At 62.3% G+C, this 52,331-nt stretch carries 44 protein-coding genes and 9 tRNA genes; 27 read left to right on the top strand and 26 right to left on the bottom strand.

The features are described from left to right. The 3 genes from BM338_RS19990 to BM338_RS19980 form a co-directional block, all read right to left on the bottom strand. Positions 1 to 1,235 (bottom strand): UDP-glucose dehydrogenase family protein (locus BM338_RS19990; protein WP_090454148.1); only part of this gene is annotated, 1,235 nt, incomplete at its 3' end. Between the two features lie 137 nt (positions 1,236 to 1,372). Then, complete coding sequence (locus tag BM338_RS19985; RefSeq protein ID WP_090454146.1) at positions 1,373 to 2,137, bottom strand: FKBP-type peptidyl-prolyl cis-trans isomerase; 765 nt, start codon at positions 2,135 to 2,137, stop codon at positions 1,373 to 1,375. Positions 2,138 to 2,308: 171 nt separating this feature from the next. Next, positions 2,309 to 4,078, bottom strand: coding sequence for a cation:proton antiporter (locus BM338_RS19980; protein ID WP_090454223.1), 1,770 nt, complete (start codon positions 4,076 to 4,078; stop codon positions 2,309 to 2,311). A gap of 303 nt (positions 4,079 to 4,381) precedes the next feature. Between BM338_RS19980 and BM338_RS19975 the strand changes: the two genes are divergently transcribed. The 3 genes from BM338_RS19975 to BM338_RS19965 all read left to right on the top strand — a co-directional run bounded on the left by BM338_RS19975 (position 4,382) and on the right by BM338_RS19965 (position 4,721). After that, positions 4,382 to 4,457 (top strand) — tRNA-Ala (locus tag BM338_RS19975). Positions 4,458 to 4,466: 9 nt separating this feature from the next. Continuing rightward, positions 4,467 to 4,542, top strand: a tRNA-Glu gene (locus BM338_RS19970). Positions 4,543 to 4,644: 102 nt separating this feature from the next. Next, positions 4,645 to 4,721 (top strand) — tRNA-Asp (locus BM338_RS19965). An 82-nt stretch (positions 4,722 to 4,803) separates the two neighbouring features. Here the strand turns inward: BM338_RS19965 and BM338_RS19960 are convergent. Then, a complete protein-coding gene (locus tag BM338_RS19960) occupies positions 4,804 to 5,304 on the bottom strand; it encodes a DUF1249 domain-containing protein (RefSeq protein ID WP_090454144.1) in 501 nt (166 codons plus the stop codon). A 22-nt stretch (positions 5,305 to 5,326) separates the two neighbouring features. Then, positions 5,327 to 6,142, bottom strand: coding sequence for a posphoenolpyruvate synthetase regulatory kinase/phosphorylase PpsR (locus tag BM338_RS19955; RefSeq protein ID WP_090454142.1), 816 nt, complete (start codon positions 6,140 to 6,142; stop codon positions 5,327 to 5,329). Positions 6,143 to 6,371: 229 nt separating this feature from the next. Between BM338_RS19955 and ppsA the strand changes: the two genes are divergently transcribed. Beyond that, positions 6,372 to 8,744 carry a phosphoenolpyruvate synthase gene (gene ppsA / locus BM338_RS19950; RefSeq protein WP_090454140.1) on the top strand — a complete coding sequence of 791 codons (2,373 nt, stop codon included), beginning with the start codon at positions 6,372 to 6,374 and terminating at the stop codon, positions 8,742 to 8,744. A 149-nt stretch (positions 8,745 to 8,893) separates the two neighbouring features. Then, entirely contained in the window at positions 8,894 to 9,562 is a 669-nt protein-coding gene (lepB, locus tag BM338_RS19945; RefSeq protein WP_090454138.1) for a signal peptidase I, read from the top strand. Positions 9,563 to 9,782: 220 nt separating this feature from the next. Here the strand turns inward: lepB and BM338_RS19940 are convergent. Continuing rightward, a tRNA-Ser gene (locus BM338_RS19940) sits at positions 9,783 to 9,872 on the bottom strand. Positions 9,873 to 9,983: 111 nt separating this feature from the next. Here BM338_RS19940 and BM338_RS19935 point away from each other — a divergent pair. Beyond that, positions 9,984 to 10,685: a PP2C family protein-serine/threonine phosphatase gene (locus tag BM338_RS19935; protein ID WP_090454136.1), complete on the top strand. Its 702-nt coding sequence runs from the start codon at positions 9,984 to 9,986 to the stop codon at positions 10,683 to 10,685. 16 nt (positions 10,686 to 10,701) lie between these two features. Here the strand turns inward: BM338_RS19935 and dnaQ are convergent, their stop codons facing one another. From dnaQ to BM338_RS19920, 3 genes are read right to left on the bottom strand one after another with little or no spacing between them, the layout of a single operon-like run. After that, the gene (dnaQ, locus tag BM338_RS19930) at positions 10,702 to 11,421 is read right to left on the bottom strand and encodes a DNA polymerase III subunit epsilon (RefSeq protein ID WP_090454134.1); all 720 of its coding nucleotides are present in this window, start codon (positions 11,419 to 11,421) and stop codon (positions 10,702 to 10,704) included. Continuing rightward, a complete protein-coding gene (gene rnhA / locus BM338_RS19925; RefSeq protein ID WP_090454131.1) occupies positions 11,421 to 11,861 on the bottom strand; it encodes a ribonuclease HI in 441 nt (146 codons plus the stop codon). The genes dnaQ and rnhA overlap by 1 nt, the downstream gene beginning before the upstream one ends. A 33-nt stretch (positions 11,862 to 11,894) precedes the next feature. Beyond that, positions 11,895 to 12,581 carry a methyltransferase domain-containing protein gene (locus tag BM338_RS19920; protein ID WP_090454129.1) on the bottom strand — a complete coding sequence of 229 codons (687 nt, stop codon included), beginning with the start codon at positions 12,579 to 12,581 and terminating at the stop codon, positions 11,895 to 11,897. Positions 12,582 to 12,792: 211 nt separating this feature from the next. On the opposite strand from BM338_RS19920, the gene gloB reads away from it, so the two are divergent. The 3 genes from gloB to BM338_RS19905 all read left to right on the top strand — a co-directional run bounded on the left by gloB (position 12,793) and on the right by BM338_RS19905 (position 15,653). Further along, entirely contained in the window at positions 12,793 to 13,557 is a 765-nt protein-coding gene (gene gloB, locus BM338_RS19915; protein ID WP_090454127.1) for a hydroxyacylglutathione hydrolase, read from the top strand. Next, on the top strand, positions 13,554 to 14,789 hold the full coding sequence (locus BM338_RS19910; protein WP_343124167.1) for a LysM peptidoglycan-binding domain-containing protein: 1,236 nt from the start codon (positions 13,554 to 13,556) through the stop codon (positions 14,787 to 14,789). The genes gloB and BM338_RS19910 overlap by 4 nt, the downstream gene beginning before the upstream one ends. A gap of 81 nt (positions 14,790 to 14,870) precedes the next feature. After that, positions 14,871 to 15,653: an enoyl-ACP reductase FabI gene (locus BM338_RS19905; RefSeq protein ID WP_090454125.1), complete on the top strand. Its 783-nt coding sequence runs from the start codon at positions 14,871 to 14,873 to the stop codon at positions 15,651 to 15,653. Positions 15,654 to 15,727: 74 nt separating this feature from the next. On the opposite strand, the gene BM338_RS19900 is transcribed toward BM338_RS19905, so the two are convergent. From BM338_RS19900 to BM338_RS19855, 10 genes are all read right to left on the bottom strand, one after another. Further along, positions 15,728 to 17,632, bottom strand: coding sequence for a SurA N-terminal domain-containing protein (locus BM338_RS19900; protein WP_090454123.1), 1,905 nt, complete (start codon positions 17,630 to 17,632; stop codon positions 15,728 to 15,730). A gap of 87 nt (positions 17,633 to 17,719) precedes the next feature. After that, positions 17,720 to 17,796: transfer RNA gene (locus tag BM338_RS19895), tRNA-Asp, on the bottom strand. An 8-nt stretch (positions 17,797 to 17,804) separates the two neighbouring features. After that, positions 17,805 to 17,879: transfer RNA gene (locus BM338_RS19890), tRNA-Val, on the bottom strand. A gap of 20 nt (positions 17,880 to 17,899) precedes the next feature. Beyond that, complete coding sequence (locus BM338_RS19885; protein WP_019465590.1) at positions 17,900 to 18,172, bottom strand: HU family DNA-binding protein; 273 nt, start codon at positions 18,170 to 18,172, stop codon at positions 17,900 to 17,902. A gap of 342 nt (positions 18,173 to 18,514) precedes the next feature. Next, positions 18,515 to 21,019, bottom strand: coding sequence for an endopeptidase La (gene lon, locus BM338_RS19880; protein WP_090454121.1), 2,505 nt, complete (start codon positions 21,017 to 21,019; stop codon positions 18,515 to 18,517). 170 nt (positions 21,020 to 21,189) lie between these two features. Continuing rightward, positions 21,190 to 22,482 (bottom strand): ATP-dependent Clp protease ATP-binding subunit ClpX, encoded by a 1,293-nt coding sequence (gene clpX / locus BM338_RS19875; protein WP_090454119.1) that lies wholly within the window; start codon positions 22,480 to 22,482, stop codon positions 21,190 to 21,192. A gap of 104 nt (positions 22,483 to 22,586) precedes the next feature. Next, on the bottom strand, positions 22,587 to 23,216 hold the full coding sequence (gene clpP, locus BM338_RS19870) for an ATP-dependent Clp endopeptidase proteolytic subunit ClpP (RefSeq protein WP_090454117.1): 630 nt from the start codon (positions 23,214 to 23,216) through the stop codon (positions 22,587 to 22,589). A 40-nt stretch (positions 23,217 to 23,256) separates the two neighbouring features. Next, positions 23,257 to 24,549 carry a trigger factor gene (gene tig, locus BM338_RS19865; RefSeq protein WP_090454115.1) on the bottom strand — a complete coding sequence of 431 codons (1,293 nt, stop codon included), beginning with the start codon at positions 24,547 to 24,549 and terminating at the stop codon, positions 23,257 to 23,259. Positions 24,550 to 24,625: 76 nt separating this feature from the next. Then, a tRNA-Leu gene (locus tag BM338_RS19860) sits at positions 24,626 to 24,710 on the bottom strand. A 237-nt stretch (positions 24,711 to 24,947) separates the two neighbouring features. Further along, on the bottom strand, positions 24,948 to 26,900 hold the full coding sequence (locus tag BM338_RS19855) for a formylglycine-generating enzyme family protein (protein WP_090454113.1): 1,953 nt from the start codon (positions 26,898 to 26,900) through the stop codon (positions 24,948 to 24,950). A gap of 108 nt (positions 26,901 to 27,008) precedes the next feature. Here BM338_RS19855 and BM338_RS19850 point away from each other — a divergent pair, with 108 nt between their 5' ends. From BM338_RS19850 to BM338_RS19835, 4 genes are all read left to right on the top strand, one after another. Further along, positions 27,009 to 28,124: a ribonuclease D gene (locus BM338_RS19850; RefSeq protein WP_090454110.1), complete on the top strand. Its 1,116-nt coding sequence runs from the start codon at positions 27,009 to 27,011 to the stop codon at positions 28,122 to 28,124. 64 nt (positions 28,125 to 28,188) lie between these two features. Then, a tRNA-Ala gene (locus BM338_RS19845) sits at positions 28,189 to 28,264 on the top strand. A 184-nt stretch (positions 28,265 to 28,448) separates the two neighbouring features. Continuing rightward, entirely contained in the window at positions 28,449 to 29,750 is a 1,302-nt protein-coding gene (locus BM338_RS19840; RefSeq protein WP_255367392.1) for a DUF5690 family protein, read from the top strand. 131 nt (positions 29,751 to 29,881) lie between these two features. Further along, positions 29,882 to 30,358, top strand: a complete 477-nt coding sequence (locus BM338_RS19835; protein ID WP_218156398.1) for a RidA family protein — start codon at positions 29,882 to 29,884, stop codon at positions 30,356 to 30,358. On the opposite strand, the gene phnN is transcribed toward BM338_RS19835, so the two are convergent. The 3 genes from phnN to phnF are packed head-to-tail and all read right to left on the bottom strand — an operon-like array spanning position 30,355 to position 32,305. Beyond that, positions 30,355 to 30,915, bottom strand: a complete 561-nt coding sequence (phnN, locus tag BM338_RS19830; protein ID WP_090454105.1) for a phosphonate metabolism protein/1,5-bisphosphokinase (PRPP-forming) PhnN — start codon at positions 30,913 to 30,915, stop codon at positions 30,355 to 30,357. The two genes, BM338_RS19835 and phnN, sit on opposite strands and share 4 nt — an antisense overlap. Continuing rightward, positions 30,912 to 31,574, bottom strand: coding sequence for a DUF1045 domain-containing protein (locus BM338_RS19825; protein ID WP_090454103.1), 663 nt, complete (start codon positions 31,572 to 31,574; stop codon positions 30,912 to 30,914). The genes phnN and BM338_RS19825 overlap by 4 nt, the downstream gene beginning before the upstream one ends. Next, the gene (gene phnF, locus BM338_RS19820) at positions 31,574 to 32,305 is read right to left on the bottom strand and encodes a phosphonate metabolism transcriptional regulator PhnF (protein ID WP_090454101.1); all 732 of its coding nucleotides are present in this window, start codon (positions 32,303 to 32,305) and stop codon (positions 31,574 to 31,576) included. The genes BM338_RS19825 and phnF overlap by 1 nt, the downstream gene beginning before the upstream one ends. Before the next feature lie 137 nt (positions 32,306 to 32,442). Here phnF and phnG point away from each other — a divergent pair, with 137 nt between their 5' ends. From phnG to BM338_RS19755, 13 genes are all read left to right on the top strand, one after another. Beyond that, on the top strand, positions 32,443 to 32,889 hold the full coding sequence (gene phnG, locus BM338_RS19815) for a phosphonate C-P lyase system protein PhnG (RefSeq protein ID WP_090454099.1): 447 nt from the start codon (positions 32,443 to 32,445) through the stop codon (positions 32,887 to 32,889). Beyond that, positions 32,886 to 33,464, top strand: a complete 579-nt coding sequence (phnH, locus tag BM338_RS19810) for a phosphonate C-P lyase system protein PhnH (protein ID WP_090454097.1) — start codon at positions 32,886 to 32,888, stop codon at positions 33,462 to 33,464. The genes phnG and phnH overlap by 4 nt, the downstream gene beginning before the upstream one ends. After that, positions 33,465 to 34,547: a carbon-phosphorus lyase complex subunit gene (locus BM338_RS19805; protein WP_090454095.1), complete on the top strand. Its 1,083-nt coding sequence runs from the start codon at positions 33,465 to 33,467 to the stop codon at positions 34,545 to 34,547. After that, positions 34,544 to 35,392: an alpha-D-ribose 1-methylphosphonate 5-phosphate C-P-lyase PhnJ gene (locus BM338_RS19800; RefSeq protein ID WP_090454093.1), complete on the top strand. Its 849-nt coding sequence runs from the start codon at positions 34,544 to 34,546 to the stop codon at positions 35,390 to 35,392. The genes BM338_RS19805 and BM338_RS19800 overlap by 4 nt, the downstream gene beginning before the upstream one ends. After that, entirely contained in the window at positions 35,389 to 36,159 is a 771-nt protein-coding gene (phnK, locus tag BM338_RS19795; protein ID WP_090454090.1) for a phosphonate C-P lyase system protein PhnK, read from the top strand. Before BM338_RS19800 ends, phnK begins: the two co-directional genes overlap by 4 nt. Further along, a complete protein-coding gene (gene phnL / locus BM338_RS19790) occupies positions 36,156 to 36,869 on the top strand; it encodes a phosphonate C-P lyase system protein PhnL (protein ID WP_090454088.1) in 714 nt (237 codons plus the stop codon). Before phnK ends, phnL begins: the two co-directional genes overlap by 4 nt. Positions 36,870 to 36,904: 35 nt before the next feature. After that, positions 36,905 to 38,047: an alpha-D-ribose 1-methylphosphonate 5-triphosphate diphosphatase gene (locus BM338_RS19785; protein ID WP_090454086.1), complete on the top strand. Its 1,143-nt coding sequence runs from the start codon at positions 36,905 to 36,907 to the stop codon at positions 38,045 to 38,047. Positions 38,048 to 38,548: 501 nt separating this feature from the next. Then, on the top strand, positions 38,549 to 40,762 hold the full coding sequence (locus BM338_RS19780; protein WP_090454217.1) for a TonB-dependent siderophore receptor: 2,214 nt from the start codon (positions 38,549 to 38,551) through the stop codon (positions 40,760 to 40,762). Between the two features lie 13 nt (positions 40,763 to 40,775). Continuing rightward, positions 40,776 to 41,048: a hypothetical protein gene (locus BM338_RS19775; protein ID WP_090454084.1), complete on the top strand. Its 273-nt coding sequence runs from the start codon at positions 40,776 to 40,778 to the stop codon at positions 41,046 to 41,048. Continuing rightward, positions 41,045 to 41,305: a hypothetical protein gene (locus BM338_RS19770; protein WP_090454082.1), complete on the top strand. Its 261-nt coding sequence runs from the start codon at positions 41,045 to 41,047 to the stop codon at positions 41,303 to 41,305. The genes BM338_RS19775 and BM338_RS19770 overlap by 4 nt, the downstream gene beginning before the upstream one ends. Before the next feature lie 8 nt (positions 41,306 to 41,313). Then, positions 41,314 to 42,873 (top strand): PepSY-associated TM helix domain-containing protein, encoded by a 1,560-nt coding sequence (locus BM338_RS19765; RefSeq protein WP_090454080.1) that lies wholly within the window; start codon positions 41,314 to 41,316, stop codon positions 42,871 to 42,873. A gap of 478 nt (positions 42,874 to 43,351) precedes the next feature. Beyond that, entirely contained in the window at positions 43,352 to 45,613 is a 2,262-nt protein-coding gene (locus BM338_RS19760) for a TonB-dependent receptor (protein ID WP_090454078.1), read from the top strand. Between the two features lie 175 nt (positions 45,614 to 45,788). After that, the gene (locus tag BM338_RS19755; RefSeq protein WP_090454075.1) at positions 45,789 to 47,207 is read left to right on the top strand and encodes a cytochrome B6; all 1,419 of its coding nucleotides are present in this window, start codon (positions 45,789 to 45,791) and stop codon (positions 47,205 to 47,207) included. Positions 47,208 to 47,310: 103 nt separating this feature from the next. On the opposite strand, the gene BM338_RS19750 is transcribed toward BM338_RS19755, so the two are convergent. Together BM338_RS19750 and BM338_RS19745 are read right to left on the bottom strand one after the other, a co-directional pair. Further along, positions 47,311 to 49,803, bottom strand: coding sequence for a membrane-bound PQQ-dependent dehydrogenase, glucose/quinate/shikimate family (locus BM338_RS19750; RefSeq protein WP_090454073.1), 2,493 nt, complete (start codon positions 49,801 to 49,803; stop codon positions 47,311 to 47,313). A 240-nt stretch (positions 49,804 to 50,043) separates the two neighbouring features. Continuing rightward, positions 50,044 to 50,895: a class I SAM-dependent methyltransferase gene (locus BM338_RS19745; protein WP_143109354.1), complete on the bottom strand. Its 852-nt coding sequence runs from the start codon at positions 50,893 to 50,895 to the stop codon at positions 50,044 to 50,046. 129 nt (positions 50,896 to 51,024) lie between these two features. Between BM338_RS19745 and BM338_RS19740 the strand changes: the two genes are divergently transcribed. Further along, a complete protein-coding gene (locus tag BM338_RS19740; protein WP_143109353.1) occupies positions 51,025 to 51,246 on the top strand; it encodes a hypothetical protein in 222 nt (73 codons plus the stop codon). A gap of 266 nt (positions 51,247 to 51,512) precedes the next feature. On the opposite strand, the gene BM338_RS19735 is transcribed toward BM338_RS19740, so the two are convergent. Both BM338_RS19735 and BM338_RS19730 read right to left on the bottom strand, forming a co-directional pair. Beyond that, a tRNA-Arg gene (locus BM338_RS19735) sits at positions 51,513 to 51,589 on the bottom strand. Positions 51,590 to 51,659: 70 nt separating this feature from the next. After that, positions 51,660 to 52,091 (bottom strand): nuclear transport factor 2 family protein, encoded by a 432-nt coding sequence (locus BM338_RS19730; protein ID WP_090454067.1) that lies wholly within the window; start codon positions 52,089 to 52,091, stop codon positions 51,660 to 51,662. Between the last annotated feature and the right edge of the window lie 240 nt (positions 52,092 to 52,331).

The raw sequence follows: 52,331 nt of genomic DNA, 5'->3' as shown, positions 1-52,331 counted from the left end.
CTGGCTAGTGCGCTGCGAATGCGCGCGAAGTCCGGACTACGGAACGCCTTCCATTCGGTGACGATCGCCAGCACATCCGCGCCGTCCAACGCTTGATACGCGCCCTCGCAAAGCGTGAGGTCCGCACGGTCGCCATAGAGGCGGTGAGTCTCTTCTCTCGCCTCCGGATCGTAGGCACGCACCGTAGCGCCCGCTTCCCACAAGGCCTCCATCAAACGTCGACTGGACGCCTCACGCATATCGTCGGTATTGGGCTTGAACGCCAGACCCCACAGCGCCACCGTTTTGCCCTGGAGCTGCCCGTCAAAATGGCGCGAGATCAGCTCGAACAGCTTGGTCTTCTGGTCGTGATTGACGGCCTCGACCGCCCCAAGCAGACGGGCTTCATACCCCACGCCGCGCGCGGTGCGCTCCAGTGCCTGCACGTCCTTGGGAAAACACGAACCGCCATAGCCGGCGCCCGGATAAATAAAGTGATAGCCGATACGCGGATCGGAGCCGATCCCCTGGCGCACCAGCTCCACATCGGCGCCCACGCGCTCGGCGATATTGGCGATCTCGTTCATGAAGCTGATCTTGGTCGCCAGCATCGCGTTGGCGGCGTACTTGGTCAGCTCGGCGGAGCGCTCATCCATCACGACAGTACGGTCGTGATTGCGATTGAAGGGGGCATACAGCTTACGCAGCACGTTCACCGCGCGCGCGCTGGAACTGCCGATCACGATACGATCGGGACGCAGGCAGTCTTCCACCGCGTCGCCTTCCTTCAGGAACTCGGGGTTCGATACCACATCGAATTCAATGTTCGCGCTGCGCGTCGCGAGCTCAGCGGCAATCGCCTCGCGCACCCGATCGGCGGTCCCCACCGGCACGGTCGACTTGTTCACCACCACCGCATACCGGTCCAGATGCTGGCCGATGGTGCGGGCGACACCCAGGACGTACTTCAGATCGGCGCTGCCGTCCTCGTCCGGCGGCGTGCCCACGGCGATGAAGAGGACCTGGCCATGCGCGATGGCGGGCGCGGCATCGGTGGTGAAATCCAGCTGTCCGCTGGCGTAATTGCGCTTGACGATCGGCTCCAGGCCCGGCTCGTAGATCGGCATCTCGCCCCGCTTCAGGCGCTCCACCTTGACTGCATCGATATCGACGCAGACCACGTGATTGCCCATCTCGGCCAGACAGGCACCGGTCACCAGACCCACATAGCCGGTGCCAAATAGGGTGACTTTCATTGTCGCGGGAATTCCGGGGAACAGAGTCCGGCAATTCTAGCAGGCCCACCCATGACGCCTGCGCCGCAGGGCCCCCAAAAGCAACGGGGCGCGAATCGCTTCGCGCCCCGTTGTTATTTCCAGCAAACGGCCGATGCTTACTTCGCGCCGCCCTGGTCGCCACCGGCCGGGGTCGGGCCAGTCTTCACCAGGGTCACGTCGAAGATGATCGCCGAGTTCGGCGGGAAGCCGTTCTGCGGCTGCGCGCCATAGGCGATGTTCGACGGAATGAACAGCTTGTAGTGGCCACCCACCTGCATCAGCTGCAGGCCTTCGCGGAAGCCCGGGATCACACCGCTCAGCGGAATCGATGCCGGACCCGGGTTGCCCTCGTGCTTGGACGAATCGTCAAACACTTCGCCATTGACGAAGGAGCCGACGTAGTTCACCTGCACGGTGTCGTTCGGACCCGGACGGGCACCGGTACCCTGGCTGATCACCTGGTACTGCAGACCCGACGCAGTGCTCTTCACGCCCGCGGCGCTCTTGTTCTTGGCAATGAAGGCGTCGCCATCGGCCTTGTTCTTGGCGGCAACCTTCTCGTATTCGGCCTTGGCCTTGGTCTGCAGGTTGGCGACGAAGGCGTCACGCACCTGCTTAGCTTCGGCTTCGCTCATGGTCGGCTTCTGGCCCGACAGGGCGGACTGGACAGCACGGCCTACCGTGGCCGGATCCACTTCCTCGCGCACGAGCGGGGGCAACTGGCTGGCCAGGTCCCAACCCACCACGTAGCTGGCCTTGGTCTTGTCGACAGCACCAGCCGGGGCGGCGGACTTGGCAGCCTGAGCGTGCACACCGGCAGTGAGGCCCAGCGCAACCGCCAAAGCGGCAGCCGTCAGCGTGGGACGCGAAAATTGCTTCATTTGAAACTCCCTCGTGTTGGATGTCTCGGTGCTCACCGGACGGGCCTCCCCGATGGAGGCAGTCCCCGCATTGTGCGGCGGCTTCCCGGTCTTAGCAACGAGCAGGGCTATGACACAGGTTCCGAATAAAGGTTCAGGTCATAAATTCTGTCGTGGCATTTTGCGAAATATCTAAAAATGCCCCCCGCCAGGACGCCCATCCCGTTCCAGCGTATCCCGCAACGCAGCTTGCAATCGGGCGTGAACCTGCACCAATACCCGCCACAACAGCCATGTCAACACCAAGCCAACCAGTAGCAAGACCAGTGCCACCTCACGCGGCGGCAGGATGGTGGAGGCCAGGGCCGCCACCAGCAGGCCCAGCACCCACATTGCGGCCAAGGGAATGATGCGTGCCAGTACGGCGCGGATGCGCACATTGTGACTGCCGCCTACTCGCTCGGGGATGCTCAGCTCAGCCAGCAACATGCCCAATGCCGCAGCCTTGCGGTAAGTCGCCACGATCATCGGCAGCGACAGCAGTGCCGCGATGGACCATGCCAACGTGCGCGACACCTGCGGCCGATCCGCGAACAGCTGCCAATGGAAGAAACCGCGGCGATACAGATAAGCCATGATCAGGAAGACCGCCACCACCAGCATCATATTGATGATCACGTGCCAGACCAGCCGGCGGATCATTTTCATCACCATCGCCCCCTGCCCGCTCAGGCTGAGGTTGCCCATCCAGTCGGTATAGGCCGTGAACATGCCGGTGAGGCCGCTGGGCAGGCGCCGCGCAAGAACACCAGCCAGAGGGTCAGCGCTGCGGATCAGATAGGGAGTAAGGAAAGTCGTGATCGCGGATACCGCGACTGCTACGGGATACAAGAAGTCGCTGGTCACTTTCAGGCTCAGGCCCAGCGAGGCGATCACGAATGAGAACTCGCCGATCTGCGACAACCCCATGCCAACCCGCAATGACGTGCGTCCATCATTGCCGGCCACGAAGGTGCCAAAGCTGCAAGTGATCACCTTGCCGAGCACTACCACCACCGTCACCACCAGAATCGGCACGGCGTACTGCGCCAGCAGCGACGGATCGATCAGCATACCGATGGCCACGAAAAAGATGGCGCTGAACATGTCGCGCACCGGCACAATGACGCGCTCGACCCGTTCGACGCTATCGGACTCACCCACGATGGCGCCGATCAAGAAAGCGCCCAGCGCGATGCTGTAACCCATTTCAGTGACCAGCAGGCAAAAGCCGAAACAGAGTCCCAGCACGGCCACCAGCAGCACATCGTCGCGACTAACCCGCGCGATGTAGTCGACCACGCGTGGCACCAGCAGCAACCCCACCACCAGCGACACCGCCAGGAACAAGGTGAGCCGTCCAATGGCCTCAACCGCTTGCCCGGCTTCCAGATCGCCGGTGCTGGCGATGCCGGTAAGCAGCGCCATCAGCACAATGGCGAGTACGTCCTCGATGATCAGGATGCCGAACATCAGCTGCGCGAATCGCTCGCGCTTGAGGTTCAGATCGTCCAGCGCCTTGAGGATGATGGTGGTCGAAGAGATCGACAGCATCGCGCCGAGGAACAGCGAATCCATCGTGCTCCAGTTGAAGAAGCGGCCGATCTCATAGCCGATCCACACCATCAACACGATTTCGCACAGCGCCGCCACCAGCGCGGCTCCACCCACCTCACGCAGCTTCTTAAGACTGAACTCGAGCCCGAGGGCGAACAGCAACAAAATCATGCCCAGTTCGGACAAGGTGCGTATGGTGCTTTCATCGTGGATGAAGACCACGGGGAAGGTGTAAGGCCCCACCAGTACGCCGGCGATGATGTAGCCAAGGACAACTGGCTGCCGCAGCCGCTGGAAAATCACGGTAGTCAGGCCGGCGACCAGCATGACCGTGGCAAGGTCCTGGATGAACTGCAGTGCGTGCATGAAGGGTCCCGCTGCGAATCGCAGCAAGACTAACAGCGGTGCGCGCATTGCCCTATGGCGACGCCGCGGAGGGGGCCAAGCCTGCAGCTGCGCTCAGAGGCTCGACACTGTCGCGCAAACGCCGACAGCCGCGAACCACTCAAACATGCCGGGCAACGGACTCCGAAGCGCTTTAGCCCGGCCCCTTCCCCGATGCCGCGCCCAGCTCTCCACGGAAGCAACATTTTTGAAAAATTTCATTCGCGAATACTTGACGAAAAGTCGAACCGTATTTATTCTTTCGGGCTCCACAGCAATATCAGTGGGGCCATAGCTCAGCTGGGAGAGCGCCTGCATGGCATGCAGGAGGTCGGCGGTTCGATCCCGCCTGGCTCCACCAAATTTAAAAGTCCCCATCGTCTAGAGGCCTAGGACATCACCCTTTCACGGTGGCGACCGGGGTTCGAATCCCCGTGGGGACGCCATCTTAACCCTGGCGCAGCGCCAGCCGACAAAAACGGCGAAGCGGTGCGATCCATAGTCGAGATGGAACATTAGCCTCTTGTTTTACCAGTTGTTGAAAATGCGGAGCGGTAGTTCAGTCGGTTAGAATGCTGGCCTGTCACGCCGGAGGTCGCGGGTTCGAGTCCCGTCCGCTCCGCCACTCATACGGAAAGCCCGCCTAGTGCGGGTTTTTTGTTGCTTGTCATTCGGCCAAAACCGCGGCGCCGCTTCTCTGCCGATACCTACAGTGGATGTCCCGGCGGCAGCGACTCGGGAACATGCTGCGACGCCGGTTCAAGCGTGCCCATGGAATGCCCCTGCTCCGCCAGATATTCCAGCCAGCGCGACAGGAACCCGTTCATGCGCAAGCGATGCTGCAGCACCGTGTGAGCTGGTGGGAATGGCCCCAGCACCTGCCATAAATGCCGCCCCGGATGGCAGTGCAACGCTTCGGCCACGTGCGCGTCGGTGTACATCCGCAGCTGCGCGGATGGCGAGGGCTGCCCCGTGTGCACATCCACAAAGTCGTAGGTCAGTTCCAGTTCCAGCGTATAGGGATGGCGTTCCTGCACCTGCAGCCGCACATCCAATCCGTCGTCCACGCTGGACACATAAAACCCCGGCGCCAGCTGCTGCGGCGCGAACAGCCGCGCCAGCCGGTGGTAGTTCTCCGCATACAAACCCATCAGGAACTCGAAGCGTCCCGGCAGCAAGGCGTTGCGACTGTCCAGCACGGCACTCATGGGTGACGGAAACTCCTCTGCTTCAGAACATGGTCCGCTCGATACCGAAGCGGTCGAAGATCTTGCTCGCGATTTCCTCTATCGACACGTGCGTGGTGTTGAGGCTGGGAATGCTCTCACGGCGCATCAGCTTGTCAGCCTGCTCCAGCTCCCACCGGCATTGCTTCAACGTAGCGTAACGGCTGCCGGCGCGCCGTTGCTCACGGATCTGCGCCAGGCGCTGGGGATCGATGGTGAGGCCAAACAGGCGGTCCCGATAGGGGCGCAAACGTACCGGCAGTTCCAGCTTGTCGAGGTCATCGTCAGTCAGCGGGTAATTGGCGGCGCTGACGCCGTAATGCAAGGCCATGTACAGGCAGGTGGGCGTTTTGCCGGAGCGGGACACCCCCACCAGGATCAGGTCGGCCTGCGCATAGTCCACGTCGATACCATCGTCATGTGACAACGCGTAGTTGGTCGCATTGATACGTGCCTCGTACTTGTCGAAATCGACCAGACCATGCGAGCGATTCACCGCCCCGGAGCGCTTCGCGCCAAGCTCATCTTCCAGCGGGCCAATAAACGGCGCAAACACGTCCAGCATCAGCGCGCCACTGGCGGCCACGATCTCGCAAAGGTCCCTCGAGGCCATGGTGTTGACCACGATCGGTCGCTCGCCGCTCTGCGCGTAACGGGTCTTGATGCGCAGCGCCGCGGCCTCCGCCTTGTGGGGGTCATCGATAAAGGGCAAGCGATGCTTTTCGAACTGCACGCCCTCAAACTGGGCAAGGATGCTGTTGCCGATCGTCTCCGCGGTAATACCAGTGGAGTCGGAGATGTAAAAAACGGTTCGCCGCATACCTGTTCCAGATGCCCTGAAGAATCTCGGGCGCCACCTTAGCGCATGCACCAGGGCCTGTCTTTGCTTGACCCGAGCCTGACTGGTAGGCAATTGGCGCGCGATTCGCTGCTAATGGTCTTCTTGTGCCGCGCACCATCGACAGCGGACAATACCAGTTCTTTGTAGCCGGCTTTTTGCAGATCGGCTCCACCCCGCATCACCCCATAGAGCTCTTGAGGAGACTCCTTTGAACGATCTGGTGCTTTGGCTCGACTCGCTGCGCATGACCGACCTGGGCAAGGTCGGTGGCAAGAATGCGTCGCTCGGCGAGATGATCGGCAACCTGGCCAAGCTCGGGGTCTCCGTGCCCGGCGGCTTCGCCACTACCGCCGATGCCTTCCAGCAGTACCTGGACAAGAGCGGCGTGGCCAAGCGCATCCAGGCGCGACTGGCCGGTCTCGATGTGGACGATGTGGACGCCCTCGTCACGGCCGGCAAGGAGATCCGCGAATGGGTCACCGAGACGCCGCTGCCGGCGGATCTGGACAAAGCCATCCGTGATGCCTATGCCAAGCTCTGCAAGGACGCCGGCGCCGAGAACATCGCCGTGGCCGTGCGTTCTTCCGCCACCGCCGAAGACCTGCCGGACGCCTCCTTCGCCGGCCAGCAGGAAACCTTCCTCAATGTGGTCGGCATCGAGGACGTGCTGCACAAGGTGAAGGAAGTTTTCGCTTCGCTGTATAACGACCGCGCCATTGCCTACCGCGTGCACCAGGGCTTTAAGCACGAGGACGTGTTTCTCTCCGCTGGCGTGCAGTTGATGGTGCGTTCGGATATCGGTGCCTCCGGCGTGCTGTTCACGCTTGACACCGAATCGGGCTTCCGCGATGTGGTCTTCGTCACCGGCTCTTATGGCCTGGGCGAGATGGTCGTACAGGGCGCGGTGAATCCCGATGAATTCTACGTATTCAAACCCACGCTCAGGCAGGGCAAGCCGGCGGTGCTCCGCCGCAACCTTGGCGCCAAGCAGCTGCGCATGATCTATTCCAGCGCTCCGGGCGAACGCGTGAAGACCGAGGACACTCCGGCCGAACTACGCAACCGCTTCTGCATCACCGATGCGGATGTAGAAGAGCTGGCCCGCCAGTCGCTGATCATTGAGCAGCACTATGGTCGCCCGATGGACATCGAGTGGGCGAAGGACGGCAACACCGGCAAGCTCTACATCGTGCAGGCCCGCCCCGAGACGGTGAAGTCGCGTGCGCACGCCACGCAGCTCGAGCGCTTCCACCTCAGCGAGAAAGGCCCAGTGCTGGCCGAGGGCCGTGCTATCGGCCAGAAGATCGGCGCCGGCAAGGCGCGCGTGATCCGTTCGCTGGCTGACATGAACAAAGTGCAGCCCGGCGACGTGCTGATTGCCGACATGACCGACCCCGACTGGGAGCCGGTGATGAAGCGCGCTTCGGCCATCGTCACCAACCGTGGCGGCCGCACTTGCCACGCCGCGATCATCGCCCGCGAGCTGGGCGTGCCGGCTGTCGTCGGCACCGGCAATGCGCTGGACAAGATTCCTGACGGCACCGACGTCACGGTGTCCTGCGCCGAGGGCGACACCGGCACCATCTATCAGGGTGTACTGAAGTTCGAGCGCGTCACCGCGGACTTGGGCGACATGCCCGAAGCACCGCTGAAGATCATGATGAACGTGGCCAATCCGGAGCGGGCCTTCGATTTCGCCATGCTGCCGAATGCGGGCATCGGCCTGGCCCGCCTGGAGATGATCATCGCCAGCCATATCGGCGTGCATCCCAAGGCTTTGCTCGAATACGGCAAACAGGACGCCGCCACCAAGGCCAAGATCGACGAGCGCATCGCCGGCTACGCCGACCCGGTGAGCTTCTACGTCGACCGTCTCGCCGAAGGCATTGCGACCATCGCGGCCTCGGTGTTCCCCAAGCCGGTGATCGTGCGCCTGTCCGACTTCAAGTCGAACGAGTACGCGAACCTGCTCGGCGGTTCGCGCTACGAGCCGCATGAAGAGAACCCGATGATCGGCTACCGCGGCGCCAGCCGTTACGTCGACGCCGGTTTCGCCGAGTGCTTTGCGCTTGAGTGCCGCGCAGTCAAGCGCGTGCGCGAAGTGATGGGTCTGGACAACGTCTGGGTAATGATCCCGTTCGTGCGCACCCTCACCGAGGGCCGCAAGGTCATCGAGGTGCTGGGCAAGAACGGCCTCAAGCAGGGCGAGCACGACCTGAAGATCATCATGATGTGCGAGGTCCCCTCCAACGCCTTGCTTGCCGCCGAGTTCCTGGAGATCTTTGACGGCTTCTCCATCGGCTCCAACGACCTTACCCAGCTCACGCTCGGCCTCGATCGCGATTCCAGCATCGTCGCCAACCTGTTCGACGAACGCGACCCGGCAGTGAAGAAGCTGCTGGCCATGGCCATCCAGACGGCCCGCGAGAAAGGCAAGTACGTGGGCATCTGCGGCCAGGGTCCGTCGGACCACCCGGACCTGGCCGAGTGGCTGATGGAACAGGGTATCGAGTCGGTGTCGCTGAACCCGGACACGGTGGTCGATACCTGGCTTCGCCTGGCCAAGAAGAAAGCCGGCTGATCTTCTAAGCAGGGTTTTACGGCAAAGGGCGGTGGCGACACCGCCCTTTTTCTTTGCCCGGATAGCGGAACTCGCTTCGCAGGGCACAGTCTCTAGCCCACGGAACGGGCACGATTTCTCGTGTTCGCCGTGAACATAGGCGGCCGCTGATGCATGCACTCAAGAACTTCCTCTCGAAGAACAAGGGCTTCATCACTTTCATGCTCTGCATGCTGGTATTCCGCAGCGCGGTGGCGGACTGGAATGTGGTGCCTACCGGCTCGATGCAACCAACCATCCGCATCGGCGATCGCATCGTGGTGGACAAGACGGCCTATGACCTGCGCCTTCCATTGACTCACCTCTCGTTGGTGCATCTGGCTGATCCAAAACGCGGCGATATTGTCGTGCTGGATTCGAAAGCCGCCGACGAAAAACTGGTGAAGCGAGTGATCGGAGTGCCTGGCGATGTAGTGGCGCTGCGCGACAACCACCTTTATGTGGATGGGCAGCCTGCCCATTATTCCCACGCCCTGGTCAGCGGCATTCGCGATGATGCGGTTGAGCCCGCCAGTTACGCGATTGAGAGTTACGACGGGATGCGTCATCTGATCCGCACTTCGTCCCCTGGTGGCTCACGCGATTTTGGGCCGGTGACGGTGCCCACTGGCGAGTATTTGCTGCTGGGTGATAACCGGGATAACAGTGCGGATTCGCGTTACTTCGGGTTCTTTCCGAGGAGCGAGATCACTGGACGGGCAACGCGGGTGGCGATGTCGCTGGATCCGGGGGATCACTATTTGCCCAGGGGTGGGCGGTTTTGGGTGAAGCTGGATTGAGCGCACAGGCCACGCACCTCGCTCTATAAAGGCGCGTGTTGCGTGAAGGGTGGGATTGTTCGGCCCATCCATGGGCCTCACCCCTCCGCGCGAAGCGCTACGGGGCCAGCCTTCGGCTGTCCAAATTCGCTCCCGGCGAATTTGTCGAACCTAGTGGGTTCGATCCAACACCCTCTCCGCCAGATACGCAAAAGGCCCCGATCGGGGCCTTTTGCGTATCTGGCGGAGAGGGTGGGATTCGAACCCACGGTACGCTTACACGTACGCCTGATTTCGAGTCAGGTACATTCGACCACTCTGCCACCTCTCCAAAGGGTCACACGGTGGTCCGCGCGAGCCGGTAATCATACGCATGACGGTTCGTCGTGACAACTCCCGGGACATGGGGCATGCTGCGCGCACACGTTTCTCCCGGCTGCCCATGATCGAATTCGGACACGGTACCCACGTTGGCCTGCGCCGTACGCGCAATGAAGACACCTATTACGCCGACGCGGGGCTGGGGTTGTTCCTGGTCGCCGATGGCATGGGTGGGCATCAGCATGGCGAGGTGGCCTCGGCTCTGGTCCGCGATGCCATGGCGGACCTGGTGACGCGCGGACATAGCCTGGTGGAGGCAGTGCGCGGAGCGGACGAGCGACTGATGGCACAGGCCAAAGGTTCGCGGGACGCCTTGCCCATGGGCACCACTATCGCAGCACTCCGGCTGGGTGCGAACAGCTACGAAGTGGCATGGGTCGGCGACAGCCGTATCTATCTGTGGCAGAACGGACTGCGCCAGATCAGCCACGACCACTCGCTGGTACAGGAACTGGTAGCCGCCGGCACCCTTGATCCCGCACAAGCAGCCCGTCACCCGCAACGCAATGTGATCACCCAGGCGCTGGGTATCACTGCTGTGGATCAACTACACATCGGCATGGCACGCGGCACCCTGGAACCGGGCATGTGCTTTTTGTTGTGCAGTGACGGGCTGACCGAAGAAGTGAGCGACGCAGGCATCGCCCGCGTCGTAGAGCGCCGTGACCTGGCCGCCCAGGAGTGTGTGGATCACCTGCTGCTAGCCGCGCTCGATGCGGGTGGCAGCGACAACATCACGGTGATCCTGGCTCGCGCTAATTGACGCGAGCCCGCAGTGCTCAGTGCACCGTCGTTTCTTCTTTGCGCCATACGCTGCTGCCACCGGCACTTTTGTCCAATGCGTCCAGCCGACGTTCGTGTGCCGCTGACTCCTCCGCATCCGCGCGCAAGACGCGAGGGCGGCGATCCAGCCTGATCGGCATCACCACCTTGCTCACGCCCTGCTCCGGTGCGCTTTCAAAACCCAGGTCCAGCACCACCTGGCCCGAGGTCATGGACAGATAGACTTCCGCCAGGAGCTGGGCGTCGATCAGGCCGCCATGCAGGTCGCGAGCAGAGTTGTCCACACCGAGTCGCTTACATAGCGCGTCCAAGCTGTTGCGCTGGCCGGGATAACGCTCTCGCGCCATCACCAGGGTATCGAGCACGGGGCAACGATCGGCAATACGACCATAGTGCTCGCCTGCCCGCGCAAGCTCGGCGTCGAGGAAGCCCACGTCGAACGTCGCGTTGTGGATGATCAGCTCGGCGCCGTCGATAAAGGCGAGAAACTCGTCAACCACGTCGGCAAAACGTGGCTTGTCGAGCAGGAACTCATCCTCGATGCCGGTGACTTGTTTTGCGCCTTCATCGATCAGGCGATCCGGATTGAGGTAGGTCTGATAGTGCCTGCCGCTCGGCCTGCGCTCGATCATCTCGACACAGGCGATTTCGATCAGGCGATGTCCCTGGCGCACTTCCAGGCCGGTGGTTTCGGTATCGAGGACAATCTGCCTCATCACTTGCTCCTGTATTGCTCGGCCTGTTCGCGCGCCGCTTCGTCGACGCGCTCGTTCTCGGCATGGCCATTATGGCCACGCACCCATTGCCAGCGCAGCTGATGCTTGGCGGTGGCGGTGGACAGGCGCTCCCACAAATCCTGGTTCTTCACCGGCTTCTTGTCAGCGGTTTTCCAGCCATTGGCACGCCACTTGGGGACCCACTGCTCGATGCCCTGCATCACGTACTTTGAATCGGTGGTGAGGGTAACCTTGCAGGCGCGCGTGAGCGCCTCGAGCGCGGCGATGGCGGCCATCAATTCCATCCGGTTGTTGGTGGTGTCTGGTTCGCCACCGGCCACCATGCGTTCGGTGCCCTTGGAGCGCAGCAAGGCTGCCCAGCCGCCCGGCCCCGGATTGCCGAGGCATGCGCCATCGGTAAAAGCTTCCACTTCAGTCATCTTTACCTGCGGATTTTCTAGATAGTCAGGGCATCAGGACGAGGCGCTGCGCCTCGCACCGGGTGCCAGATTTACATTCACCGGCGCCGATACCAGCTTGGGTTTCAGGCGCGTCGGCATTACTGCACGCCGGCGCTTGCGCGCGATCAGTACGTAACCTCCGCCAAAGGCATGGACACCGCGAGCGTCAGTACCACTATGCGGCCACACATGACCCACACGCTGCATCCGCTCGACATCCAGCTCACCCGCACGCACCCAACGCTCGAGCGTCAAGGGTGACTTCAAGGCCGGCATAACACCATCGCGCCCCTGCCAATAAAGCCAGGGCAACCAGCCACTCCATGGATGCAGGCCAGTGAGTACCAATACGCCACCGGGTGCAAGTACACGGCAGGCCTCTTGCAACAGTTCTTGCGGCGCGGGCGCCACTTCGACGGCGTGACGCAATAAGACCAGACCGAAAGCATCATCGATAAATGGCAGGGCTTCATCCGCGCGGGCACGGGCATCGCCGTGATAGCGATGGCCCACCAGGCGTAAGCGCGCCCAGTTGCCCAGCAATGGCAAGACCGGCGGACGATCATGCGACAACGCGGACACCAACAGCGCGTGCGTACCGGCGCAGCGCTGGAGATCAGGCAATAGCGCCGCGGCCTCTTCAGCCAGGAGATGGCGAAGGGGCGCACTGGCGTAAATGTCTTTGTCGCGCTGCGGCATGCGTCAACGGCCCACGGTCAAGCCGAGAGTGTAATAGCTGGCACTGGGTCGTGGCTCTCAGTCCCAGGCCGAACTGGGGCACAAGACTGAATGGGGATCCCGGCCGTTAACACCTCGCTAACGAGCGGCCACCCGCCCGGCTTTATATTCGGTCGCTTCGCGCAAGCCGGATGCCTGCGTCAGTCGATACGAATCCGCAGAGGAGTGACCCTTGCACGTCGTACCGTTACCGGCGCTTGCCGACAATTACGTCTGGATGCTCTACGACGACGCAGGTAACGCGATCGTGGTCGATCCAGGTGAAGCCGCACCGGTGGAAACCGCGCTGCAGGAGCGCCAGCTACAACTGCGCGCGATGCTCCTGACCCATCACCACAACGATCATATCGGCGGTGTAGGTGCGCTGCTCGCGCGCCATCCTGTGCCTGTCTACGCACCACACGACGAGCGTATCGGCGAAGTCACGCGGCGTGTGCGAGATGGCGATGAAGTCGAGATCGACATGCCACGCGCGCGCTTCCGCGTGATCGAAATTCCGGGCCATACACGCAGCCATATCGCTTACGTCGGTGAAGGCCTGCTGCTGTGTGGCGACACACTTTTCAGCATGGGTTGTGGCCGTCTGTTCGAAGGTACGCCGGAACAAATGCTGACTTCGCTGGACAAACTCGCTGCGCTGCCGGGCGACACCATGGTCTGCTGCGCACACGAATACACTGCGGCCAACGGCCGCTTCGCGCTCACAGTCGAACCGCACAACTCCGTACTCGCCGAGCGTGTGGAACAAGTGCGGACGTTACGCGATCGCCAGCAACCCAGCCTTCCGGTGGCACTGGAAACCGAACTGGCTACCAATCCCTTCCTGCGCGTGGATAGCGACGACATCGAAGCATGGTGTCGCCATCACGGCGCTGCTGCCGGGCGCATCGCTCGATTTGCAGCCCTGCGTGCTGCCAAGGATGTATTTCGCGGATGAAACGCTCTCTTCTTCGCCCGCTGCCTGTCGCTCTTTCCATGCTGCTTGCGGCATGCGCCAGCACACCTCCCGTCGCTCCGCATAACCCCGTCGGCACCGTCGCACCATCCGCGACGCCAACGGTTCACGACGTAACGCGCACCGTTGGCTCAGCCGCAACGCCGCAGGAAAACACCAACGTCTGGGAGCAACTGCGCGGCAGTTTCGCCATGGCCGACTGTGATGCCGATCCGGCCATCCTCGCCTGGGCGCGCCGTTATACACAAAGTCCGCAGCGCTTCGAAGCGCAGATGCGCGAAGTGATGCCGCGCCTGATCTATGTGCAACAGATCGCGGCAAAGCATGGCGTGGCCGGTGAGTTCGCCCTGTTGCCCTGGGTAGAAAGCCAATACCGACCGGTGCCAGGCAGTAAGGGCAATCCCGCCGGCATGTGGCAGATCATGCCGATCACCGCCAACGCACTCGGCATGCGCGTGGACAAGAACTATGACGGACGCCTGGACGTTCCAGCCGCCACCGATGCCATCATGGCTTTGCTACGCCGCTATCACGATGATCTTGGTGACTGGCGCATGGCGGATTACGCATTCAATGCAGGCGAGTTCGCTGTTCGCAAACTGATCGATCAGCACGGCATGCCCGCCGCCGAACCGGTGATTCCGCGTATGCCGGTCAAGCGCATCACTCGCGAGCATCTCACCAAACTTCTGGCAATCTCCTGCATCGTGCGCGAACCGGGACGCTTCAAAGTCAACCTGCCGCTACTGCCGGCCGAGCAGCGTCTGGTGTCCGTGGATATCGACAAGTCGATGCCGATCGCGCAAGCCGCCGATCACGCGGGCATGTCGGTGGATGAGCTGAAGGATCTCAACGCCGGGTTCCGCAATGGCTATATCGACAAGCGCTCGGCTTCCTACCTGTTGATGCCGCGCAGCCACGCCGAGCAATTCCGCAATGCGTTGCAGGTCAGTGGCAGCGACGCCGTCGCCTCGGCCGAGACGAACAAGCCACAACTGCCTCTGCTGGCCGATAGCGGCGACGGCCCCTCGCCCGCTACTGACTACCAAGAATCAGCGGCCGGTGCCAAGACGCACACGGTCAAGTCGGGCGATACCTTGTGGATCATTGCGCGGCGCTATTCGCTCAATATCGATCAACTCAAGCGCTGGAACCATCTGCAGGGGGCCAAGCTGCGCCTGGGCCAGATCTTGAAAGTCAGCGCACCCGGCTAAACGACCTCCCGCGCCGTACCTATCACGCCTGCTAGACTCGCGCCGCAACGCGCCGTTGCGGCGCCACTCGCTGGAGGACGCATGGGATTCCTGCACGGCAAACGCGCCCTGATTGTGGGCATCGCCAGCCAGCGCTCAATCGCCTGGGGTATCGCCAATGCCATGCATCGCGAAGGCGCGCAACTGGCCTTTACCTACCAGAACGACCGCCTGAAAGATCGTGTCGACGAAGCCGCAAACGCCTTCGGCTCCAACATCGTGCTGCCTTGCGACGTGGCGGAAGACGCCCAGGTCGACAGTCTGTTCCGCGAGCTGGGCAGACACTGGGATGGCTTCGATGTCCTGGTTCACTCTGTCGGCTTCGCACCGCGCGAAGCGTTGCAAGGCGAATTCCTGGACAATCTCACACGCGAGAACTTCAGCATCGCGCACGATATTTCAAGCTACAGCCTGGCCGCCCTGGCCAAGGCAGCCAGGCCGCTGATGGCCGGGCGCGGCGGCGCCATCCTGACGCTGACCTATCTGGGAGCGGAGCGCGTACTGTCGAATTACAACGTGATGGGCTTGGCCAAGGCCAGTCTGGAAGCTAACGTGCGTTATCTGGCCGTCAACCTTGGTCCGGAGGGCACTCGCGTCAATGCCATCTCGGCCGGACCGATCAAGACATTGGCTGCGGCGGGCATTTCCAACTTCCGCAAGATGCTCGATCACGTGGACGAGAATGCTCCGTTGCGCCGTAGCGTCACTATCGATGAAGTCGGCAATGTCGGTGCCTTCCTGTGTTCGGACCTGGCTTCTGGCATCACCGGCGAGATCACTTATGTGGATGCCGGCTACAACATCCTGGGTATGACAGGCGTCTAAGCAGTGGTGTCCCGCGAATAAAAAAGGGCGGCCGTCGGGCCGCCCTTTTTTATTCGCAACCTCGCAAAGACAACTTACATGCGGTCCTTGGCGATCTTGATCTCGGTCTTCGCTTTCAGCGCATCGATGAATTCCTGCGTCGCCGAGCCGCCATAGGCCTGCACCATCTGCTGCCGCAACCCAGTGCGCAACTCGGCCGGCGCCTTGGCCAGATCCGCATCCTGCACCTTGTCCACCGCCAGCAGCGCGTAGGAGCCGTCCTGCTCCGCCACGCTGGCGAACTGCGGCTTACCTGACGCCGGGTGCGGCAAGGTGAATGCCTCACTGATCAATGCGGGCGCAATGTCGCTCTGGCCACGCGTAATCTCGCTAGCGCTCTTGATCGCGGCTCCCACTGATGCCGCCACAGCCGTCATGTCCTCGCCCTTCTGCACGCGGGCCAGCAGCGCATCAGACTTGGCCTTGGCCGCCGCGGCAATGCGTTCATCGAGGATCTTCTGACGCACGGCGTCGTGCACCTCAGCCAGCGGCTTCGCCGCAGCAGACACGTGCTTGTCGATGTGGATGATGACGGAGTGATCGGGACCGAGTTCAATCAGGCCCGAGTTGTTGCCCTGTGCCAATACATCATCCGCGAACGCCGCCTGCACCAGCTTGGGATTGCTGGCGATGCCACTGCCGCCCTGACGCGAGAACAACTCCGTGCTCTTGATCGGCAAACCCAGCGCCTGCGCGGCGGGTTCGAGCGACGACGGGTTCTGATAGGCGCTGTCCGTCAATTTGCCGGCAAGTTCGTTGAACTTGCGGTCACGCTCACCGGTCATCACTTCCTTCGCCAACTGGTCGCGCACTTCTTCGAACGGCTTGGCCTGGCCGCTGCGGAGGTCACGCAGCCACAGTACGTGGTAACCCTCGTCGGACAGTACCGGCTTGGACACCTGACCCTTCTGCAGCGAGAACAAGGCATCGTCGAACGCGGCGTTGGCCACGCCCTTTTCCAGCCAACCGAGGTCACCGCCACTGCGCTTGGAGCCGAGATCGTCCGAAGACTGTTCGGCCAGCTTGGCGAAGTTATCTGGCTTCGCTTCCGATGCAATCTGCTCCGCCTTGGCCAATGCGGCCTTTTGCTGCTCCGGCGTCGCGTTCTTCGGCACGTTGATCAGAATGTGCGAAACCAGGCGCTGTTCCGGCTGCACGAAGCGCTGCTTCTCATCGTCGTAGCGCTTCTTGAGATCCGCATCGCTGGGCTGTGCGTCCAGCTTGAGATCGCTACCGTTCACTTCGATGTATTTCACCGAAACCTGCTCGGGATTCATGAAGTCGGCCTGATGTGCCTTGTAATAGGCATCGACCTGCGCATCGTCGACATTGCTGTCGGTCAACGCGGGGCGCGGCACGCTGAAGTAGCGCAGGTCGCGGCGCTGCATGCTCAGGTTGAGATAGCGGTTCAGTTCGGCATCGGTGACGATCGTGTTTGCGCCGATCGCACCGGGGATCTGGGTGATGCTCAGCTCGTTGCGCACTTCGCCCTCGAACTGATTCGAGGTCTTGCCCTGCCCCGCCAGCCAGGCGCGATACATCGCCGGATCGAACTTGCCATTGACCTGCACACCGGGAATGCCCGCGATGGTGTCACGCAGCGCCTGATCGGAAACACGCATGCCAAGATCGGTGGCCGCTTGCGTGAGCAGCTGCTGGTCGATCATCGCATCCAGCACGCGCTGCTTGGTCTCGGGCTTTTCGAACACGCTGGGATCGAACTGATCGCCCTGCTGCGCGCTCGTCTGCTGGCGCAGCAGGTTCAGGCGGTTCTGAAACTCTTGCTGGGAAATTTCATGCTTGCCAACCTTCGCCACAAAGGTTTCGGTCTGCGACATGAAATACGACTCGATGCCGAAGAACGAAATAGCGAAGACGCAGATGCCCAGAATGACGATGGACGGCCATCCGTGAAGCTTGGTACGTAGTGCCTGCAACATGGGAATCTTCCCGACAAGGGTTGATCGAAGCGCGATTGCGCGGTCCATAAAAAGACAAGGGCGCCACAGGGGCGCCCTTGCGAACTGTGGCGGAGCGGACGGGACTCGAACCCGCGACCTCCGGCGTGACAGGCCAGCATTCTAACCGACTGAACTACCGCTCCGCAGTTTTTGGTGGGTGCTGTAGGGATCGAACCTACGACCCTCGCCTTGTAAGGGCGACGCTCTACCGCTGAGCTAAGCACCCAAAACCAGGCGGAGAGCCGCTTAGTTTAGGGCATCCTTCAGGGTCTTGCCAGCCTTGAAGGCCGGAACCTTCGAAGCCTTGATCTTGATCGTCTCGTTGGTGCGCGGGTTGCGACCAGTGCGGGCAGCGCGCTTGCGCACAGTGAAGGTGCCAAAGCCAACCACCGACACATCGTCACCCTTCTTCAGCGCCTTCTGCACGGTCTCGAAGAAAGCCTCGAGCGCGCGACCGGCGTCAGCCTTGGTGAGTTCGGCCTTCTCGGCAATGGCATTGATCAGATCGGTTTTATTCATTGAGTCACTCCCTTAAACGATTATGCGGCCCGCGTGGTCAGTCTGGGACGAGACAACGCCGACTTAGATGGTTGGCTACCGATTGGCGCCGTCCCGCGACCCCGCATCGCTGCGCTTCCAACATCGCGCGAGGATTGCGGTGCCGCCCTTTATACCAGTGCCCTATGGGGTCCGCAATACAAGCAATACCAAGGCTTTCAGGGTTTTTGAAGCTTACGCGGAAGCACTTGCATTACATGTTATGAAACGTTACGCGATGCACTAACTGCGGACATCCATCACACAAAAAGGTGACATGCCTGCGGCATGCCACCTTCTGCTTTTGCGGAACTCAAAATGAGATCAGTGAGGACGCACCGCCGTCTCGGTTGACTCTTCGTCGATCGGCGCCTCGACCGTCTTCGTTGCCTCCTGCTTGACCTGCAGGGGCTGCAGAGGACGCTCCAGCGCGATATCCAGCACTTCGTCGATCCAGCGTACCGGATGGATATCCAGCGAGCCGGTGATATTGGCCGGGATATCCGCAAGATCCTTCTTGTTGTCTTCCGGGATGATTACGGTAGTGATGCCGCCACGGTGCGCCGCCAGCAGCTTCTCCTTGAGACCGCCGATCGGCAGCACACGGCCGCGCAGCGTTATCTCGCCGGTCATCGCCACTTCGGAGCGTACCGGCACCTTGGTCAAAGCGGAGACCAGTGCCGTGCACATGGCGATACCTGCGCTGGGGCCGTCCTTCGGCGTCGCACCCTCCGGTACGTGAATATGCAGGTCGAGCTTCTGATGGAACTCCGGATCGATACCCAGCCGTTCGGCACGAGCGCGAACCACCGTGAGCGCCGCCTGGATCGACTCCTTCATGACGTCGCCAAGCTGGCCGGTATTCACCAACCGCCCTTTGCCGGCAACCACTGAAGCCTCGATGCTGAGCAGATCGCCGCCGACCTGGGTCCAGGCCAAACCCGTGACCAGGCCAACTTCGTTCTGAAGCTCCTTGCGCCCGAAATCGAAGCGGCGAACACCCAGATAGTGCTCGAGATTGGACGAATCGACCTTGGCATGACCCGGCGCCGGCTTGGCCTTGGATTTGGCCGTCTTTGCGGCCGAAGCCTTGGCCTTCACCTTGCTCTTCTTCAGCTCGCCAAGGGTCAATTCCTTTACTACCTTACGGCAGATCTTGGATATCTCGCGCTCCAGATTACGCACACCCGATTCGCGCGTGTAATAGCGCACGATGTCGCGCACGGCATCCTCGGACACGCTCAACTCTTCCGACTTCAGCCCATTTGCCTTCAACTGTTTGGGGAGCAGGTATTTCTGCGCAATCGCCAGCTTCTCATCTTCGGTATAACCCGGGATGCGAATGACCTCCATGCGATCGAGCAACGGGCCAGGAATATTGAGCGAGTTCGCCGTAGCGATCCACATCACCTCGGACAGGTCGAGATCGACCTCCAGGTAATGGTCATTGAATGCGTGGTTCTGTTCCGGATCGAGCACCTCCAGCAATGCCGAAGACGGATCGCCGCGGAAGTCCATCGACATCTTGTCGATTTCGTCCAGCACGAACAGCGGGTTCTTGGTCCCGATCTTGTTCATGTTCTGCACGATGCGTCCCGGCATCGAACCGATATAGGTACGGCGATGGCCACGGATTTCAGCCTCGTCGCGCACACCGCCGAGGCTCATGCGGACGAATTTGCGGTTGGTTGCCTTGGCGATTGACTGACCCAGCGAAGTCTTGCCGACACCGGGCGGACCGACCAGGCAGAGGATCGGACCCTTCATGGCGTTCACACGCTGCTGCACGGCCAGGTATTCAAGGATGCGCTCCTTGACCTTCTCCAGGCCGAAGTGATCGGCGTCGAGAACGTCCTGCGCGAGCTGCAGATCCTTACGCACTTTGCTGCGCTTCTTCCACGGCACACCGACCAGCCAGTCCAGGTAGTTGCGCACCACCGTGGCCTCGGCCGACATCGGCGACATCTGGCGCAGCTTGCTGAACTCCTGGCGCGCCTTGGCCAGCACGGCCTTGGGCATGCCTGCCTGTTCAATCTTCTTCTGCAGCTCTTCGATCTCGTTCGGGCCTTCCTCGCTCTCGCCGAGCTCTTTCTGGATAGCCTTCATTTGTTCGTTGAGGTAGTACTCGCGCTGACTCTTCTCCATCTGCGACTTCACGCGACCGCGGATGCGCTTCTCTACCTGCTGCAAGTCCATCTCGCCATCGACCAGGCCGATGAGCAGCTCCAGGCGCTGACCGACATCGGAAGTCTCGAGCACTTTCTGCTTATCAGCCATGCGCACGGAAAGGTGCGCCGCGATGGAGTCCGCGACGCGCGATGGGTCGTCGATGCCCGACAAGGTCGCCAACACTTCCGGCGGCAGCTTGCGGCTTTGCTTCACCAACTGCTCGAACAGCGAGATCAACGTGCGCGATACCACATCGAGCTCACGTTCTTTGTTGCTGTAGACGGGCTCGATGACGCGCGACGTCGCCATCAGCATACCGCCGTCTTCCTGATACTTCTCAACGGAGACGCGTGCCTGACCTTCGACCAGCACCTTTACGGTGCCATCGGGCAGCTTCAGCAATTGCAGCACACCGGCGAGCGTACCGATCTCGTGCAGATCGGCCACAGCCGGATCATCGATGTCAGGGCTCTTCTGCGCTACGAGGAGGATCTGCCGCTCACCCTCCATGGCACGCTCAAGCGCGCGCATCGACTTGTCACGGCCGACGAAGAGCGGGATGACCATGTGAGGGTAGACCACCACGTCGCGCAGCGGCAGTACCGGCAGGGCGTCCAGCGCGGCTCCGCTGGCGACAGGAAGGGGGGCATTTTTTGCCATGTAAAAGGTCCCTCGGGGAGTAATGCGACTACGCCCCGACACTGCGCCGGAGGCATCTTTCCGTCAAGTGGAGGTGAGGCTGCTTCCACACAAGTGCAGATAGCTTCGCGGAAAACAAAAACGGCCCCGGCGCAATGCCGGAGCCGCTTCGTTCAGGCTATGGCCGGTTTTCAGGCGGCGTCGCCGCCCTCACCTGCTACGCGCTGCTGCAGATTGCCGCGGTAAATCAGATAAGGCTCAGCCTGACCATTGATCACCGCATCATCCACGACCACCTTGCTGACATGCTCTAGCGAGGGCAGCTCATACATGGTGTCGAGCAGCACCTGCTCCAGGATGGTGCGCAGGCCACGAGCGCCCGTCTTGCGCTTGAGTGCTTTGCGGGCGATCGCCTGCAGAGCCTCCGGACGGAACTCCAGCTCCACGCCTTCCATCTCGAACAGTTTCTTGAACTGCTTGGTGACGGCGTTCCTCGGCTCGGTCAGGATCTTGACCAGGGCCGGCTCGTCCAGCTCGTCGAGAGTAGCAACCACCGGCAGGCGGCCGACAAACTCCGGAATCAAACCGAAACGCACAAGGTCAGCAGGCTCTACATCAGCCAGCACCTTACCCAGGTTTTCGGTGCGCTCCTTGCTGCGCACTTCGGCCGAGAAGCCGATACCCGTGGTTTCGGAGCGCTGCTGAATCACCTTCTCCAGACCGGCGAATGCACCACCGCAGATGAAAAGGATGTTCTTGGTATCGACCTGCAGGAATTCCTGCTGCGGATGCTTGCGACCGCCCTGCGGCGGCACCGAGGCCAACGTGCCCTCGATCAACTTCAACAGCGCCTGCTGCACGCCTTCGCCCGACACGTCGCGAGTGATCGACGGGTTCTCGCTCTTACGCGAGATCTTGTCGATTTCGTCGATATAGACGATGCCCGACTGCGCCTTGTCGACGTCGTAGTCGCACTTCTGCAGCAACTTCTGAATGATGTTCTCGACATCCTCACCCACGTAACCAGCTTCGGTCAGCGTGGTGGCATCGGCGATGGTGAACGGCACGTTGAGCAGACGGGCCAGCGTTTCCGCCAGCAGCGTCTTGCCCGAACCGGTCGGACCGATCAGGAGAATGTTGGACTTGCCGAGCTCGATTTCGTCGCTCTTCGAGCGCGACTCCATACGCTTGTAGTGGTTGTACACCGCCACCGCCAGCGCCTTCTTGGCGCGGGTCTGGCCGACCACGTACTGGTCGAGCGTCTCCATGATCTCGCGCGGCTTGGGCAGCTGGTTTCGCCCGGAGGCGGCCTTCTCCTCCAACTCCTCGCGGATGATGTCGTTGCAAAGCTCCACGCACTCGTCGCAGATGAACACGGAAGGACCCGCGATCAGCTTGCGCACTTCATGCTGGCTCTTGCCGCAGAAGGAGCAGTAGAGAATCTTGCCGCTGTCGTTGGAACGGCCCTGCCGCTCGTCAGTCATGCTGTAACCCTGCTGTAAATCGGTTGCGAGGCGAGAATAGCACAGGGTTCCGCGTCCGATTCCAGACGCAGAACCCGGCTTTCAAGCTCTATAACGGCCGCAAATCAGGCCGACTTGACCGTCTCGACCGCCCGGCGGTCCAGCACCTGGTCGATCAGGCCGTACTCACGGGCGGCCTCGGCGCTCATGAAGCGGTCGCGCTCCATGTCCCGCTCGATCTTGTCGAGCGGCTGGCCCGTGTGTTGCACATAGATGTCGTTCAGGCGGCGACGCAGGTACAGAATTTCCTGCGCCTGGATTTCGATATCGGTCGCCTGGCCGCGGGCGCCACCCGACGGCTGATGGATCATCACGCGCGAATTTGGCAGCGAATAGCGCTTGCCCTTGGCACCAGCCATCAACAACAGCGAGGCCGCACTGCAGGCCTGGCCGATACACATGGTGCTGACGTCGGGCTTGACGAACTGCATGGTGTCGTAGATCGCCAGCCCGGCGGTGACCGCACCGCCCGGGCTGTTGATATAGAGATGTATGTCCTTGTCCGGATTTTCCGATTCAAGGAACAGCATCTGCGCGACCAGCAGGTTGGCAACCTGATCGTTGACTTCGCCGACGAGGAAGATGACACGCTCCTTCAGCAGGCGCGAGTAGATGTCATACGAGCGCTCGCCACGAGCGGTCTGCTCGACAACGATAGGTACCAGGTTGAGGTTCTGGATCTGATCCATGGCCATGCTTGTCGCTCTCCGGTTGATGGGCCTGATCTTATACGCCTCAGGCACTGACCGGGCGCATGACCTCGTCGAAGCTCAGGGTTTCGTCGGTGGTCTTGGCGTTGTCCGCCACCCACACGGCCACCTGGTCTTCCATCACGCGGTTCTGCAGCCCGGACATCAATTGGGGGTCGCCGTTATAGAGTTCAATGACCTTCTCCGGCTCCTCGTAGGTCGAGGCAATCGCGGCCAGCTGCTCGGCGACGCGGGTGCGATCGAGCTTGAGCTCCTGCTTGCGGGCGATTTCGCCCATCAGCAGGCCTGCGATAACGCGCTTGCGCGCGATCGGGGCGGCTGCCTCGACCAATTGCGGCGGCGGCTGCTGGCCACGCGGCACGCTGCCGGCAGCAAGGTTCTGGGCTTCGGACTGCACCATCACCTTCGGCACATCCAGCTCCGGATGGGCGTCGGCCAGCTTTTCGGCCACTTCTGACTTCAGGCGCGCCATCAGGGTCGCCTTCAGTTCGCGCTCGAGGTTGGCGCGCACTTCCTTGCGGAAATTGTCCAGATCGCCGTCGGTGATACCGAACAGCTTGGCGAACTCAGCGTCCACGGTCGGGAGCTTGGGCTCCTGCACCTTGACGATCTTGAAGCTGACCTGGGCGGTCTGGCCGGCCAGCTTTTCATTGCGGAAATCCGCCGGGAAAGCAATCTCGCTCTCGAAGGAGTCATCGGCCTTGCGACCGATCAGCGCCTCGTCTAGCGCCTTGAACAGGGTGCCCGAGCCCAGCACGCTACCGGCGCGCTCCAGACCTTCGGTCGGGAAACGGTAGTCACCGGCAACGGCGGCGTACTCGAACATCACGAAATCACCCTCGGCGGAGGCACGCTCCACCGGATCGAAGCTGCGGCGCTGCGCGCGCAGGGTCTCGATCATCTTCTCGATATCGGCATCGGTCACTTCAGCCACCGGGCGCTTGATCTCCAGCGCGGCCACGTCGACCTCCGGGAACTCCGGCATGATCTCGAAGGTGGCGGTATAGGTGATCTCGCCGTTCTCCGGGCGGCCGGTGGTATCCACCGACGGGTTGGCGATCGGGCGCAGCTTTTCCTGCTCCACCGCCTGACGCAGCGTGGTACCGATGAGGTCGGACAGCACTTCGCCGCGAACCTGGTCGCCAAAGCGCTGCTGGATCACCGTGGTAGGCACCTTGCCCGGACGGAAACCCTTCAGGCGCACAGTGCGGCCCATTTCTGCGATACGCGCAGTCACCTGCGTCTCGAAGCGCTCTGCGGGGAATTTCACCGTGAGCTTGCGCTCGAGCTTGCCGACGTTTTCAACCGAAACCTGCATGACGTCTCCTGGAGTACCTGAAAGTGCGCCCGTCACAGGCGCCGGCGGCCCCCGGCCGCCTGCAAAAACAAAGGGATGGTGCGAAAGGCGGGACTCGAACCCGCACGGGATTAACCGCCAGAACCTAAATCTGGTGCGTCTACCAATTCCGCCACTCTCGCATCAGCGCAACCGTGAGGAGATGCCCACAAGCCACGGATTTCAAAGGGGATTACCGCGAACATCAAGCCCGCGCTCGCCTCCCGCCCCGTATCCGAGCACCTCGCCCTAAGTCGATGATTCCCTTACACGAAAGCGGGCCATTTTACGGTTGCGTGCGGCGGCAACACAAGGGAATCCGCCACGTCCCGACTCATGCAGCGAAGGCCTTGAGCGAAAAGTATTTTTCAGCGGAAAACTCAAAGCTCCCGCAACACGCGGAAGCCGACACGGCCGTTACGCACGCTGCCGTCCGCCCCCTGACGATAGGCCGAACGCACTTGCTCAGGCGAACTTCCCCACGAGCCGCCACGCACCACACGCACTGAGCACCCGGGATTGACCCAGGCAGCACCGTCCAGCGGCGCCCGCACATAGTTGTCATGCCAGCAGTCCTGAACCCACTCGGACACGTTGCCGTCGATGTCATACAGGCCATACGGATTGGCCTCGAAACTCATCACGGGCGCGGGTCCCCAGTAACCATCGCGGTAATTGGCGAAAGCATTGCTCCAGCGCCGCCCGCTCTGCGAACGGTCACCGCTGCCGGTGAGGTTCTCCACCTTGCGCGGTGGTGTGCCGTTACCCCACCAATAACGCGTGGTCGTGCCACCACGTAGCGTGTACTCAAATTCCGCCTCGCTGGGCAAACGATAGCGCTTGCCGGTGCGCTGGCTGAGCCAGTCGGCATAAGCCTTGGCGTCGTTCCACGAGACATTCACCACTGGCAGCTTGTCATCACTGGTGTTGCGGCCGGCGTAATCGCTCTGCCAGGTAGCGTCAGGATCGTCGCGAAGCGCACCGCTGCGCTCGTCGTAAACACTGGCTCCGCCCAATTTCACTGAATCCGGCTGGTAGCTGCTGGCGCGCACGAATTCGCGGAACTGCCCGATGGTGACCTCAGCACGCGCCATGGCGAAGCCTTTGGCGATGGTCACCTGATGCTGTGGCGATTCCGAATCGCTGCGCCCCGTTTCATCGTCACGCGCTCCCATGGCGAAGTTGCCGGTGGGCACCACCACCATCGCTGGCGTCTGCCCCGGCAGATCTACGTAGCGGTCGTTGAAAACCTGCCCCGGCTTGTAGCTGGCGTACAAACGGGCATTGGTCAGCCGCTCCTGAAAATCGTTGAGCCCGGGAACATCGGCGCTGAGCTCCTTGGCCTGCTCGGCGAGCTGCTGCGCCAACGCCAGGTTGCCGGCGTCAAGCGCGGAGCGTGCCTGTGCCAACACCCCGCTGGCGCGCTGATGGCGAATCCCGTCGACACGCCCCTGCACATCCTGCAACTGCTGCGAACCGGGCAGAATCGCGCCCGCTTCGGTCAGCGCATCGCTTGCATCCTTGAATTCGTTCTGCGCCACTGCGGCCAGCGCACGATCGAGCACCGCACGCTGCACCTGGGAAATACCCTGCCCCGCCACGGCATTCTCGGGATCGAGCTGCTGGACATCCCGATACAGTTCCAGTGCGTTATTGCCCTTCGGCTGATCCACCTTGCCCTGCTGCAGCAGGCTCGCCGCCTTCGCCAGCATCGGGCGCACTTGGGCCAGGGTCTTCAGCTTGGTTTCGAGCTGGGTCACGTCATCCTGCGCATTGGGCAGCGTCTTGAGCGACCCGAGCAACTCACCGGCCGACTCGGCATCACCCACCGCGATGTCCTGACCGATCTCCGCCACTAGCCGCGCACGCACCTCATACATACCTTGCGCGGCCCGGCGGCTATCCGGCTTCAGCTTGAGCGCTTCGGCATAAAGTGCGGCGGCGCCGTCCTTGTCGCCCACCAGTTGACCGGCACGCAACGCCTTCCCGGCACGATCGAGCAGCGCCTCCACCTCCGGCGTATCGGCGCTGAGCTGCTCAGGCAGGTGCGCATTCTTGTTGCCCATGCGGGCAACGATCACATCGGTTGGCGCCAGGGTCAACGGCGGTCCCGCATCAAGCTCTGCCTGCGCACCCGCCGTCGCCTGAAGACGCGCTCCATTCGACGACGCCGACACCGGCCCCAGGTTCATCCCGCGCTGTGTCGCCACCCGCGTGGGATCGACATGAAACACGCGCGGAAAAAAGTGATAGACCAGCGCCATGCCAAGCACGACTACGCCAACCGCTCCACCCATGGTGCGCTGTCGTCGTACGGTTTCCTTGCTCGGCATGGTTGGGCGTCCTTGGGCGGCCTGCTATGGTGCTTCGCTAAACATAGGCACAAACCCCTGACAGGACAATGAGCGACATCACCTGTCAGGTATTCCAAGGAAGCTTGAATGCAACTCCCCACCACGCCGGCCGCGGACTGGATCACCAGTCGCGACGCACTCGAGCAGTGGCTCGCCGCCTTGCCCGCCCACGCCTCGCTCGATCTCGACACCGAGTTCATGCGCCGGAACACGTTCTATCCGCAGCTGGCCTTGTTGCAGCTCGGCTGGCAGGGGCGTTACGCACTGGTCGATCCGCTCGCCTTCGACATCGGCGATGCGTTACGCCCGCAACTTGGCCAGGGCGACACCATCACAGTGATGCACAGTGCCAGCGAAGATCTCGAAGCCCTGGCGCCACTGCTACCCGGCGGCCCGCGGCAATTGTTCGACACACAGATCGCCGCGGCGTTCACCGGTATGGGGTTAGGCATCAGCTACCGCGCGCTGGTCGCGGAACTGGTCGGCGCTGAACTCGACAAGGGCGAAACACGTTCTGACTGGATGCAGCGACCCCTCACCGAATCCCAGCGTGCCTACGCAACACTGGACGTGGTCTATCTCGCCCCCGTTCACGAACAGCTGGCCGAGCGATTGGTCCAGCGCGACCGCAGCGCCTGGCACGCCGAAGATTGCGAGCGCCTCAAACGCCGCGCCTGTTTCCGAGGAGGCGACCCGCAGCCGCAGCAAGGTTTTCGCGGCGCTGCCGAATGGCAGCCGGCACAACAGGCAAGGTTGCGCCGCATCCTGCAATGGCGCGACCAGACCGCACGCCAGCTCGACCGACCGCGCCCCTGGCTGCTCGAAGATGCCCTCGCCATGAACCTGGCCCAGCAGCCACCACTCAATGCCGCGGACCTCGAGCAGCGCAGCCGTGGCCAGCGTGCTTTGCGTACACCTCAACGCGGTGAACTGTTCGACTTGCTCGCCCTGCCGATCACCGACGACGACATCGCCGCTACGGCCGCCATTCCCGGCACACCGCAAGGCGATGCCAAGAAATCCCTGGCGGCCATGAAAGATCAGGTTGACGCGCTCGCCCTCGAACTCGACCTTCCCGCCGGCCTGCTCTGCCCGCGCAAAGCGCTGGAGGAATATGTGGTCACCTGCCGCTGGCCCGACTTCCTCGAAGGCTGGCGCCGCGAGCAGCTGCATGACCGCCTTGCCCGTCTGCTGCCTGGCTGAGATTCGCGCCAGACCAGGGGCTTGGCGGACACTGGACGCCGCTGCTAACATTCGCGGCTCGCGTGGGGCGGTAGCTCAGCTGGGAGAGCGCTGCGTTCGCAATGCAGAGGTCGGGAGTTCGATCCTCCTCCGCTCCACCAATCCTATCCAGCCAGAACGGCGCTCCGCTTGCGGAGCGCCGTTTTGTTTTAGGCGCTCCCTGCGTTCTCTACATCACCATGTCTATACGGCGCAGCGACAGGCCTTACCGCTCGCCTAGACATCGCCACGGCGCTGTAACGTAGCCCCCGCACCCTGCCGACATTCCCGTCGAGGACTGCCTGAGTGCGTCTTAGCTTTCCCGTTTCCGGCCAGCGTCCCCATCCTATGCTGGTCAATCTGCTGGCCGGCAGCGCGGCTTTCCTCGCTTATGCGTCGATGTATGCATTCCGCAAGCCGTTCACCGCGGCGGCATTCGAAGGCATGCACTTCGCCGGTGTCGATTACAAAGTGTGGCTGGTGATCGCACAGGTGCTGGGCTACATGCTCAGCAAATTCCGCGGCATTACCTGGATCGCTGAGATGCAGCGGCACAGCCGCGCTCGCGCGCTGGCGGGACTGATCGGTTTCGCTTGGCTGGCGCTGTTCGGTTTCGCCGTGCTGCCGGCGCCATGGAATATTGCCTGTCTGTTCCTCAACGGCCTGCCGCTGGGCATGGTGTGGGGCGTAATCTTTGGTTACCTGGAGGGACGCCGGGGTACCGAAATGATGGCGGCCTTCATGTGCGCCAGCTTTATCGTCGGCTCCGGCGTAGTGAAGTCGGTCGGCATGTGGCTGATGGTGAGCCATGGCGTGAGCGAATTCTGGATGCCCTTCGCCACCGGCATGCTGTTCGTGCCGCTGCTGTGCCTGGCCGTGTGGATGCTCGAACACCTGCCCGCCCCGGATGCCGCCGACATTGCCGCACGCCATGCGCGCGTGCCAATGGATGCCACCACGCGTCGTGCTTTTCTCGCCCGCTTCCTGCCTGGCGTCGCGATGATCGTGGTGGCTTATGTCGCGCTCACCGTGGCGCGCGACTTCCGCGACAACTTCGCGGCCGAAATCTGGACCGATCTCGGCCGCGGCGGCAACGCCTCGGTCTTCACCGAAACCGAAGTGCCGATCGCCATTGCCGTGCTGCTGATCACCGCCTGCACCATGCTCGTGCGCGACAACTTCAAGGCGCTGATGCTCAACCACCTGCTGATCTTCAGCGGCTTCGCCACGGCCGTGCTGGCCACCTGGCTCCATCGGCGCGGGCTGATCTCGCCACTGGGCTGGATCGGCGGCAGCGGCTTCGGTCTCTACTTGGCCTATGTGCCGTACAACTCCACCTTCTTCGAACGCATGCTGGCCACCTTCCGCGTCACCGGCAATGTCGGCTTCGTGATGTATATCGCCGACGCCAGCGGCTATCTGGGTAGCGTGACAGTGATCCTCGCCAAGCAATTCGGCGGCATGCATCTGTCATGGGCCGCGTTCTACGGCGATACGGTGGTGACACTGTCCACACTCGGCATGGTGGTCACGCTCACCTCGGCAGCGTATTTCCGTGCCAAGGCGCGGCGCGCGCGTTTCCCGATGGGGCTGCCTACACCAGCCTGAAGCGAATGCCTGTGGACGGCCGGCCCGATCGGCCCGCGCTCGCTCGACAAAACCCGCCCCATCACGCGGGGCTTTCGCGCACAGGGTGCGCTCCTACATGATGCAAATCCTCCCCAAGCCTGGAGTGTCCCGTGCATCGCCTCTCCGCTTTCTGCTGCGCTCTGTTTGGTTTGCTTGTTGCGTCCACAGCCTTCGCGAGCGACTCGCCTGCGGGTATCCGTCATCTCAATCCGCTCGGCCTGTCCAAACCGACGGGCTATACCCACATCGTCGAAGTCCCGAACAGCGGCCGCACCATTTATATCGCTGGCCAGATCGCGCTGGACGCGCAGGGAAAACTGGTCGGTGCCGGCGATTTCGCCGCACAGGCTGACCAGGTCTTCGCCAACCTCAAGACCGCACTGGAAGCCTCAGGCGCCAGCTTCGACAACGTCGTGAAGCTCAATATGTACGTCACTGACATGTCGAAACTGCCGGCACTGCGCGCCGCTCGCGACAAATACATCAACACGCAGCAGCCACCGGCCAGCACGCTGGTGGAAGTCAACCGACTTGCAAAAGAGGGACTGCTGCTGGAAGTGGAAGCCGTGGCTGTAGTACCGCGCTAAGACTCAAGCACGCCCTGGCGTTGCCGGATCGCTTCCAGCAACGCCGCACCCGCATCGGCGAGACTGCTTTCGTTGCGGATCACCAGCGCATCGGCCGGCACGCGATAGGCCTCGCTGCGCGCCAGTCGCGCGGCAATATCCGCCTCGCTTTCGCGCCCCCGCGCCGCAAGGCGCTTTGCCATGCAGGCGTGGCTGGCCGTGATCAATACGGGCCTGATATCTGGAAAGCGTTCGTAGGCTTCCTCATAAGCACCACGCGAACCATTAACCAGTACATCAGCGCCGCGCAGCAACCACTGCTCCACTTCACGGCCAATGCCGTAGTGCAGGCCGTGCGCCCGCCAGGTCAGCACAAACAAGCCGCGCCGCTCGCGCGACTCAAATTCCGCCTCGCTCAAAGCAACATGATTTTCCCCACCGGCATGCGCCGGCCGCGTGATATAGCGATGCGCACACAACACCCCATGCGAGATGCCGTGTTCGCGCACCCAGCCCAGCACGCTGTCCTTGCCGGCACCGGAAGGTCCCATCACGTAATACAAGCGTCCACCACTCATGCTGCCTTCGCTCCCTGCAGGGCGATCCGTTCGATCAGGTTGAAAGAAGACCCTGGTGATATCTCACCGCAGATCGCCAGTGCGTCCACTCGTGCGGCGCCGAGCGCCCCGACACGCGGAGCCAGCCATTCGCGCAGGCGTTGTTCTTCGGGCGCAGTGGCCGGCGCCGAAAGCGTCATATGAAAGCGATAGCGATCAAGCACGAAGGGATATCCGTAGCGTTGCAATAACAGGTGTTCGGTGGCGTCGATGCCCACAGCGCGACGCTGGAGTGCTTCAGCCGGCGGCGGAGCCCGTAAGGGCTCAAGCGCATGCAGGCATGCCTCCGCCAACGCATCTACCGCTGCGCTGTCGCCACGGGGGCGCAAGGCGAGAAAGCCGGCAAGCCGGTCGAGCTGAAGCGATAAATCGAAAGCCGGCATCGCCGTGGCGACCGCTGCCACTGCATCACGCAAGGCGGCGTATGACGCCCCTTCAACCAACTCAAATGGCGCCCTCAGTGTGGCGTGCCAGCCATAACGACGCACGTCGGCAAGCAACGCATCGCTGCGCTCGGCGTCCAGCACGGGCAGACCTTCTCCCGCCTGCGCCAGCCAGGCGCTGCCCAATTGCCCCAGCTCGCTGTCCTCGGCCGGGCAGTAGTAAATCGCGTAGCGCATCAATCGTCCGCCATCAGTACCAGTTGCACCCAGTCGCCGGAGAAGCGTGTGATGCCGTATTGCACCGGCACACCACGCGTATCCGCATTGATCGACAGCACATGCAGCACGGGCCGGTTGGATGGCTGCTTCATCAGCCGCGCCGTCTCCGCATCGGGCAGGCGCGCCGACACGCGCGTGTGCTTGCGCACGTAATCGCCGACGCCAAACTCGGCCAGGGTGCGCGTCACCGACTGCGTGCGCCGGTAGATCGCCGGCAGGCCGGGAAAACGCGCCGCCGGAAAATAAGCCGTGCTGTAGTCGACGATATGCCCATCCGCGTGACTCAAGGTCTCGATGCGGAACACATATTCATGGCGCCCCAGGCCCATCGCTTCGGCAACCTGGCTCGGCGCTACCTCTCGCGTATCGCTAAGGAACTCGATATCGGCCTCGATATTGAGATTGCGCATGTTCTGGGTGAAGCGCGTGCGCCGGCTGATCGCGTAATCCAGTGTCTGCTCCTGCACAAAGGTGCCGCGCCCCTGTTCCGTGCGCACCAGATTGCGCTGCTCCAGTGCGGCGATGGCGCGCCGCACCGTATGGCGGTTCACATCGAAGCGCTCCGCCAGCTCTTGCGCCGAAGGCAGTTGCTCGCCCTGGCGCACGCGCCCCTTGAGGATGTCGTCGGCGAGGATGTCGCCAATCTGGCTCCATAGCGCCACGCCTCTGCCCCGCTCGACCTCGCCCATACCACTCGCCTCGCTTGTCTATTCACCGTCACGGCAGCGGCACGTTGGCCTGCTGGAATGTTTCGCAACGGAGCCAGCCCTGCTGCGCTCCGCCCTGTCTAGATAACTAGACATTTGTGACAAACCCGGGAATAGACATGGACACCTCTCCACACCTGGCGCGCCCGCAATGGATGTCGTTGCTGGCACAAGCCGAACCGGCCGAACTGGCCGCGGCCATGGCGCCGTTCGCGCCGCCGGCCCACGCCACCTGGCTGCGCCCGCCGCAGACCGGTCTCTATATGCTGCGCGGGCGTATCGGCGGCACCGGCCCCCAGTTCAATCTGGGCGAAGTCAGCGTCACCCGCTGCAGCGTGCAGATCGATGGCCACATCGGCCACGCCTGGGTGCGCGGCGGCAACACGAAACATGCCGAACTGGCGGCCTGCGCCGATGCCTGGCTGCAGGCCAGCGACAAACATCCGCAGTTGAGTGCGCAAGTACTGGAACCATTGCGCCAGTCGCTGCAGGCGCGCCGCGAAGCAGCCAGCCGTAAGGCGGCGGCCAGCAAAGTGGAATTCTTCACCGTGGTGCGGGGCGAATGATGCTTGCCGCTTTCACTCATCCCGTCTTCGACAGTCAGCGCAACTTCCGCGAATTGCTGCAAGCCATGGCGCGCCCGGCGTCACCGCGCACCTTGCCGGTACTCGCACCCGCACCTGTCCCGGCCACACCAGCTGCCATGGCCATCCTGCTTACGCTTTGCGATACCAGCACCAGCGTGTGGCTGCAGCAGGCGGACGAAGCACTGTCCCAGCATCTGCGCTTCCACACCGGCTGCGGGCTCGTGCAGACACCGGTCGAAGCCGATTTCGCACTCATCACCGATCCCACCACGATGCCGCCGCTGGATACCTTCGCGCTGGGCGATCCACGCTATCCCGACCGTTCGGCCAGTCTGATCGTGCAGGTAGAAGCGTTCCATGCCAACACCGGTCCGCGCTTTGCCGGCCCTGGCATTCGCGACGTCGAGCGCGTGCGCATCGACGGCCTGCCTGAGCGTTTCTGGCGCGAACGCGTGGCGCTTGCTTCACGACTGCCGCTGGGTATCGATCTGTACTTCGTCGCTGCGCAAAACATTCTCGCGTTGCCGCGCACGACCCGTCAGCTGGAGGATTGAATGTACGTTGCCGTGAAAGGCGGCGAGCGCGCCATCGCCCGTTCGCTGGAATTGCTCGCCGAAGCGCGCCGTGGCGACACCGCCGTGCCGGAACTGGAGCTGGCGCAGATCCGTCAGCAACTGCGCCTGGGTGTGGCGCGGGTGATGCAGGAAGGTTCGCTCTACGACGAAGACCTCGCCGCACTTGCCATCCGCCAGGCCGCGGGCGACATGCAGGAAGCCATCTTCCTGTTGCGCGCCTACCGCACCACGCTGCCGCGGTTCGGCTACTCCGAACCGCTGGCGACGCAGGCTATGCGCGTACGCCGCCGTGTCTCCGGCACCTTCAAGGACGTCCCGGGCGGACAGGTGCTTGGCCCCACCTACGACTACACGCAGCGCTTGCTGGAGTTCGGCGCGTCGGCCGCAAGCAACACCGTCGAAGCCGACGAGCCTCTCGCCACCACCATGCCGCGTGTGCTCGACCTGCTCGATGCCGAAGCCTTGATCGAGCGCATCGATCCCGGCAGTGACCCGGAACCCACCGACCTCACCCGCGATCCGCTGATGTTTCCCGCCGACCGCGCCACCCGTTTGCAAAATCTTGCGCGCGGCGACGAAGGCTTCCTGCTCGGCATGGCCTACTCCACCCAGCGCGGCTATGCAGAAAGTCATCCGTTCGCCGGCGAAATCCGCATGGGCGAAGTCGACGTGCTGATCTGCCCGGAGGAACTCGGCTTCGCCATCGAGATCGGCGAAATCACTCTGACCGAGTGCCAGATGATCAATCAGTTCCACGGTGGCAACGGCGTGCCACCGCAGTTCACACGCGGCTACGGCCTGAGCATGGGCGAAGGCGAACGCAAGGCAATGGCGATGGCCCTGGTCGACCGCTCGCTGCGCTGCGATGAACTGGGCGAACCCGCCTACGCACCGGCGCAGAACCAGGAGTTCGTGCTGTCGCATTCGGACAACGTGGAAGCCTCCGGCTTCGTGCAGCACCTGAAGCTGCCGCACTACGTGGATTTTCAGGCCGAGCTGTCGCTGCTGCGCACACTGGCCGCGCAACAACGCAAGGCCGCGGGAACGGAGGCACTGGCATGAGCACGCCGTACAACTTCGCTTTTCTCGACGAAAACACCAAGCGCATGCTGCGCCGCGCCCTGCTCAAGGCCGTCGCCATTCCCGGCTACCAGGTGCCGTTCGGCAGCCGCGAAATGCCCCTGCCCTACGGCTGGGGCACCGGCGGCATCCAGGTCACGGCGGCCTTGCTCGGGCCTGACGACGTGCTGAAAGTGATCGACCAGGGTGCCGACGACACCACCAACGCGGTCAACATCCGCCGCTTCTTCGGCCGCGTGGCCGGGGTGGCCACCACCGAGCGCACCGCCGACGCCAGCGTGATCCAGACCCGCCATCGCATTCCTGAAATACCGCTGCGAGAAGATCAGCTGTTGGTATTCCAGGTGCCCGAACCCGAACCGCTGCGCACCCTGGAACCCCGCGAGGCAGAGACACGCACCATGCATGCGCTCGCCGACTATGGATTGATGCACGTGAAGCTGTACGAAGACATTGCTCAATACGGGCACATCGCCACCAGTTACGACTATCCCGTGATGGTGGACGGGCGCTATCTCACCTCGCCTTCGCCCATCCCGAAATTCGACAACCCCAAGCTGGACCGCTCGCCCGCCTTGATGCTGTTCGGCGCCGGCCGCGAAAAGCGCCTGTACGCGATCCCGCCCTACACCCGCGTGGAAAGCCTGGCCTTCGACGATCATCCGTTCGAGATTCAGCGCTGGGAACATCACTGCGCCCTGTGCGGTGCCGGCGACAGCTATCTCGACGAAGTGGTGGTGGACGATCGCGGCACGCGCATGTTCGTCTGTTCCGATACCGACTACTGCAGCCAGCGCCGCGACGACGCCACCGAGGAGGCTGCATGAGCGCCCTCCTTCAAGTGCGCGCACTGAGCCATCGCTACGGCCGCCGCATCGGCTGCGAAGACGTCAGCTTCGACCTGCATCCGGGCGAACTGCTGTGCATCGTCGGCGAATCCGGTTCGGGCAAATCGACCCTGCTCAACACCGTGGCGGCGCAACTGGCTCCCACCTCCGGCGCGGTCCGCTACCACCAAAAGAACGGCGACTGGCTCGATCTCGGCGCGCTGAGCGAAGCCGACCGCCGCCGCCTCGCTCGCGAGGAATGGGGTTTCGTCACGCAGAATCCGCGCGACGGCCTGCGCCTCAACGTCAGCGCCGGCGCCAACGTCGCCGAGCGCTTGATGGCACTGGGCCAGCGCGACTATGGCCGCCTGCGCGACATCGCACGCGGCTGGCTGGAGCGCGTGGAAATCGATCCCGCGCGTATCGATGACGCACCTACCGGCTTCTCTGGCGGCATGCAGCAGCGCCTGCAGATCGCCCGCACCCTGGTGACGCAACCGCGGCTGGTGTTCATGGACGAGCCCACGGCCGGCCTCGATGTGTCGGTGCAGGCGCGCATCCTCGACCTGCTGCGCCGGCTGGTCAACGAACTGGGGCTCGCCGCGATCATGGTCACCCACGATCTCGCTGTGGCGCGCCTACTCGCCGCACGCACGCTGGTGATGCAGGGCGGCCGCGTGGTGGAAAGCGGCCTCACCGACCAGATCCTGGACGACCCGCAGCATCCCTACACCCAATTGCTCGTTTCCTCGGTGCTCACCACATGACCGCTTCCCTCTCTTCACCGGCCATGCTCGAACTCCGCGGACTGGCCAAGTCCTTCGAACTGCATCAGCAGCACGACACCCGGCTGGATGTGCTCGATGGCATCGAGCTCACTCTGCATGCTGGCGAATGCGTGGTGCTGTCTGGTCCCTCCGGCGCCGGCAAAAGCACCTTGCTGCGGGTGATCTACGCCAACTACCGCAGCAGCCGCGGCGCGGTGCGTGTGCGCCACGCCGGCGAGTGGCTCGATCTGGCCGAGGCTACGCCGCATCAAGTCCTGGATGTGCGGCGCCGCACGCTTGGCTACGTCAGCCAGTTCCTGCGCGTGATCCCGCGCGTGCAGGCACTGGATATCGTCGCCGAACCGCTGATCGGTGCCGGCGTCGCGGTAGAAGAAGCGCGGCAGCGTGCCGGCGCACTGCTGCACCGGCTGAACGTGCCGGAGCGCCTGTGGCCGCTGCCGCCGGGCACTTTCTCCGGCGGCGAGCAGCAGCGCGTGAACATCGCGCGCGGACTGATCGTGCATCGCCCGCTGCTGCTGCTGGACGAACCCACCGCCTCACTCGACGCCGAAAACCGCCAGGTCGTCGCCCAATTGCTGGAGGAAGCTCGCCACGCCGGCGCCGCCGTGCTCGGCATCTTCCACGACGAGGACATGCGCGACCGCGTTGCCACGCGTCTATTTCCGATGCGCCCGATGGCACTGGCCTGAATCCATCCAATCGACGAACCCATACCGACGATCCCATGAACGACTTAGTCCTGACCAACGCCAACATCGTGCTCAACGACCGCGTGCTGCACGGCACGCTGATCGCCCGCAACGGCTTTATCCGCCTGATCGACGAAGGCGCCACCCAGGCGCCGGGCGCCATCGACTGCGAGGGCGACTACGTCATCCCCGGCCTGATCGAGCTGCACACCGATAACCTGGAAAAGCATCTGATGCCACGAGCGGGTGTGCTGTGGCCATCGCTGCCGGCCGTGCTCACGCACGATGCGCAAGTCGTCGCCGCCGGCATCACCACTGTGTTCGACGCGCTCTCCGTCGGCGACCTCGAAGAGGAAAGCGTGCGCATCGAAACCTTGCGCAGCACCTATGACGCCATCCTCGCCGGTCAGAACAGCGGCGCCCTGCGCGCCGACCACTGGATCCACCTGCGCTGCGAACTCGCCTACCCGCGCCTGATCGAAGCGCTGGAACCGCTGATGCGCCACAGCAGCGTACGCCTGATTTCGCTGATGGATCACACACCCGGCCAGCGCCAGTACCGCGACATCCAGCAGTACCGCAAGTACTACAGCAAGAATCACACAAGCTGGACCGAGCACGAATTTGACAACGTCGTGAAGCAGCGCGTCGAACAACAGGCCACCTACAGCGCGCGTCACGAGAAAGCCGTACTGGCGATGGTGGAAGGCCAGGACATCGTGCTCGCCAGCCACGACGACACCGACACCACCCAGGTCGAACACGCCCACCGCATCGGCGTCAGCATTTCCGAATTCCCCACCACCCGCGAAGCCGCCGACGCCGCACGCAAACTCGGCCTAACCACCGTCATGGGCGCACCCAACGTCGTACGCGGCGGCTCCCACTCCGGCAACGTCGCCGCACTGACCCTGGCCGAAGCCGGCAGCCTCGACATGCTCTCCTCCGACTACGTCCCCGCCAGCCTCCTGCACGGCGCCTTCCTGCTACACACACAAGCCGGCTGGTCCATGCCACGCGCCATCGCCACCGTCTCCTCCAACCCAGCCCGCGCGCTCGGCTTCAAAGACCGCGGCGAACTGAAAACCGGCCTGCGCGCCGACCTCGTACGCATGCATACCGTCGACGGCTTACCCATCGTGCGCAACGTGTGGGTGAGCGGCAATCGGTCGTTCTGAGTCGCTTCGCAAAAGCATCGCGCACAGGGTGCGCTCTTACCGCGCGCTGTCGATGCGAAGCGAGCCCGTAACGGGTCCTCTTTGCGGCGAGGGCTGGACGGAAAGGCTTCGAAGAAAATCATCCCGACGCCTGACACTGGAAAAGGCGTAGCTACGAAGCGCACGGTCCGCTCTTCAGGCCATTTCTCTTTGGTTACTTTCTCTTTGGGCCAGCAAAGAGAAAGTGACCCGGACCGCGGCAGCGGTTCGGAAGCCCGCCGCAGGCGAGCCCGGGCACGCAGACGCGACAACCGAGCGACAACGCCACTGGATTCCGGCCTTCGCCGGAATGACGAGTAGGGAGCATGCCCACTCTTGCCCACATGACAAGATAAGAATTATTATCATCTAGATCCAACGCACCAGCACGCCACGTCGCCCCCCCGTCGACCCAGCCGCTCCCTCCCCTTCGATGCCTCCCGCCAAGAGCCATCGCACCAAGGAAGCCCTGTGGCCGGCCACATGCCTACCCGTCGACGTTCCCGTTTTGCCCCTCAAACGCTTCATCGCAACCTGCTGGTGCTGTCGTGCCTGCTGTCGTTCTCCGCCCTCGCCACCGAGCAACCCACGGCCGAAGACAACGACGCCGTGAACAAGCACCGCAATGCGACGAAAGCGGAACACGTCACCAACCTGGAAGGCGTCGTCGCGACCGCCAACATCGATCGCAACAGCACGGAAGGCACCGGCTCGTACACCACACCGGTCGCCAGCGGCGCCACACGACTGCCACTGTCGCTACGCGAAACACCGCAATCGGTGAGCGTAATCACCCGCACACAGATGGATGACTTCGGCCTCACCAGCGTCAACGACGTGCTCGCGCGCAGCACCGGCATCAACGTGGAGAAGATCGAAACCGACCGCACCTACTACACCGCGCGCGGCTTCGACATCACCAACTTCCTCACCGACGGCCTCGGCCTGCCCTTCGCCAACGGCCAGCAGGAAGGCGATATCGATACCGCCATCTACGACCATATCGAAGTGCTGCGCGGCGCCAACGGCCTGCTCTCCTTCACGGGCAACCCGTCGGCCACCATCAACTTCGTGCGCAAGCGGCCCACGGCGGATCTGCAAGGCAGCGTGAGCGCCACGGTGGGCAGTTGGAACCATCGCCGCCTCGACGGCGATCTCTCCGGTCCGCTCAACAAGTCGGCCAGCGTTCGCGGCCGCCTGGTGCTCGCCGATCAGGACAGCGACAGCTATCTGGATCGCTACTCCATGCGCAAAAAGATCGCCGCCGGCATGCTGGAAGCGGATCTTGGCGCCAACACCTTGCTCTCCGCCGGCCTCACCTGGCAGAAGAATTCGCCGCGCAACCCGATGTGGGGCGCACTGCCGCTGTACAACACCGACGGTACGCCGACCGACTACCGGCGTTCCACCAGCACCTCGACGGATTGGGCGCACTGGAATTCCACCAACACGCAGTCGTTCCTGGCGCTGTCGCACGACTTCGGCAGCGGCTGGAATCTCAAGGCAGCGCTCAACTATCGCCGCCTCACCAACAACAGCGAACTGTTCTACGTCTACGGCACGCCCGATGTGGCGACCGGACTCGGCCTGTACAGCTATCCCTCGCGCTACACCAGCACCGAGAAGCAGTACTACGCCGACCTCTATGCCAGCGGGCCATTCACCCTCGCCGGCCGCGAACATCAGCTGGTGCTCGGTGTAAACGCGGGCAAGAGCGATGTGGATCAACTCTCCGGCTACTCCGCTGATATCGGTACGCCGTTGCCCAGCCTGTGGGCCTGGACCGGCAACTACCCCAAGCCTTCGTTCGATGCCTCGTTCCAGGGTGCGCAGTTCCATATCCGCCGCCGCAGCGCGTACGCCACTGCGCGCTGGAATCTCACCGATGAGCTCAAGCTCATCACCGGCACCAGCCTCACCCATATCCGCAGCACTGGCCAGAACTACGGTGTGCCGAGCGCCTACGAGAAAACCAAGTCCACTCCGTTCGCCGGTGCGGTGTACGACCTCAACGCGCATTACTCGCTGTACGCCAGCTACGCCAAGATCTTCAACCCGCAGACGCAGGTGGACATCAGCAATCGCGTGCTCGACCCAGTCACCGGCGACAACGTGGAGGCCGGCATCAAGGGCGCATGGATGAACCAGCGCCTCAACGCCTCGTTCGCCGTGTTCCGCTCACGCCAGAACAACTACGCCGAATCGATGGGTATCAACCCAACCACTGGGCAGAGCTACTATCGCGGCATCAATGCCACCTCCACCGGCTACGAGTTCGACGTCGCCGGCAGCCTCACACCGAACTGGGAAGCGAGTGCCGGCTACACCCAGCTGCGCATCGAAGACCCACAGGAACACAGCGTGCGCACCTATGTACCGCGCCGCACGCTGCGCCTCACCACCACCTATCGCATGCCGTGGATTCCCGGACTCAAAGTAGGCGGCACGCTGCGCTGGCAGGACCAGATCGTGCGCGACCAGGGCGTCCTGGATACGCAGGGCCGCGAGATCTATACCCGCCAGGGCAGCTACGCCCTGCTCGGGCTGATGGCGAACTACGACTTCAGCCCATCATGGAGCGCCACGCTCAACGCCGACAACCTCACCAACCGCAAATACATCACCAGTCTGTATTGGGCGCAGGGTTACTACGGCGCGCCGACGAACTGGCAATTGAACGTGACCTACCGGTTCTAAGGCGCGGATACCCATGGCCCTGCTCGCCACGCTGTTCTGCATTGCCGGCACGCTGCTGTTGTATCTCGCCAGCCCGCAGCAGCGGCTACGCACCACACCGCTGCCGGCTTATGCGCGCTGGTCGGCGGTGACATGTGTGGCGGGTGGGTTGGCCGCATGGATCGATGCGGCCGGAGTCGGTCCGGGCATCATGGCGGCGCTCACGACATTGATGATTGGCTGCGTGGTGTTGCCGTATCTGGCATGGCGCGTCCCCCCGCCACGCGAACGCGGGGCGGATCGATGATCGCGCGCTGCCTCGCCGGCACGCTGGCCGGCTTTCCGTTGTCAGGACTGCTACTGGCCCTCGTGCTGCACTGGCTTCCCGACCACGGCCAGACCTGGCTGATCCCCGTATTGCTGTTGTTTTTCCCGCTATGGGCCGGGGTGATGATCGGCAGCTATTTATTCCGCAACGGCACGCGTGCCTGGCTCACGCTGGGCGCGGCCAATGCGCTGATCTTCGCCTTGCTGTGGCTCTCGCGCCACCTCGCCGCCGGCTGAGCGCATCGATGAAATCCTCCACCATCCGCACCTTCCAGACCGTACACACCTGGACCGGCCTGCTCGCCGGTTTCGCGCTGTTCGTCGCTTTCTACGCCGGCGCACTCACCGTGTTCCATCACGACATCGCGCTATGGCAGAACCCACCCTGGCGCAGCACGCCCGCCAAAGAAGTCCCGCTGCAAACACTGATCGACCGACTGCTGCAGACCCACCCCAAGGCCGGCACGGACTTCGGCGTGGTGCTTCCGCCGCCAGTCACCTCGCAGGCGCCCTACGTGTACTGGAACGATGGCGAGGCCCACTTCGCCACTGCCGACGCACTGGAACACCCCACCGACGACGAAGGCGCCACGCGCGGCAACCTCGCGGACTTCGTCTATGCACTGCACGATTCGCTCGGCATTCCGGTGGTCGGCCTGTACCTGATGGGCATCGTCAGCGTGATCTATGGCCTCGCGTTGATATCCGGCCTGCTGATCCATCTGCCGCAATTGCTCGGCGACCTGTTCGCGCTACGCCCCGGCCGCAACCTCAAGCGGCTATGGCAAGACGCCCACAACGTCATCGGCGTACTCAGCCTGCCGTTCCACATCATCTTCGCCGTCACCGGCGCCCTGATGTGCCTGTTCGTACCGCTGTTCGCCGCCCTCAACCTGATCGCTTTCGACGGCAAGCTCAACGACGCCTTCGCCAAAGCCATCGCCACCGCTCCCATCGTCGAAGCCAGCGGCCACAGCGCACCCACGTTGCCGGTAGATGAGCTCGTCGCATGCGCCAGAGCCGCCGCCCTCGCCACCGGCGTCACCACCTTCGAACCCGACTACATCCACTTCGACCACTACGGCGATGCCAACGCCCTGGTGCAAGTGCGAGGCCTCTCCCAACACACCATCGGCACCTACGGCACCATCGCCCTGCGCGGCGCCACCGGCGAAGTGCTGGAAAAACACGTCGGCGATACCCACAGCACCAACGGCCTCACCAACGCCTCCATCTACGCCCTGCACTTCGGCAGCTTCGGCGGCCGCGCCTTGCAATGGCTCTACTTCATCCTCGGCCTCGCCTGCGCCTTCCTGTTCTACTCCGGCAACCTGCTGTGGATCGAATCGCGCCGCAAACGCAGACAGCCAGAGCAACCACTCAAGACACTGGTGATGGCCAGAGCCACACTAGGCGTGTGCATCGGCACCTGCCTCGGCATCGCCGCCGCCTTTGCCGCCACCGCCATCGCAGACAGCGCAGGCATCCATCCCGCCCCACTACAAAACGCCGCATGCTACGGCAGCGCAGCACTCGCCATCGCCTACACCTGCCTGCGCCCCATCACCCGCGCCGCCAGCGAACTGCTGCTGATCACCGCCGCCGCCTACATAGCCGTGGCCAGCTTCGACCTCATCCGCAACACAGCCGCATGGTCCACCCCATGGACACCGCAAACCCTTGCCGTATTCAGCGTAGACCTCACCGGCATCGCCCTGGGTGTCGGCTTCGCGTGGCTTGCGCGGGCAAGTAGAAAGCGTGCGTTGCAGGGAGACGCGAATAGCGTGTGGGCGGATAACACATAGCGTCGCGATGTGAGTGTCGAGGCTGGCTGACCCGACGCCTGACACTGGAAGCTGCGCAGCTACAGAGCCCACCGCCTGCTCTTCAGGCCATTTCTCTTTGGTTACTTTCTCTTTGGTTACTTTCTCTTTGGGCCAGCAAAGAGAAAGTGACCCGAGCCGCGGCAGCGGTTCGGAAGCCCGCGGCAGGCGAGCCCAGTCGCGACAACGCGACAATCGAAGCGACAACGCCACTGGATTCCGGCCTTCGCCGGAATGACGAAGTAGAGAAGTCGTCGCAAGAGCCGACCCCTCTCCCACAGGGCCGGGGAAAGGGCATGTCGTCTAGACAACCTCCCCCGCCTGTCGCCTCCCCGCAGACACCCCGCAATCACCCCTAAACCACCATGCAACCCACGTCGACTGCAATACGCATCGCGTCGTTGACGTGCGCCCGCCTCCCGCGCGCGCCACCCAAAAACATCCACCTCTAAGGCCCGACATGAAGCTGCCCCGCACTCCGCTTTGCCTTGCGCTGTTCGCTCTGTTCCCGCTGCTTGCCCACGCCACCGACGACACCAGCCCGTCTGCCGCCGATGCCAGTGCACCGGCCGCCAAGGACGCCAAGGTATTGGAGACGATCTCGGTAGTCGGCCAGAATGCCACGCGCCAGGTACAGCAGATCGACAAGACTCAGATCGACCAGGCCGTGCCGGGCACCAGCCCGATCCAGATGCTGCAGACCATGCCGGGCGTGCACTTTGCTTCCAACGATCCGTTCGGCACCGACGAATGGTCTTCGCGCATCAGTCTGCGCGGCTTCAACCACACGCAGTTGGGCTACACGCTCGACGGCATTCCGATGGGCAATACCGACTATCACTCGGGCGATGGCCTTAGCGTGACGCGCGCATGGATCAGTGAAAACCTCGCCGAGCTGGAGCTGTCGCAGGGTTCCGGCGCGCTCGGCACCGCCTCCACCAGCAATCTTGGCGGCACCGTGCAACTGTACACCGACAACCCGAGCACCACGCCGGGCGTGCGCGTCAACGCCACCGGTGGCTCTTATGGCTTCAAGCGCGGCTATATCCGCGCCGACACCGGCAGCATCGGCGGCTTCAGCGGTTATATCTCCGGCATGTACGTGGATGCACCGAAGTGGAAAGGCGACGACAGCCAGACCCAGAAGCAGCTCAATACCAAGGCCATGTACGAATGGAGCGGTGGTCGCGTCACCGGCCTGCTCGACGTAGTGCGCCGTATCGAACAGCCCTATCTCGATCTCTCGCTGGATACGCTCAAGCGCTGCGGCTACAAGTTCGACTACCTCGCGCCGGATTGGCAGCGCGCAGTGGATATCGCCAACGGCAAATACAGCGGCTGCGTGCAGACGGCGGACGATACCTATTACAACGGCAACGGTATCCGTAACGACGAGCTGGTGTCGGTGAAGGGCGAGTTCTTCCTCAACGATCGCCTTACCTTGAACGTGCAGCCGTACTACCACCACGATCTGGGCCAGGGTCACTGGTTCGCACCGCTCTCCGACCTGCCCTACACGCCTGCGCCGGGCGACGCGCCGATCGCGCTGCGCCTTTCGCATTACCTGATGACGCGCGGCGGCATGGTCAACTCGCTCTCGTACGACCTGGGCAGTCATCATCTCGAAGGTGGCTTCTGGTTTGAGGACAGCCACTACACCATCGCGCGCAGCTTCCAACCGAACCCACTGTCCGGCCTGATCGATCAGGACCAGACCTACGATACGTACTACCACGCCAAATTCCGCCAGCGCTTCAAAACGCTGACCCGCCAGTGGTACCTGCAAGACAGCTGGTCGCTGATGAATGATGCGCTGCGCATCGACTACGGCTTCAAGGGCCACAACGTCACCACCAATGCCGTGGCCCTGTTGCCCGGTCGCGCCAGCGGTGCATTGACCGCCCAGAGCGATTTTCTGCCTCAGATCGGCGCCAACTACAAATTCGGCAATGGCTGGGAAACCTTTGCGTCGTTCTCGATGAATCAGAACGCGTTCGAGCCTGGCGCCAATGGCGCATGGTCGTCGGATCAGAAAACCTTCGACAGCCTGCGTGGCACGCTGCGTCCGGAACGCTCCAGCAACAGCGAGCTGGGCCTGCGCTACGTCGACCACACCATCCAGTCCTCGCTGGCGCTGTACAACATCGACTTCAAGAACCGCCTGCTGGTAATCGTGCCCTGCGCCGGCGTGGTGAGCTGCCCCAACCAGATCGCCAACGTGGGCAAGGTCAACTCCAAGGGCGTGGAGTTCACCTTTGTGTGGCAGCCGACCGAATCGCTGCGCTGGTTCAACTCAGCCACCTACAACGATGCCAAGTACAAGGACAACTACCTCGATAACGGCGCGCTGATTCCGGCCAAGGGCAAAACCGTGGTCGACTCGCCCAAGCAGATGTTCGCCAGCGAAGTTTCGTACAAGTTCGGTGACTTTCGCGCGACCCTCGGCACCAAGTACACCGGCGCCCGCTACTACACCTTCGTCAACGACCAGCGCATCGCCGGCTTCTGGCTGTGGGACGCTGGCCTGTCGTGGGAGCGCAAGAACGTCGGCTTCGCCAAGAACCTCAAGGTGTCGTTGAACGTGAGCAACCTGCTCAACAAGAAATACATCGCCACCATCGACAGCAACGGCTTCACCAACAGCGATCCCACTGGCACGTTCCAGTCGCTGCTGGTCGGTTCGCCGCGACAGGGCTTCCTGTCGGTGGATATGGCGTTCTGACGCATCTTGCGGAGCCCCGGCGCGGCCGGGGCTCCATTGATGTCGCCTATCTTTCTTATCCATTTAATCAATTTTCAATCGCCTTTATCGAGGCATAGGCTCCGTCAGGGCGGCTTATCGAGATGAAGGGGACGCATGCGGCCGCCCATCCGGCATCCACTCATGGGAGAGCCACATGAAACGTGCAACCGTCAGACAGGGTCGGCAACTTGCGTTGTCGATGGCAGTGATGCTCGTTGTGTCCGGATCTGTGCAGGGATGGCAGGCCGATCCACCAAGCAAGAAACCACCGCCTAGTAGTTACGCCTCGGTCAATGAACCCGACTTCGCAACCACTATGTCGCGCATGTCGAACGCCAAGGCCGGCATCATGCAGCGGCAGAAGAGCTTGCTGCAGGAGCGCTACGATCTCTCCGACAAACCCGCCAAGGGCGTCACCATGTCCCGCGGCAAGCCGATCCAGGAAGGCGTGCGCGTCAAGTTGAAGTCCGGCAGCAGTTGGCAGCAACTGGCCGGGATGACGCCGGAGGAAATCAAGAACAAGGATCTGTTCCCCGCAGGCTTCATGCCGCTGCCGCATCCCAATCATCCGGAAGGCGGCATGCTGTTTCCGCACTTCGAGATCGAACGGATCAAGCAACAGGACAACCGCGACCTGACCCGCTTCGATCTGGATTTCGATCTGCCGGACCCGTTCCTGCCGGAATTCCCGCAGGGCATCTATCTCACCACCCGCCCCGACCTGGGCGATGTCTCCAAGGGCAAGCTCGTTACGCTCGACAACTACTACGAGCTGTTCAATGGCCTGCTCAATCCCAAGCAGTTGGACGGCCTGCGCCTATTACTGACGCCATTTCCGCAGCAGCAGTTCAACGCCACCGCCGATCGCCGCTCCGTACGCCCGAGCCAGGGTGTGGCCTGTTTCGACTGCCACGCCAATGGCAGCACCAACGGCGCCACGCATCTGGTTGGCGATATCCGTCCGCAGGAGTTTCGTCACCGCATTGAAACGCCCACGCTACGCGGCGTGAACATCCAGCGACTGTTCGGTTCGCAACGCGCGCTGAAAACGGTGGAAGACTTCACCGAGTTCGAGCAACGCGCCGCTTACTTCGATGGCGATCCGGTGATCGCAACCAAGAAGGGGTTGAACATTCTCGATCGCGGCAGCCAGGTACACGACATGGCCGAGTTCGAGGAGCTGCTCGATTTTCCGCCCGCACCCAAACTGGGCTGGGACGGCAAACTCGATCCCGCGAAAGCCACCGAGGAAGAAATGCGCGGACAGGCGGTGTTCTTCGGCAAGGGCCAATGCAGCAGTTGCCATACGCCGCCCTACTACACCGACAACAGCATGCATAACCTGCAGGCGGAGCGTTTCTTCAAACCGCGCATGATCAACGGCATGATGGCAACCGCCGACGGACCGATCAAAACCTTTCCACTGCGCGGCATCAAAGATACGCCGCCCTATATGCATGACGGGCGTTTGCTCACGCTCAACGACACCGTGGAGTATTTCAACCTGGTGCTCGGCACCAAACTCAGCGATCAGGAGAAGCAGGATCTGGTCGCGTTCATGCGGCAGCTCTGAAAGCCACCCTTTGTAGGAGCGCACCCTGTGCGCGATTGGGTGCTTGGCAAGGCGCCTTTCCGAGCACCCAATCGCGCACAGGGTGCGCTCCTACAAGTTCAATTCAATGTTTTGCGGCGTCTTCGGCAGGCAACGCATAAGCAACCAGCGCATCGCCCATCCTGGTTCCCAGCGAACCATGTCCACCGGCCATAATCACCACGTACTGGCGGCCGGTCTTGTCCGAGACATAACTCATCGGCGTAGCCTGCCCGCCGGCGGGGAGACGCGACTCCCACAGCTTTTTACCAGTACGCACGTCGTAAGCGCGCAGGTAGTCATCCAGCGAAGCACCCATGAAAGCAACACCGCCGCCGGTGGTGATCAACCCGCCCAGGCTGGGCACGCCGAGCGGCAAAGGGATCGGCAGCGGTGCGTTATCCACTACCGTGCCGTTCTTATGCATCCACACTTTCCGCATCATCTTCAAATCGACCGCGGCGACGTAACCCCACGGCGGCGCTTGGCAGGGAATACCTAGTGGTGAGAGCAGCGGTGTGAGTTCGACTGCAAACGGCGTGCCGGTCATCGGCTGCAAACCATGTTCGCTGCCGGTGCCTCCCTTCTTGGCCATCTTGGCCTCTTCCTGGCTGCGCGTGTACAGCTTCGACACGAACGCCATGTAGTTGGGATTGCCGATGATCAACTGCCGCGCAGGATCAACCGCAACACCGCCCCAGTCGAACACACCGTAGTTGCCCGGATACACCAGCGAGCCCTGCTCCGATGGCGGCGTAAAGATGCCGTCATAGCGCAGGCGCTTGAACTTGATCCGGCACATCAGCTGATCGAAAGGATTGGTGCCCCACATGTCGCTTTCGCGCAGGACGCGCTCCGGCTTGAAGCTCAGCTCGGAGAACGGCTGCGTCGGTGAAGTGTGGTCGCCTTCGGCAGCGCCTTGCGGCACCGGCTTCTCGGGTGCCGGCACCAGCAGCTTGCCGTCGCGGCGATCCAGCACATAGATATCGCCGCGCTTGGTCGATGCCACCAATGCCGGCGTCTTGCCGTTGGAGGTATCGATATCGACCAGGCTGGGCTGCCCGCCGATATCCATGTCCCACAGATCGTGATGCACCGTCTGATAGACCCAGCGCAGTTTGCCGGTGGCGATATCCAGCGCCACGATGGCGCTATTGAAACGCTCGCCTTCGGGATAGCGGTCGCCACCCCACATATCCGGCGTCTGGTTGCCCATCGGGATGTAGACCAGGCCCAGCTTCTCGTCGACGCTGGACACGCTCCACGAGTTGGGCGAATTGCGCTTGTAGGTTTGACCCGGCTGCAGTGGCGCGGTCTCGCTGGGAGCGGCCGCATCCCAGTTCCACAGCAACCGCCCTGTGGTGATGTCGTAACCGCGGATCACACCGGAAGGTTCGTCGGTGGAGTCGTTGTCGGTCACGCCGGCCGAGACAATCAACACATGGCGCGTCACCACCGGTGGCGACGTTGGATTGAGAAAACCACGCTGGGTCATCGACATGCCCTGGTACAGACCGATCGCGCCGTGATTGCCGAAGTCCGTGCACGGCTCGCCGTTATCGGCATTGATGGCGACGATGGTGGCATCGGCCGTCGGCGCGAAGATGCGGCGCGGACAACTGTCGAAATGGATCGACTCCGCCGCCACCGCGCCCTTCGGTGTCGGCTTGGGCGGCTCGGGCAAACTGTTCGCCGCCGAACCATCGGCCGCCGCCTTCATCGCATAGGCACCCGAGTCGTAGTAGGCGACACCGCGGCAAATCATGTGCTGATAGTTCTTCGCATCGCGGTTGATCTTCGGATCGAAGCGCCATAGCTCCTTGCCGCTATCCGGATCCAAAGCGATCACGATGTTGTGCGGCGTGCAGATATAGAGTTTGCCGTTGGCTTTGAGCGGCGTGACCTCATTGGCGATCTCGCTCGGATCATCCGGTCCCTTCAGGTCACCGGTGTGGAACGTCCAGGCCACCTGCAACTTCGCGACATTGGCCGGTGTGATCTGCGCGGCCGGTGCAAAGCGATTGCCGTAGCCGGAACGGCCATAGGCCGGCCAATCACCGGGCGGCGTACCCGTGTCATCCGACACGGCAGCGGCCGCCATGCTTGCCTCAGGCACTTCGCCCTTCAGCGTGTAGTAGTCGGTGAAGTACGCCAGCACGCCAATCACCGCGGTAACACCCATCGCGCCCCACAACAGCCACGTGCGATCCGCCCAGCGCAGCGCCGGCCGCGCATCCGTCACCACCAGGCGACGCGACACCCACGGCAGCAACAACCACAGACCCAGCGCCAGCCACACTGCCACGCGCGGCACCAGCTGCCACCAATCGAAGCGCACCTCCCACACCGACCACAGCACCGTGCCGAGCAACACCAGAGCGTAAACACCCAGCGCCAATCGCCTCCCGTGCCATGCAAGCCAGCCGGTAAACACCACGGCCAAGCCCGCCATCAGGTAGTACGGTGAACCGCCATAGCGCAGCAGCCACGCGCCACCGATCACGAGCAACAAACCCAGCAGGATGAACAATCCAGCGGTGATCCAAAGCGATGCGGCCGGCCGCGATGTGCTGCTCATAAGCTCCCTCGTCGATACTCCAGCACCATGCATGGTTGTCGACAGATTGTCGGCATTTCGTGACGCCGAGGGCCATCCGCGAAGTCTTAAACGACCGCGGGCCGGCAAAAGCCGGCCCGCGGAATTCGTCGAATGGTGCCCCCGATACGATTCGTACGTACGACCTTCCCCTTAGGAGGAACAAGGCATGGGGAGAACTGATGCGATATGTCGGCGCAAATGAGACCAACCACCTGCGCATCAGGATGCCTGACGAAGCCCTTCCATCGTGATGGTGACTGGCTCAAATGGCTTGCACTTTGCTGCCGCCCCTCGCCAGCTATGGATAGCGCGCTCCTGGTCGTCACAATATCTCAGGCCGGAAAAGAACTCGCCTGTAAAGGGCTCAGTGTCGTGGAACATCGAACACTCGAACTCCATCAACCCATGCTCACAAAGATCTGCCATGAGTAGGGCGAATGATTTTGGCGTGAACACCCAGCAATGAATATCGTGGTATGCCCCCTCACTTGACTGCTTGGCGCATACCATGGCGTGCTGAAGAGTGTGATGCCTTTCAAGATCGGCTTCTAGCAAATTGGTCGACCAGGCTTTGTAACAGTCGACCTTGGCGACGTTGACGACGTACTCGAGAACACGATGAGCCAGCGGTACACGGGCATTCATCAAGTGCGCATAAGCGACGTCCTCAATGCGCGAATCTGCGCGCAGAAAATCGAATGTGAAGCGTCTATCGGGAATGATCAGGCGTAACTCACCCATCTGATCAAGGATAGACCGAACCTCTCTTAGCCATCCGATAAGGTTTGGCACATGCTCAATAACGTGACAGGCGACCACACACTGCACTCTTTGCGGAATGATTTGTGACAGTGATTGATCGCCCCAAACGGCATCCACTTGCACAATGGCGTCGACATCAACATTGGGGTCATTGACATAATGCTTTCTTAAAGCAGCTTGGTCATCGTGATCAACATAAATGACCTGACCGTCCTCACGCTTGATCATGGGATGGCATAGAGCGCCTATTTCAACGCTCACGACATGCGCAATATCAATCCCTTGTAGCAGCTTGCCTCTTCTATCCATTGCCCGCCCCCGTGAATAAGCGGTCCCAGGGTGGGGTAACACTTACTTGCTGTCAATCAATACCCAATCTATGCCCAGGAGGACGATGCGCCCTAGGTATCTCCGGGGCTTAGATCAAATGATCCTGAAGTGAGTCTGATGTTTATGCCGTTCACAAAAATGATGCCGACGGCACCTCCTGCGACAAACGCAATTGATGAACGTATTACCGAACAGCTAGATGTGATTCCCGAAGCCAAACACCACACCGTTGAACACCTGATCGATCACGCAGTTAGTGAAAGTAGAGAAACCGGTGCCACTGCTCCGCTATTGAAGCAGCTGATCATTGCCGTGTTGAAAATGACGTAGGAAGCGCCCGAGCCGAGCACGATGAGATTGATGCCCTGGGCTGAACTGACCATTGCGAGTGTAACGCCTCGACGTGTCGGGATACGATGGGCCATGCCGACTACGCGACCACGGAGAAGTATTATGCGCAACTCACGCCAGATGACACAGGTATTGCGATCAAGGTGCTAAAAACCTCCTGTGACCGCTGTGACCATTTGCGTCCTAAACACAGCGAAATGCAGCAACCGTACGTGGCGAGAAATAAAGTAATTCATTGAAAAAAATGGTGCCCCCGATACGATTCGAACGTACGACCTTCCCCTTAGGAGGGGGACGCTCTATCCAACTGAGCTACGGGGGCGAAGCGCCTCGCTGCGCCGTGCGGCAAACGGCGAGACCGCGAAAGTATAGGCGATACGCCCCCGTGACGCTCAACTCGCCGACACCAGCTTGGTGTGCTGCGAATACCACGCATGCCAGCGCCCCTGGCTGTAGTAGAAAACATCCACCGACGTGTCCTGCGCCCCATGATGCGTTACCACCGCCGCATTGCCCTTCACGCTGAACGTCGAAGTTGGCGGCAGCGGCTGCACCGGTGTATTTGGATGCTCCACCGCAAAACGACTCGCCGCCGCAATAATCTCCGCCTTCGGCCGCGGCACACCACTCGTACTCACCGACACATAAGCCGGATCAAGCAAGTCATCCAGGGCTTTAACATCGCCAGTCACAAACGCCCGGCTCCAACCACTCTCAACATCCCGCAACGCAGCCTCCGTCGGCCCACTTTCCGCCGCACCCGCCGCCAACGACCACACACAACACACACCCGCGACCCAACCGGCAAAGACGACACGCTTCATCACCCACCTCCATCAACGCGGTACCCCTTGGACGACGACACGGAGCCATGCTCCGAATCGGCCATGTACAGCGACCTGTAGAGGACATCGAAGTTCGGTGTATAGGGAGGAAGTACTGGTTGGGCGCACAGAGCGCTGGAGGTGAGAGCCACCCAGCAATAGCAACGCGATCCCGAGCACCCGCCCCTCATCCCTACCCTCTCCCCGGAGGGGAGAGGGAGCTGTGTTTTTCTGCTCTTG

The sequence above is a fragment of the Dyella sp. OK004 genome, from assembly GCF_900114495.1.
GTDB lineage: Bacteria > Pseudomonadota > Gammaproteobacteria > Xanthomonadales > Rhodanobacteraceae > Dyella_D.
Note: the sequence above shows the minus strand (reverse complement) of the source record. Positions and strands in the feature narration are given on the sequence as shown.

What these genes read in the sequence shown, in the direction of transcription:
- BM338_RS19900 (WP_090454123.1), bottom strand. Translation starts at nt 17,632, where the DNA reads ATGTTGCAGGCACTACGTACCAAGCTTCACGGATGGCCGTCCATCGTC.
- BM338_RS19910 (WP_343124167.1), top strand. Translation starts at nt 13,554, where the DNA reads ATGAAACGCTCTCTTCTTCGCCCGCTGCCTGTCGCTCTTTCCATGCTG.
- BM338_RS19985 (WP_090454146.1), bottom strand. Translation starts at nt 2,137, where the DNA reads ATGAAGCAATTTTCGCGTCCCACGCTGACGGCTGCCGCTTTGGCGGTT.
- BM338_RS19800 (WP_090454093.1), top strand. Translation starts at nt 34,544, where the DNA reads ATGAGCACGCCGTACAACTTCGCTTTTCTCGACGAAAACACCAAGCGC.
- phnL (WP_090454088.1), top strand. Translation starts at nt 36,156, where the DNA reads ATGACCGCTTCCCTCTCTTCACCGGCCATGCTCGAACTCCGCGGACTG.
- BM338_RS19805 (WP_090454095.1), top strand. Translation starts at nt 33,465, where the DNA reads ATGTACGTTGCCGTGAAAGGCGGCGAGCGCGCCATCGCCCGTTCGCTG.
- rnhA (WP_090454131.1), bottom strand. Translation starts at nt 11,861, where the DNA reads ATGACTGAAGTGGAAGCTTTTACCGATGGCGCATGCCTCGGCAATCCG.
- BM338_RS19730 (WP_090454067.1), bottom strand. Translation starts at nt 52,091, where the DNA reads ATGAAGCGTGTCGTCTTTGCCGGTTGGGTCGCGGGTGTGTGTTGTGTG.
- BM338_RS19760 (WP_090454078.1), top strand. Translation starts at nt 43,352, where the DNA reads ATGAAGCTGCCCCGCACTCCGCTTTGCCTTGCGCTGTTCGCTCTGTTC.
- BM338_RS19765 (WP_090454080.1), top strand. Translation starts at nt 41,314, where the DNA reads ATGAAATCCTCCACCATCCGCACCTTCCAGACCGTACACACCTGGACC.
- dnaQ (WP_090454134.1), bottom strand. Translation starts at nt 11,421, where the DNA reads ATGAGGCAGATTGTCCTCGATACCGAAACCACCGGCCTGGAAGTGCGC.
- BM338_RS19825 (WP_090454103.1), bottom strand. Translation starts at nt 31,574, where the DNA reads ATGCGCTACGCGATTTACTACTGCCCGGCCGAGGACAGCGAGCTGGGG.
- phnK (WP_090454090.1), top strand. Translation starts at nt 35,389, where the DNA reads ATGAGCGCCCTCCTTCAAGTGCGCGCACTGAGCCATCGCTACGGCCGC.
- BM338_RS19770 (WP_090454082.1), top strand. Translation starts at nt 41,045, where the DNA reads ATGATCGCGCGCTGCCTCGCCGGCACGCTGGCCGGCTTTCCGTTGTCA.
- BM338_RS19955 (WP_090454142.1), bottom strand. Translation starts at nt 6,142, where the DNA reads ATGCGGCGAACCGTTTTTTACATCTCCGACTCCACTGGTATTACCGCG.
- phnG (WP_090454099.1), top strand. Translation starts at nt 32,443, where the DNA reads ATGGACACCTCTCCACACCTGGCGCGCCCGCAATGGATGTCGTTGCTG.
- phnH (WP_090454097.1), top strand. Translation starts at nt 32,886, where the DNA reads ATGATGCTTGCCGCTTTCACTCATCCCGTCTTCGACAGTCAGCGCAAC.
- BM338_RS19745 (WP_143109354.1), bottom strand. Translation starts at nt 50,895, where the DNA reads ATGGATAGAAGAGGCAAGCTGCTACAAGGGATTGATATTGCGCATGTC.
- BM338_RS19750 (WP_090454073.1), bottom strand. Translation starts at nt 49,803, where the DNA reads ATGAGCAGCACATCGCGGCCGGCCGCATCGCTTTGGATCACCGCTGGA.
- lepB (WP_090454138.1), top strand. Translation starts at nt 8,894, where the DNA reads ATGCATGCACTCAAGAACTTCCTCTCGAAGAACAAGGGCTTCATCACT.
- BM338_RS19960 (WP_090454144.1), bottom strand. Translation starts at nt 5,304, where the DNA reads ATGAGTGCCGTGCTGGACAGTCGCAACGCCTTGCTGCCGGGACGCTTC.
- tig (WP_090454115.1), bottom strand. Translation starts at nt 24,549, where the DNA reads ATGCAGGTTTCGGTTGAAAACGTCGGCAAGCTCGAGCGCAAGCTCACG.
- phnF (WP_090454101.1), bottom strand. Translation starts at nt 32,305, where the DNA reads ATGGGCGAGGTCGAGCGGGGCAGAGGCGTGGCGCTATGGAGCCAGATT.
- phnN (WP_090454105.1), bottom strand. Translation starts at nt 30,915, where the DNA reads ATGAGTGGTGGACGCTTGTATTACGTGATGGGACCTTCCGGTGCCGGC.
- BM338_RS19780 (WP_090454217.1), top strand. Translation starts at nt 38,549, where the DNA reads ATGCCTACCCGTCGACGTTCCCGTTTTGCCCCTCAAACGCTTCATCGC.
- BM338_RS19935 (WP_090454136.1), top strand. Translation starts at nt 9,984, where the DNA reads ATGATCGAATTCGGACACGGTACCCACGTTGGCCTGCGCCGTACGCGC.
- clpP (WP_090454117.1), bottom strand. Translation starts at nt 23,216, where the DNA reads ATGGCCATGGATCAGATCCAGAACCTCAACCTGGTACCTATCGTTGTC.
- BM338_RS19905 (WP_090454125.1), top strand. Translation starts at nt 14,871, where the DNA reads ATGGGATTCCTGCACGGCAAACGCGCCCTGATTGTGGGCATCGCCAGC.
- BM338_RS19755 (WP_090454075.1), top strand. Translation starts at nt 45,789, where the DNA reads ATGAAACGTGCAACCGTCAGACAGGGTCGGCAACTTGCGTTGTCGATG.
- BM338_RS19885 (WP_019465590.1), bottom strand. Translation starts at nt 18,172, where the DNA reads ATGAATAAAACCGATCTGATCAATGCCATTGCCGAGAAGGCCGAACTC.
- BM338_RS19855 (WP_090454113.1), bottom strand. Translation starts at nt 26,900, where the DNA reads ATGCCGAGCAAGGAAACCGTACGACGACAGCGCACCATGGGTGGAGCG.
- BM338_RS19920 (WP_090454129.1), bottom strand. Translation starts at nt 12,581, where the DNA reads ATGCCGCAGCGCGACAAAGACATTTACGCCAGTGCGCCCCTTCGCCAT.
- clpX (WP_090454119.1), bottom strand. Translation starts at nt 22,482, where the DNA reads ATGACTGACGAGCGGCAGGGCCGTTCCAACGACAGCGGCAAGATTCTC.
- BM338_RS19785 (WP_090454086.1), top strand. Translation starts at nt 36,905, where the DNA reads ATGAACGACTTAGTCCTGACCAACGCCAACATCGTGCTCAACGACCGC.
- BM338_RS19850 (WP_090454110.1), top strand. Translation starts at nt 27,009, where the DNA reads ATGCAACTCCCCACCACGCCGGCCGCGGACTGGATCACCAGTCGCGAC.
- BM338_RS19980 (WP_090454223.1), bottom strand. Translation starts at nt 4,078, where the DNA reads ATGCACGCACTGCAGTTCATCCAGGACCTTGCCACGGTCATGCTGGTC.
- lon (WP_090454121.1), bottom strand. Translation starts at nt 21,019, where the DNA reads ATGGCAAAAAATGCCCCCCTTCCTGTCGCCAGCGGAGCCGCGCTGGAC.
- BM338_RS19775 (WP_090454084.1), top strand. Translation starts at nt 40,776, where the DNA reads ATGGCCCTGCTCGCCACGCTGTTCTGCATTGCCGGCACGCTGCTGTTG.